Consider the following 55,870-nt stretch of genomic DNA (forward strand, 5'->3'; position numbering starts at 1 on the left):
ACGAGTTGGTCGACTCGCGGTACCACCCTACTAATCTCAAGGAAACCCTCGAGACCGCTCTTGGTAACCGATAACGAGGTCAGGCGGTCGCGCTTACTAACTTCAGCCCGACACTCATAGGGGATACCGATAAAGTCTTTCTCTTAGGCTTGCACCTTCCCTAAGTCGCTTCGTAGGTATGACTTTATCGACGTGTCCTAATCGACGTATTGTGTATTATCCGTGATGTTTTGTTGGTATGACTTCGTCGTCATTATACGCAAGTTCGGTCGTATCGTCAAGAACCGTCTGGACCGGCGGCTCCCCGACAATCGTGTCCCATTCTGTACTGTTCAAGAGCTCCATCTGAGCATCGACGAGGACGCGGAACCGGGTCCGGTACAATTCGACTTTCTTGAGCATTTGAATGACTTCACGTTCGGCGAGCTGCTCTTTGCGTGACGCTTCTTCCTCACGGGCGAGCGCCTCACGTTCAGCTTGCTTCAAAATGAGACTCGCTTCCTTGGCCGCGTTCGTCTTCACTTCTTCGGCTGCCTCTTGGGCGACGATAATCGATTTGTTCAACGTGTCTTCCATCGAGGAGAAGTAGTCAATGCGAGCTTGCATATCGTTGACGAGTTCTTCGTACCTTCTATTCTCACGAATCAATAGTTCAAATTCTTTAATGATTTGATCTAAAAATTCATTGACCTCATCGATGTCGTACCCGCGAAAACGAGTCGAGAACTCTTTATTATGAATATCAATCGGTGTCAACGCCATTCGACTTTCCTCCTAAGTTCAACGTATGATGCCATACTGGATTTTTATTTTCTCACGCTTTGTCGAGCCGAGAATCGCCGTCAGTTTGACACGGCCATACCCTCGGATCGAGACCAAATCGTCTGGTTCAAGGATGAAGCTCGGATCATCGATCGGTTTATGGTTCACTTTACAGTCTCCATGTTTGACGAGCGCCTGGGCTTTTTGTCGGGATAACCCGAGCACTTCGCTGACGACCGTGTCAAATCGGAGTGATGAGACGATGCCGAACTCATCGCTCCATTTGACTTCCGGTACGACGAACACGGCTTCGGGCGCCACTTCTGAGATGCGAATCCGGGCCTTGCCGACCCGATCGACGTTCATCTCGATGAAACCGGCCGCCTCACGCGTCGTGGCGAATTGCGCGATGCCCTCGTCGAGGACGACGTCTCCAAACTTCTGCCGCTTCAACCCGGCGTTCAAGAGCGTCCCCGTCACTTGACGGTGCGTCAATTCGACGAATTTGGTCGGATAGTCGATTTGACGAATCGCAATCTCGAAGTCGTTCGGGTCGAGCTCGTAATAATCCGGGGCCAGGATGAGACGACGCCGTTCCGCGCCGACAAATCCGCTATCCTCGTAAATCGCGAGCTGCTTGCCGACGAGTTGCCGGACGATTTGTTGCTCGCGTGGATCTAAAAAGTCCGTCACTTTCAACATATAGTTGTCCTCGACTTGTTGAACCCAATCGAGCACTTGCTCGATAAATGCCCGTTCATTCGGTCGATAATGATCGAAGACGCTCATTTAAATACCGAAAATCGCACGCACTCCAAATTGCGCCATCCGTAGCACAAATAAAGCGACGATTGGGGAGATGTCGAGCATCCCGCCGATTGGTGGGATGATGCGACGAAACGGATTCAAAAACGGTTCGCACAGATACGACAAGATTTGACCAAATTTTGATTCACGCGCATTCGGGAACCACGATAATAAAATATAGGCAATCAAGACCCAGCTATAATATCCAAGCAATGTAACGATCGTGTTGCCTAACGCAGGTATAGCATTTTCCATTCAGTTACCACCCTTTACTATTGAGTTCGTCCTCCGAAATCAAGTTCGAGATCGACCCCGTCAACTCGATGTTGTTCGGAGTACATAGAATCGTGTTATGTCCAATCGACGTCATCGTCCCTTCTAACGCATAGACGACACCTGACAAGAAGTTGACGACTTGACGAGACTGCTCTTTCGACATCCGTTGAAGGTTGACGATGACGGCCCGGTTTTCTTTCAACTGGTCGCTGATGTCTTGGGCCTCAGCGAATACACGCGGCTCGGCCAAGACGACTTTTGAACGTTCTTTCTTCTTCGTGTTCAACGCGACGATATTGTTCGATGTTTTCGGACGGTCCTCCGTTTTGACGATTGCCTCCGTCATCGGTTGTGTCTTCGTTTCGGCGACAGCATACTCGTCTCCTTCGAACTGGTTGTTCGGATCTTCCTCGAGTCCAAAGAAGTCCTTCATTTTGTTTTTGATTGACATAACGGATTCCTCCTTAAAATATATTATTGCACAAGTACGGTTCCAATACGAACAAACGATGCGCCTTCTTCGATTGCCAACGTGTAGTCGTTCGACATACCCATTGACAGTTCGGTACACGGTGCATGCGCATAGGCATGACGCGCGACGTCATCGCGCAACTGTCTCAAGTTTCGGAACGTCTCCCGAATCACCGTCTCGTCCTCTGTGAACGGGGCCATCGTCATCAGGCCGATGATCCGCACGTGAGGATACTGTTTACAGTTCTCGATGAACGGGATGACTTCCTCTTTTTCGAGACCATGTTTTGACGCTTCGCCCGATACGTTCACTTGCACGAAACAATCGATCACGCCTTGGGCGCGTTTATCGATCTCTTCGGCGAGCGAGATGCGGTCGAGCGAATGAATCGCTGCCACATGGTCGATAATTTGTCTCACTTTACGTGTCTGCAGGCTGCCGATGAAATGGAACTTGGCATCAGCCGGCAACTGCTCGACTTTCTCAAGCAATCCTTCGGGACGATTTTCGCCGAAGTCGCGGATGCCTTCTGCATAGAGGGCGTTCGCCACGTCGGGACCGACCGATTTCGTGACCGCGATGAGCGTCACCGCTTGATCGGCCCGATGCGCGTCGATCGTCTGTCTGACTTGCTTCACATTATTGGCTATACTCACGATTTCTTCTCCTTGACGAGGACGGCCGCAAAACGACGCTTGGCGTCTCCATTCCGATACGAGAAAAACGTCTGATCAGAAACGGTCGACAAGTTCGATTGGGTGACCTCGATATTTCGTTCCACAGCGAGCGTCTCGTTCACTTGCTGCAGGGATAGACGGGCATGGCCCGCTCGTTCGTCCATGACCGCTGATGCATACGCAGCCGGTGAGACCGCTTCGACCGCATCCAGGACGCGGCGGTCGACCTCATAATGTTCGGCTGTGATGGCCGGCCCGACGAACATGTCGATGGCTTCGGCCGGAACGCCGAGCGTGGCGAACGCATCCGTCATCGCGGCGACGATATTCCCGACCGTCCCTTTCCACCCGGCATGGGCCACACCGATGACGCCATGGTCCTCGGCACAGAAGAAGAGCGGGACACAGTCGGCAAAGACGAGGGCGAGTGGCAACGCGTCGGCCGTCGTGATGAGGCCGTCCGTCGCCGGAATCGTCTCGTCATAGGAATACGCGCCTTTGCCGCGGTCGGCGTCACCGACGACTTCGACGTTCGTCTGATGGACTTGGTCGGCCCACACCGAATCCGCGAGGGCAAGACCGGCCGCGTCAAAGAAGTACTCCCGATTGGCGACGACCTGATCTGCGTCATCGCCGACGTGGAGTCCGACGTTGCCTTCATTATGTCCGTCCGTCCGGGTCGTCACATAAGCCTGATAGCGATACGTTTCGGTTTCCCATGTATGTAACAGTCGCATATGATTCTCCTTTTTTAGAAAAAGGGGATGCCGAGAACCGGCACCCCCTGTTGTTTAGTTACGGCGTTGTCTTACGAACGCTGGGATGTTGATCGTCTCGTCTGGGACGTCCCCACCATAGACCGGTCTATGGAAGTTCCCTTCATCTTGTGGCGCAGCTTCTTGCGCTTTCGGTTGAGCCTCACGGTTCACTTCAGCTTCCGGTTGTTTCTTCGGTTGTTGAAGGAACGGGTTCGTCCCTTGCGCTTCTTCTGCGAATTCAGTTGCGATCACGGTAACGATAATCTCGTCGTTCAAGTTTTCGTTGATGACCGAACCGAAAATCAAGTTCACTTCTTCATCTGCGGCACTTTGAACGATTTGAGCTGCTTCCGTGACTTCATACAAGCTGAGGCTAAGTCCGCCTGTGATGTTCATCAAGACACCTTTCGCGCCTTCGATTGAAGACTCGAGAAGTGGAGATGAGATGGCTTTCTTCGCTGCTTCGACGGCACGGTTCTCGCCAGTGGCGACACCGACACCCATGAGTGCCGAACCTTTTTCCGTCATGATCGTCTTGACGTCAGCGAAGTCAAGGTTGATGAGACCAGGAATGGCGATCAAGTCCGTGATCCCTTGGACACCTTGGCGAAGGACGTTATCCGCTTCACGGAACGCTTCGATCATCGGCGTGTTGCGCTCGACGATTTCAAGCAACTTGTCGTTTGGAATGACGATGAGTGTATCGACTTTTTCTTTGAACGCTTGAATCCCGTGTTGGGCGTGTTGCATCCGTTTGCGTCCTTCGAACATGAACGGTTTCGTGACGACACCGACCGTGAGCGCTCCGATTTCTTTTGAAATCTCGGCGATGACAGGTGCTGCCCCCGTTCCGGTTCCTCCGCCCATACCAGCTGTGACGAAGACCATATCCGCGCCATCGAGCGCTTCAATCAACTGCTCGCGGCTCTCTTCCGCCGCTTTTTTACCGATATCCGGATTCGCGCCGGCACCGAGGCCACGCGTCAATTTCGCTCCGAGTTGAAGCTTAACGTCCGCTTTCGACATGTTGAGTGCTTGCGCGTCCGTGTTGACGGCGATGAACTCGACACCTTGTACTCCGTGCTCGATCATGCGGTTGACAGCGTTTGACCCGCCGCCCCCGACTCCAATTACTTTAATTTTTGCTACGGCGTCAATCGCCTCATCAAAGTACATCATTTCAGGTATCCCCCTACGTAATTTCCAATTGTTAACACAACGTCAAATTTACACGCCAAATAATTTTTCCATTAATCGACCGAAACCGTTTTTCGTCTCGCGGTCGTCCGGTTCCACATCATCGTCGTGGTCTTGGACGTTCCCGGTTTGAGACGTGCCGTCTGGTTTTGCGACGGCCACACGGTCATCCGGCTTTTCAAGTCGTGACTTCGAGACGTGGTGATCGCTCATGAGCACGTACTTGAGGACGCCGACCGCGGTCGCGTATTTCGGATGTCTGACGCCAATCGACGATGGCTGATACAGTCTCGTCTTTTGACCCATGACACGAGTCGCTAGTTCTTGGATGCCAGGTAAAGCAGCGGCCCCACCACAGAGGAGATAACCTCCGCTGAGCGTTGGAACGCCTACCTTTTGCACTCTATTCAACACAAGCGTGAACATTTCCTCTATTCTTGCCTCTAAAACGTAACTAATTTCTGACTGCGGTTCGAACGTGACTTCCCCGTTGATGTTCGTGAACGAGAACCCTTCTGAGGCGTCCGCCATCTCTTCGAGGGCAAGTCCGTACTCTTCTTTCGCCACTTTGGCGTCTTGGTATTTACAGTTGAGCTTGTACACCAAGTCGCGCGTCATATGATCGCCTCCGACCGGAAGGATATATGAGTAGACGAGGTCGCCTCGATAGAAGACCGAGACGGTCGTCTTTTCATGACCGATATCGACCAAGCCGATGCCTAAATCGATTTCATCGACCGATGCCGCACTCATGCCGAGCGCCAAGTTGCCGAGGACGAAACCTTCTAGTTTCAGTCCCGCCCGTTCGATGGAACGACGAATGCTATGTAAAATCGTCTTCGAACCGGTCACCATCTTGCCGTGCATCTCTAAGCGATAACCGAGCATGCCCCGGGGATCGACGACACCTGTCTGTTGGTCGACCGTGAAGGAAGACGGAATCACATCGATGACACTCATCTCATCCGGCAAGCGCATGACTTGCGCCGAATTGATGACTTCGATGACGTCTGTGTCCGTGATTTCTTGGTCTTCTCGTTTGACCGATGCAATTCCATGACATGGGGCGATTTGGATATGTTCCCCTTCGATGGCAACGTATACCGACCGAATTTGATCACCGAGCGCCGCTTCGGCATGTTCGACGGCTTGCTTGATGGCTTGAACCGTCTTATCGATGTCGACGACGGCGCCACGTTTTACTCCTGCAGACGGGGCACACCCCTCCGCCAAAATGTTAAGCGTTCCCCCGAGTAGTTCACCCACGACGAGCTTAATTTCTGACGTTCCTATATCCAATGCGGCCACATAACCATTCGCTTCCAAAAGGGAAACACCTCCGCGCTTTAATTTCTGTGCTTGAATTCCGTTACATTGTTACAGATATCCAAAAATATTGTTAGGTCCGGCAAGATATCTCACGTCTAAGTTTACAACAAATAAGATAGTGAGAAAAGGTAGAATCCTACAAATTACGCGGTTTTGGGGTGTCAATTCGATTACAATCGATAAAAAAACAGCCCTTATGTGTCTAAGGGCTGTAAAAATTCAGATTATTCTTTCGGTTTTTCGTACGGAACGAAATAATATCCGCCATCCATGACGACGGTTCCCCGCTGTCCTTTTGGAATATTCTCATAGATTTCGCCGTACTTGGATACCGTTTGACTGAGCTTGAACGTCGGCGTCTGAATCGTGTTGCCGTCGTTCATATAAATCTCATATCGTGTCGGTTCGCCTTTCTGTTTCGAGAAGACAATCTCTGACATCCTGGCCCGCATCGCGTCATCGACTTGCTCGAGCTCACTCGCGATTTTCTCGAGTTCCGCCGCATCGGTGAATTCACGCAACAACGGACCGTCTTTTAGCTTCTCTGGATCCGTAATCGATCCAGTCGGGTGCAAAGAACCGTCAGCGAGGACGACGACTTCCTCTTCGTCCGTTCGTGAATAGGCGATCATTTTCTCTTCTTCGACGTCAATCGTCACGACGTTATACCAGGAGCGATCGACCGAGACGTCTTTCACGCCAGGCACTTTACGAAGTTCCCGTTCAATCCCGTTCGGCGACACTTGAACGATTTTCGTGGACGTGTCGATATCCGTTTCGGCGAGCACATACGCTTCTGTCAACCAGGACAGGCCGTTCACGTTCACCGCTTTCACGTCAGACACCGATGTCTGCATATATACGACGAGCGCAATCAACACCGCGAACAACAACAGGATCGTCGACAAACGTCGGTTCGCTTTCTTACGACGTTGATCTTTCATATACGGGATTCGGTCTTCCAAACTACGAACGGTATTCTGACGTGTCTCCATGGCTACTCTCCTTTCAAGCGCGGACTTCTTCGACGAGGTCGGCGAGCGACTCCGCGGCGTGCGGGAATCCTAACCGTTTCGAGGCTGCGGCCATCTCATCATGATGGGCCAATACGTGTCGGATCGAGCGAACGAGCGTCTCGCCCGACAAATCCCCTTCTTTAATCAGTTCGGCCGCGCCGCTTTCGACGAGCGCCGAGGCGTTTTTCGTCTGATGGTCGGCCGTCACGTACGGACTCGGAATCAAGATGCTCGGCAAACCGAGCGCCGTCAATTCCGAGATGGTCGAGGCACCGGCCCGCGACACGACGAGACTCGCACACGCGAGCAGTTCAGGCATGTCGTAAACGTATGGCAACACATGGACGTTATCGGCTTTTGGCGCCTTCGCCACGACGTTGTCATAATGGACGTTCCCGGTCACGTAGAGCACGTTCACCGGTTCGGTCGCAAGTTCCGGGATGGCCTCGATGACGGCCCGGTTGATGGCCTCGGCTCCGCGGCTGCCGCCGTAAATCAAGACGATTGGACGTTCATCGATACCATATTCGGCCCGGACGGACGTTTCGTTCACCGTCGTCTTCAACACTTCGCTCCCGCGCGGGTTACCGATGACGCGGACGTTCGCATCAGGGAACTGTGATTCCGAACCGGCGAACGACAAGGCGACCCGGTCGGCTTTCTTCGACAAGAACTTGTTCGTCAAGCCTGGGATGCTGTTCTGTTCATGCAGAATCGTCGGGATGCCGAGTTGTTGTGCGGTGAAGACGACCGGACCTGAGACGAATCCGCCCGTGCCGATGACGACGTCCGGACGGAACGTCTTCATCTCTTTACGCAACGTCAGGACAGATTGGACAAACCAATAGGCCGTCTTGACGTTATCTAGCGACAACGACCGTTTGAGCCCGGCGATTCGAATCGATTTGAACGGCACACCAGCGCGTGGGACGAGATCGGCCTCGAGACCGTTCTCAGTGCCAATGTAGAGCACCTCGAGGTTCGGATGGCGCTGTTTGAGCGTATCAAGGAGAGCGAGTGCCGGGTAGATATGACCACCCGTTCCTCCACCAGAAATCATGATTTTCATCGATTGGCCTCCTCATATGCATGGACGAGGCGGACGAAATGTTCGCCGCGCTCTTCAAACGTCTTATATTGGTCCCAGCTCGCACAGGCCGGTGACAATAAAATCACGTCGTCTGGGGCTGACTGTTCAAATGCGAGCGGGACGGCTGCGTCGAGCGTATCGACCGCGAACGATGGAATCTGCTCGGCTTCACCGAGTGCTTGGAAACGCCCTGCCGTCTCACCGTACGAGACGATGGCTTTGACGCGTCCGAGCGCCGGAATGAGTGAATCCAATTCGGCTCCACGTTCAAGTCCCCCGCACACCCAAACGATCGGAGCATCGAATCCGCTCAATGCCGCTTCGGCCGCCACGTTGTTCGTCGCTTTCGAGTCGTTATAAACCCGGCGTCCGAGCACTTGGCCAAGACTTTCCGTTCGGTGGGCCACGCCACCGAACGTGCGCAACGCACGATCGATATGTTCGGCCGGGATATCGAACGGTTCAACGAGCAACAAGGCTGCCAACACGTTCTCCACGTTATGGGCCCCGCCGAGGGCGAGATCCTCGACCCGAATGACCCGCTTGCCGTGCAACGTAATCCAGCCGTCGGTGACATGCGCATCCCCGCTGTCGTAACCGAACGTCGAAGCATCGAGATCGGCCGGGACGCGTTTCATCACTTCGGTGTCACTGCCTTTGACGACGACACGGTCTGATGCCGTCATGTTCCGGAACAAGTTCCCTTTGGCGTCGGCATACGATTCGAAGTCACCATGATAATCCAAATGCGCCGGTGACAAGTTCAACAGTGCCGCCGCTTGCGGATGGAACTGCTCAACGCCCATCAGTTGGAAGCTCGATAGTTCGATGACGATGATGTCGCCCTGCTTCGCTTTCGATGCGACTTCGATTGCCGGGAAACCGATATTCCCTGCCACATGGACAGGACGACTTCCCCCTTTGAGCAATTCATGAACGAGCGTGGTCGTCGTCGTTTTCCCGTTCGAGCCGGTGATGGCGACGAACGTGGCATCGGTCGCCAAGTAGGCGAGTTCCACTTCTGTATAAATCGGGATGTTCCGCTCAAGCGCTGCTTGAAGGAGCGGGATGTGATACGGGATTCCCGGGTTTTTGACAATCATGTCCGTCGTGTCGAGCAATTCGAGCGGATGGGCACCGAAAACGCCGTTGAGGCCGAGCGCTTCAATTTTCATCCGTTCTTCCGTTGACGGTTCGCTCCCGGTATTGAGGGTCACGTCCGCGCCGACATTTCTTAAGTAAGCGGCTGCGGCGATGCCGCTCCGTGCCGCGCCGAGTACGAGGACTCGTTTATCGTTCCACTGTTGTTGCATGTCTTCCACCATCCATTACATGAGTAGTAACGACAAGACTGCCGTGATCAAACTAATTCCACCGAACGTCAAGACGATGCGCCATTCTGACCAACCGACCATTTCGAAATGGTGATGAATCGGGCTCATCTTAAAGATTCGTTTGCCCGTCGTCTTGAACGAGAACACTTGCAAGATGACGCTAAGCGTCTCGATGACAAAGATGATTCCGACGAAGACGAGCAACAGCTCGAGCTTGAGCATGAGCGCGAGGCCGGCGACCGCACCACCGAGGGCGAGCGATCCCGTGTCACCCATAAAGATTTTCGCCGGGTATTTATTGAAGACGAGGAAGCCGAGCAAGGCGCCGACCGCACTGAAGGCGAACCAAGCGATGCCCGCTTCGTCTTGTCCGAGCGCATAGATGCCGAAGAAGGCGAACGTCGGGATGGCCGAGAACGAGACGAGACCGTCGAGGCCGTCTGTCAAGTTGACCGCGTTCGAGAAGCCGACGAGCCAGAAGATGACGATGGCGACATACAACCAGCCCGTATCAAACGCGATCGAAGTGAACGGGATTTGAATCGTCGTATCGAGTGCCCCACCGAGGGAGAGGAACCAAACGAATAAGACCGAGACGACGATTTGACCGATCAATTTCTGAAGCGACGTCAAACCGAGGTTGCGTTTATTGACGACTTTGATGTAGTCGTCGAGGAAGCCGATCACCCCGAAGGCGAGAGTCACGAACAAGAGCGTGCCAAACCCAGCGACGTCTTCACCGAAGACGACTGAGATGAGGAATCCGATGATAAGGGCGAGCAAGATGATGATTCCGCCCATCGTCGGCGTGCCTGATTTCTTTTGATGCCAATCTGGACCTACGTCACGGATTTCTTGGCCAAACTTTAAGTTATGCAGTGCCGGGATGGCCCGCGGCATGACGACCAATACGGTCAATAATGAACTGATTAAGACGATTAAACTGATTAACATGTTCGTACCTCACTACTCTGTTTATTGAACTAGACGCTCGAGCGCCAGTCCTCGCGATGCTTTTAACAATATCACAGTCTGGGGGCGTTGATAACTGCCGAGGAGGACTTTCGCTTCCTCGACCGTCGGCACCATCGTCACGTTCACACGCGGGTCGGTGATGCCTGCCGCAATCCATTTCGCTTTCTCTCCGATGAGCACGCAATCCGTGACCGGTGCCGTGATGGCGTGGCCGACTTGTTCGTGCTGGGCGACCTCGTCCGTCCCGAGTTCATACATGTCCCCGAGGACGAGGACGCGGCGTGAGAACCCTTCTAGCGTTTTAATCGTCTCGACGGCGGCAATCATCGAGGTCGGGCTCGCGTTATAGGCGTCATTGACCAAGTGGGCGTCGCCGAACATCCGTTTCTCCATCCGCATCGACGTCAACTGGACGCGGTCGAGACCGCGTTGAATCGTGTCATGTCCTAATCCGAACTTGAGACCGCAGGCGATCGCATAGGCGGCGTTACGGATTTGGTGGGCCCCGAGCACTTTCAATTCATACAGCTCGTTATTGTAGCGGAAAATCGAGGCGTCAAACGTCGCCTCCACGACTTCGAGCTTACCGTCCGCGGTCGAGTCGTATCCGACGCGGTACCCGCCCGCTTCATTAAGGAGCGGCTCGTCGGCATCGACGATTAAGACGCCGTCCGGTTTCAACCCGGCTTTAATCTCGAGCTTCGCCTTGGCGATCCCCTCGCGCCCCCCGACTTGTTCACCGTGTGACTCGCCGATGTTCGTGACGAAGGCGATATCCGGTTTGGCGAGTTTCGATAACAGTTCGATTTGCCCGAATCCGTTCATGCCCATCTCGAGGACGGCGACTTCGGTGTCCCGTGGCATCCGGAGCACGGTGAGCGGCAATCCGACGTCCGAATTGAAGTTCCCGGCCGTCTTGTGCGTCTTGAACGTCTCACCGAGCACGACGGCAATCATGTCTTTCGTTGACGTCTTCCCGTTCGAGCCGGTGATGGCGACGACTTTCGGATTGATTTCCGCCAAATAGCGGGCCGCCGCTTCTTGGAGCGCTGTCAACGGTGATGCGACCGGGATGGCGATAATCCCTTCCGGTAACGGACGGTCTTGTTCCCAAAACGTCACGATCGCCCCTTGCTTGATGGCAGCCTCGATGTAATCATGTCCATCGACGCGTGCCCCGATAATCGGGACGAACAAGCCGTCGGCATTGTCGTCTCGCGAGTCGGTCGCGACGTGGCGTACCTCACGCGAATCCTGTATTTCCATCCCAAACCAAGATGCGAGTGTTTGAATCGTCAACTGTTCCATAACCATTTCCTCCTGTGACAAAGGAAAAGAGAGCCGAGGCCCTCTTCATCCCTTTGCGTTAGTTCGACGGTGACGCGAGCCTCACTTTGAGTGTCGCTCCCGTCTTGACGGGCTTGCCTTTCCCAATCGATTGGGACGTGACGAAGCCGGTGCCGTCTATTTCTAAATTCAATTGATACAGCGTCGCCAGTCGTTTCACATCACGAAGTGACCAGCCCTTGAGCGTCGGCATCGTGAACGAGTCCTCCGTCTTTAACAGCAACCGCTCACCGACGACGTACGGTTGGCCTTCGACCGGACTTTGCGCCGTCACCGTCTCCCCGTTGCCGAGTGCCACCGGTGTGAACGCGGCCGCTTTGGCTTCCTTCACGGCGTCTTCACGGCCTTGGTCGACGAACGAGGCCGTCGTTTTCGTCGAGGCGTCAATCGATTTCGCTTGTTTGTTTGGCTCGACGCTCCGATAGCGGAGCGCGACGTCCATCACATCTTTGAACAGCGGTGCCATGATGCGTGGTCCCGTCGTCGACGAGTCACTGTTCGGGCGGTCGACGGCGATATACATGACGAGTTCCGGGTCATCCTCCGGCGCCATACCGACGAACGAGTGGATGTATTGTCCACTCAAGTACTTCCCGTTCTCGGCAATTTGCGCCGTCCCGGTCTTCCCGATGACGCGATAGTTGTCGAGGGCGTACAGTTGCCCCGTCCCGACGTCGCTGTTGACGACGCCATCGAGCGCTTCCCGCGTCTGTTTGGCCGCCTCGGCCGTGATCGGCTGTCCGACGATTTTCGGATTCGTCGTCCGAATCGTCTCGCCGGTCTCACGGTTGACGACTTTCTTGATGACGTGCGGTTGTTTCATCGTCCCATCGGTCGCGATGGCCGACGTCGCTTGTAAAATCTGCATCGGCGTGACGGCCGTCGATTGGCCCCATGCCGTGATCAAGACGTTCAACGGGCTCTCGAAGTCGTATTGACTGTTGACCTCTCCTGGCAAGTCGACGCCCGTGCGTTGATCGAACTTGAAGGCGTTGAAATAATCTTCATAGCGGCCCAGGCCGAGACGCTCGTTCGCGAGAATCGAGAACGCGACGTTCGACGAGTGCCAGACGCCTTCTACCATAGGAATCGTACCCCATCCGGTAATGTTGTAATCATTGAATACGGTCTTGCCATACTTATACGAACCCGATTTATACAGTTCATTCGGATTATAGACGCCTTCGTTGATGGCGGCGGCCAACGTGAAGATTTTCATCGTCGACCCCGGCTCGAAACGAGACGACACCGAGAAGTTACTATACGAGCTGATTTCGCGCGTGTTCGGGTCGAACGAAGGACGGTCCGACAAGGCGATGATTTCGCCGGTCTTCGGGTCCATAATGATCGCCGTCGCATTCTTCGGCTTGTATTCTTGATACAGCTCTTCCATTTTCGTATCGAGCAGCTGTTGAATCCGGTGGTCGAGCGTGAGTTGCACGTCGGCCCCGTCTTCCGGGTCGATTTTCAATTGCTCGTCGCTCGAGACGATTTGGCGTCCGGCCAAATCTTTCTCGAACCGGTACAACCCATACGACTCACTCAAGACATCGTTGAGTGATTTTTCGATCCCGAGTTCACCGACGAGTTCGATGCGTCCGTTCTGGTCGACTTTCTGGGCATAACCGACGACACTCGATGCGAACACTTTGTTCGGATAGTAGCGCTTCGGTTCTTCGACGAACGTGATCCCTGGAATCTCGAACGCCTCAATCTCTTCCTTTTGATCGACCGTCAAATCGCGGCCCGGTACGCCGAACTCGATTTGACCGCGATCTTTGTTCTGCTCGAGCCGCTTCAAAATGTCGGCCTCGGTCATCGGAATGACGGTGGCGAGCTGTGAGGCGGCTTCGGCGAACTCATCGGGCATGAGCGTCTTGTCCTCGACCCGCTCGCCGCCGAGTTTCAACACGGCCACGATGCGGTACGACGGGATGTTGATGGCGATCGGCTGTCCGAATCGGTCAAAGATTTCACCACGCTCCGCTTTTAGCGTACTGACCGCTTTCCAACGCTCTTCCTCGGCGAACGCGAGCATGTTCTCTCCTTTATACGTCTGGAAGACGGACAAATAGAAGAACCAACCGACAAAAAATAAAAAGAGCGGTGTGAAGCAAACAATCGCCACCCACGCCACTCTTTTTTTACTCTGTTGTAGAGAATTCATCAGTCAATCACCTTGACGTTGTTCTCATTGAATTGCATTCCGAGCTTTTCAGCAATCGCATAGATTCTCTCAGGTGAGCTTAGTTGGGCGATCTCATACTTCAATTCTTCATTCTCTTTGGCGATCGTGTTCGTCTCTTGTGTGATCAGAGCCGTATCGCGCATGATGTTGTACGCTTCGTTATGTTTCGATACCGTGATGCCACCGAACAGGACAACTGAACAGATCATGGTCGGGTACAGGATGGCTTCGAACAAAGTCAACGTACGTCGTTTTGGAGCTGGTATTGGTCGTTCTTGCGGAATCGGATTTCGATTCGGCGTAACTTGAGGCTGCAGAGCCTTGCGAGCAGCTTCTGGCATCAGGTATCCCTCCTACGTACAGTCTATTTTTGTTTTTCTGCGACCCGGAGTTTGGCAGAACGGGCCCGGCGATTGCCTTCGAGCTCGTCGTCCCCGGCTGTGATCGGCTTGCGCGTGATCAATTTCAGTTCGGGTTCAAACTCTTTCGGGATGACCGGCAATCCGGGCGGTAACGGCGGATGCTGGCTTTTCTCTTTGAACACTTGTTTACAAATTCGATCTTCTAACGAGTGGAACGTGATGACGCAAATGCGTCCGTTGATGGCGAGCATGTCGATCGCGTCTTGGACGGCACGGTCGAACACGTTCAACTCATCGTTGACGGCGATGCGGATGGCTTGGAACGTCCGCTTCGCAGGATGACCGCCTTTGCGTCGGGCCGGCGCCGGAATCGCGTCTTTAATCAATTCGACGAGTTCGAACGTCGTCTCGATCGGTTTGACGGCACGGGCCTGCTCAATCTTGCGCGCAATCTGTTTGGAGAACTTTTCTTCCCCGTATGTAAAGAAGATGCGGGCAAGATCTCCGAACGGCCATTCGTTGACGACGTGATATGCGGACAGCTCGCGTGAACGGTCCATACGCATATCGAGCGGTGCGTCGTAATTGTAGCTAAAGCCACGTTCGGCCTCATCGAGCTGCGGCGACGACACGCCAAGGTCGAACAATACCCCATCGACCTGAGTGATTCCCCGCGCCAACAGTTCGTCTTTCAAATGGACGAAGTTGCTTTTAATGAACGTAACCCGGTCCTCATATGGAGCCAGCCGCTCACTCGCGTGCTTGAGCGCGACGTCGTCTTGGTCGAAGGCGTACAGATGGCCTGTCGTCAAACGCTTGACGATCTCTTCGCTGTGACCGGCTCCTCCTAACGTACAATCGACATAAATCCCGTCTGGCTTAATATTTAATCCCTCAATGGACTCCATTTTTAATACCGTTTCATGCTCAAACATACAAAAATCCTCTCAACCTACATTTTTCAACTATTTTATTACGTTTACTTTATCATAAAAATGTCAAGCGCCGCATAGCTTTTTAGCGAAAAGAGGAAACAAAAAGGTAACAAACAAAAAATGGTTCCCACAAATTTCTGGGAACCATCTCCATCGCACTCATTTCGCTTACAATTTGACCAAACATCGCTCGAAATCCACTTGTTCATAAGACCGGCGCAAGCGCTCGAACAAATCGAGGCCGTGACGGTTCAACAACGGGACCATCGACCATATCCGTTCTTGCGGGGCGTCCATCGGCAAGAGTCGTGTCGATAGATGAATCCGGCGACTGTTCAAGCGGTACTGGTCGCGCTTCGCTTCGGCACGCATCTCATCGGCGAGTCGTTCGAGCACATGGCGCGCCTTGGCATCAAACCGGTGCCCCTGCTTGCCTGCCTCGCGCCCGATCGCTTCCGTGAGCGTCCGGTACGCATACAGGTTTTGGTCGAACGTTTCGTCGTCGAACGTGTGGTCCGGTAACGGGTCCGCCAAATAGTCGACGAGCGTCACGCCTTCTTGGGCGAGCTTCTTCTCATCGTTCGCCGAGACGAGCACGGCCCCGAGCCGTGGAATCAACAGCGGCATCTTCCAATCGAGGACGTGGAACAAAGGCCGCAGTTGAAGCCAATAGGCGATTTCACCGGGACCGGCGATATAGGCGAGCGTCGGGAACAAGTGGTCCTGCATGAGCGGACGGGACACGACGTTGTTCGAGAACCGCTCTGGGTGCGCCTCCACTTGCTGAATCAGCTCGGCCTCGGTGAAGCGGTGTCCCCGTTTCGTCGTGAAGAGCCCGTCCTGCTTCGTCAACAGTTCGCGCGTCCCGTCGTGATAGAACAGATGGGCCGCTTCCCGGTTCAGCTCGACGGTCGGCATCCCGTCCTCGAACGCATCGTGCAGCGCCGCATGCAAGCGGTCGTGTTCCGTAATCAACCGTTTGAACGCATCGCGCTCGAGAGCCCGAACGTCCGGTTGATGCGGGTCGAACAAGATGAAGTCGGTGCCGACAAACCGGCGCATCATCTGACCGAAGAATTGCGCGAACGAATGGCTCGCTTGAATCACATCGACGAGCTCATGATAGAGCGTCGTCGTGTAGCGCGTCTCCGTCTCGGATAACAAGAGGTGCTGCAACATTTGCACGAGTTCGATTTTTAGGCGGTCGAACTCCAATTCCCCGACCGACGCCTTTCCGGCAAGCGGGACGGTCGAGAGCGCCTCTTTGCGCAGTTGACGCGACAGCGGTTGGCTGACGAAGACGTGGTTGATTTCCGCGTAGTCGTGATCTTCCGTCGCCATCCAAAAGATGGGGATGACCGGTTTATTCAATTTCGCTTCCGCCTGCTTGGCCTTCTTCAGCACGGTCAACAGTTTATACACCGCGAACAACGGACCGCCGAACACCCCGACTTGTTGCCCGGTCACCATCGTGAACGCCTCACCGGCGGCCAACGCTTCGAGTTTTGATTCGAGCGCCGGAGAAATCGGACCGTGGACGGTTTGTTGGTCTCGCAAAATGTCGACGAGCGCGGGCAAATGCGTGAAGGGACGGTTCGTCAATTCGTCCGCCCTCACCTCGAGCTCATCCATCCCTGTATAGTCCAGCCATTTCGAATAGCCCGTCTCCACTTGTATCATCGGGGACGACGGGGCGTACATGGCATCTAGCGACTCTATCCTCACGTATAACGACTTCCTTTCAAACGATTAATACATCATCTCTCGTGCGATGCCGATCGTAAACAAGACGATGTGGGTCGGGACGAGCACCAAAAACAATAGGCGCCATCCGTGCACGAACATCTTCGAATAGACGACATCCTCATGGCGAATCCGTTGCCAAATCGCGTTGGCCGGAAAGATGGCGGCACAGACCGCAAGCAACAGCCAAATCAAATCGACCCCGACGATCGCTTCGAGCAGCACCGCACAGGCATAAAACCAAAGGATGACGCCGGCATCACAGGCGAGTTTGAACGTATTAACCGATTTCGGCATAATTTTTCTAAGTATCATATACACCATAAACCAAATGACGAGTGGAAATGAAACGATATACACTAGCACGATACGCTCGCTCCTAAAATTAATTTTTGCATGACCGGAATGACGGTCAATGTGACGCCTCGTTCATCGGCCCGTTTCAAGAGCGGCGTCAAGATGGCATCGACCTCGGTCTGGCGCCCCGCCTCGATGTCACGTAGCATCGAAGAACGATTGTGTGCCGTCTTGTCGATAATCGTGTCGATATATGTATACGGGACGTGACGGTCGAACAACATCGTCAGTTCTTCGTAAAGCGCCGTCGCGATATCGCGGCAAGGCGGTATGGCGACCGCACCGTTCTCGACACGGCAGAGCGCCGTAATCGGATTGATGATTGCGTTGGCGAATAGTTTCTCGGTGACGACTTGTTCGATATCCGTCTCCCAGACGACATCGAGTGGAGATGCGTTGAACGACATCTCTTCGAGCGAGCCGAGGCTGCCGATGCGGATGCGCCCGAGCCCGGTATGCTGGAGCCGATCGCCGTCGCGGCTCACACCATGTTCGACCACACCGAGGTGGAATCCTTTCGTACGTGCATAGTCGAGATGCGCGATTCCGTTCGAACAGATGAATACGGGCACGTCGCCGGACAATCGTTCCGTCGCCGCCTCGACCTGATGCGCTTTCGTCGTCACAAAGAACACGTCCTGCTCCGTCTCAATGATTTTCGTCACCGGACAGAGGCGAACCTGAACCGTTCCCTGCGTGACGCCGGTACGTTCGATCGTCACAGTCGATGCCTCGTCGACACGGCCATAGAGCGTCACCGTATAGTCCGGTTCGAACAGCGAAGCCATCAACATGCCGACGGCGCCGTTCCCGATAATCCCAATTCGTTTAATCGGCTTCATTGGCCATCCCTCCACGTCTAGTCTGCACTGAAAAGTTTACCACAATCTGTTTCCACGACCCAAAAATAAAAAAAGAAGCGGCCTCCGAGGAGACCGCTTCTTTTCGCATTATTTGCTTGTTACTTCTTTACCGTTGTAGTGTCCGCAAGATTTGCATACACGGTGAGAAAGCTTCATTTCGCCACAGTTCGGGCACTCGTTCATACCAGGTACGTTGAGTTTGAAGTGAGTACGACGAAGACGTTTGCGAGTTTTCGACGTTCTACGGAATGGTACTGCCATCGTTGTCCACCTCCTTGAAAAGTTAGCCGTTCTCGTCCTCTTTTTTAGAGAACAAGTCAGCGAGCCCCGCGAGGCGCGGGTCAATTTTTGGTTGGTCGTCCGGCTGCTCGTCAATGACGGACCAGCCTTCCCCTTCAACCTGAGTTTTGTCTGTTTCGTTCCCAAAGATTTGCATTGGGACGTCTAACATGATGAGCTCTTTTACGATCGGTCGCAGATCAATCGTATTTCCTTCTGGCAAATTGACATCATCGAATTGCTCCGTATAACGCCCATTCTCCAAAAAGAAAGGCTCGAGCGATTCAATATCGAATTCATAAATGACATCATCCAACGTACGCGCATCTGGCAACGTCAGGTCACCTTGAATCTTCAGATTGAATGTAACTTGATTAGATGTGAACGACGCATTCCCGTGCACATGCACCGGACGAATCGAACGGATATCCGGATGGAGCTGAGTAAGCTCTGGTAGTTCGACCATCTCATCGATGGTAAAACTGTCACCCTGGTTTCGTAGCTTAAGTAGCTGTGCAATAGACCACTTCATCCGAATCACCTCAATTGCAACAATATGAATTATAGATAGGCCAACTTGTTTTGTCAATGTTTTTTCTTTACACTAAAATCAGTTGACGACGGCGCTTTGCCAAAGCGTACTTATCCATCTTACACCAATCCAATCGACAATGCAAAGGAGTAATTTTATGCGAAAAACGGCCATCATTGCCGAGTACAATCCGTTCCATAACGGGCACCTCCATCAGGCGGAACGAGCCCGGATCGAAACCGACGCTGACGCTGTCATCGCCGTCATGAGTGCCCAGTTCACCCAGCGCGGCGAGCCGGCAGCTTTCGACAAATGGAGCCGGGCCCGCGCCGCCGTCCAAACGGGCGCGATCGACCTCGTCATCGAACTCCCGACGCGTTTCGGCGTGCACCGGGCCGACCGGTTCGCGAGCGCCGCGGTCGCCATCGCCGAGCGCGTACGTTGTCAAACGCTGTCCTTCGGTAGCGAGAGCGGCGACATCAGCGCCGTTACCCAGGCGGCGGCGGCCAACATCGAAGCGACTCCAGCCTATCAGACGGCGTTCAAAGAAGCGTTGGACAATGGACGTTCTTCCGCCAAGGCGTCGAGCGAGGCGTTCGGGTCACTCTATCCCGACTTTGATTTGACGCTCCCGAACAACATTCTCGCCTATCACTACGCGAAAGCGGCGACGTCCATCGAACTGCACACGATTCGCCGTCTCGGGGCCGGATACCATGACCCGAGCGTCTCAGACGTCATGTCGGCCACGGGCGTGCGCGCCCACTACTTAGAGTCAGGTATGGTCCGGGCCGTCCCTGACGCCACGAGAACGCTGTTTCAGGACAATCCGATGGCGCATTGGTCACTTTATTGGCCCGTCCTTCAATATAAGCTGCGGACGACCCCGAAAGACGTACTTGAGCAACTCGTCGGTATCGACAGCTCGCTGTCGCCCCGCTTGATTCAAGCCGGGCTCGAGCCGACATTCGAACAGGCGCTCGCCCGCTTATTGACGAGACGTTATACCCGGACGTCCATCCAACGCGCGCTCGTCGCCATCCTCATCCATTGGCGACAGGACGAGTTGCCGGAACGGTTCGACGACGTACCGTATATCCGACCGCTCGCGTTCAACACAATCGGGCGCACTGTGTTAAAGGACATAAAAAAAGACGTACCGCTCCTCAGCAAGTACCATCCCGATCTTGCGTTCGAGGCTCGAGTGACCGAGGCGTATCGCCTTCCGCTCGGAAATCGGTCACTCGTCGAACATATGCAAACTCCTCAATTCATCGACTCTAAATAATCGATGGCTTCCTCGACCGTCTTGACGGGAACGACTTCAATGTCGCTCTCGAGTCGGTCGAGCGACTCCATCGCCTCGTCGTAGTTCGACCCGGCCGGCACGAAGAACACGGATGCCCCAGCCTCGTCCGCAGCTACGATTTTTTGCCATGCCCCGCCAATCGGCCCGACGTTCCCTAACTCATCGACCGTTCCCGTTCCGGCAATGACGGCACCGCCCGTCAAATCGCCCGGCGTCAACTGATCAAAAATCTCGAGCGTGAACATGAGGCCGGCCGACGGTCCGCCGACGGTCGTCAGTTCGAACGAGACGTCCGGGTCCGTGCGCACGTCCTGGACGGGCAGCGGCTCATAAATCCCAAGCCCGACCCGGTCCCCGCTCCGGTCAATCGGTTGAATCAGCGTATCGACCTCACGTTCGCGACCGTCACGTTCAAGCGTGACAGAGACTTCATCGCCGGCTTCAAATGAGGCGACGCGTTCGATAAAGTCAAGGCGCGACGCGAACGATTGCCCATCGAGCGCCGTGATGATGTCACCCGGCTTCAAGACGTTCGCGGCGAGCGACCCCGTGATTGGGGCCGAGACGTACATGCCGTCAAACGTCACCGTCACATCGGCGTCCGCCAACTCATAGGCGTATTGAATCGCCGCTTGTTGCGACGACGACATCAACAACTCTTGTCTGCGTTCGTAGTCCGCCTCGCTTTCCCCGTCATACAGATAGCGGCTGGCCGGACTCGCCTCCGTGAACGGGGTGAACCAGCTGCCGACGAGCCAGAGCGGTGTCGCCCGGCGTTGCGAGATGGTCACCATCTTCAGTTCGCCCGGTTCTTTGTCCCCGCCCTCGACCGTCATGAACTCTTCGATCGTCGTCGCCTCGCCCGGATACGTGATGTAATACGGGAGTGGCACGAACAAGAAAATCAGGACGGCCACGAGCAGACCGAAACCGATTTTGAGCGACTTCATTGTCCGTGACTCACTTCATATTTTTGCCGCAACGCGAGTTCGACTTGCTCCGGGACGAGCTCGGCGACGGACGCCCCGTATTTGGCAACTTCTTTCACGATCGAGGAGCTGAGGAACGAGTACTGGCTGTTCGTCATCATGAACAACGTCTCCACGTTCTCATTCAACTTTTTATTGATCGATGCGATTTGAAGCTCATACTCGAAGTCCGAGACGGCACGCAGGCCACGGACGATGGTCGCTGCCTCACGCTTGGCAGCATATTCGACGAGCAAACCCCCAAACGCGTCGGCGGTGACGTTCGGTAAATGTGTCGTCACCTCACGAATGAGCGACAGACGCTCTTCCACGTTAAAGAGAGGTGCCTTACTCGAGTTTTCAAGCACGGCGACGATGACTTCGTCGAAGATGGCCGCCGCCCGCTCGATGATATCTAAATGGCCGTTCGTAATCGGGTCAAAGCTCCCCGGGCAAATCGCGATACGTTTTGACATGTTCTCACTCCTCGGTCGCTGCATACTCGTAAAAGCTGATCGTAATCACGTCCGAGTAGCGTTGCACCTTGATTTTTTCCAACTGGCCGACTCGGTCCGGCAACGTCACGTCGCTGCCATGCTCGCAGACGACGACGCCGTTGTCCGTCAACAGCCGGTTCGTTTCAATGATCTGTAAAAACGGCACATGTTCCTCCGCATGATACGGAGGGTCCATGAAAATCAGTTTGAACGGCTGACCTTTGAGGACGAGTTGGTCGAGAACCGAGCGGGCGTCTTGTTGGAGCACCGTCGCTTTCGACTCGTAACGTGTCGTCTGCAAATTGTCTGTGACCGTCTGGACCGCCTTCCGTTGCTTGTCGACGAACACGGCATGGTCACACCCCCGTGACAACGCCTCGATTCCTAGACCGCCGCTCCCGGCGTATAGGTCAAGCGCATCGCCCCCGGCGAAATAAGGACCGATGATGTTGAATAACGATTCTTTTACTTTATCTGTCGTTGGTCGTGTGGCCGACCCCGGGACCGTCTTGAGTCGGGTCCCTTTTCGTTCTCCTGAAATCACTCGCATATCCGTTCTCCTTCACCACAAAAGATGAAGGCGGTGCCGCCTTCATCTCTGTGTTATTTCTGCTTCGATTCATACGTCTCCGCGACGAACGGCCGCTCACTGCGGACGACCGCTTCGACGAACGGCAACGCGCTCACTTGTTCGAGAATCGCCTCATGTCCATCAAGGTCGGTATACAAGAAGGCGTACTTCTCCCGCTTTGACACGTAATACAGGTTCGCATAGCGACGCAACGCCTTCACTTGTTTCAACGATTGGACGTAGACGACGAACCCGATTCGACCATTCAACTCAAACGTCTCAGATGGCACATCCACAGCTTCCGCCTCCACAACTTCCTCCGCCTGAACATCCGCCTTCGTCGAAGAACGGGTTTCCGGTCGGGACTTTGATTTTTGGAGAAACCGAGAAGGCCAACAGCTCACTCACTTCCCCGAGCAGTTTATCTAAACTGCGTTCCGCTTTTTTAAATGCGGCCACTTCTGGCTGGACATCGAGACGCCGTTTGACGAGATGCATCTCTTTTTTAATGCGATCGTGGTCCGGGTGATGTTTCCCGAACCGCTGTACGTACTCGTAATCTTCTTTCATCCGCAAGAACTCACGTTCCACGAGGCGCGCTTCCTCTGATTGGGCTCGCGCTTGTTTCGTGGCGATATATGTTTGGAACGACTCGCTCGCTTCAATCAAATCGGCTAACGATTCCGTTTGATCGAGCAGGGCGATCGTCTGTTCAGTAATAATCATGGCTTTCACCCTTTCTGCCATGATTTTAACACATTTGATTCCCTCTGTAAGCAATCGGCTTTATAATTGAACGTGACTGTCAAGCGTCCAACCAGAAAGGAAGTGAACAGGTGCGCACCTGCACCTCGCTATGAAAAAAGTCTCATTCAATATGATTCGCTCGGCCGGCATTAAAACCGACTATGCGAAACCTGAATATTATTACGACCAGCTCGATAAAGTAAGAGCAGCCGACCTCGTCTTGTTCCCTGAATATTGGATGGTCAACTCAATCATCTATGGACTCAACAAACCGATTTTCCCGTCCCCGGCCACGTATCATCTCGGACACGATAAGATCGAGATGACGCGCGCCTTCAAGGCAACGTTCCCGCACCGAATCCCGAAGACGCTCATCTACGGGAAAAACCCATATACGATCGAGCGTGTTTTGGAAGAGTTCGAGTATCCGTTCGTCGCCAAGACGGCCAAGTCGTCGATGGGACAAGGCGTCTGGCTCATCAAGCATGAACAGGATTGGCTCGAGTACGTCGACAAGCATGAGACGTTCTACGTCCAGCAATACATCCCGAACGACCGCGACCTGCGGATCATCGTCATCGGTGAAGAAGTCGTCGGTTCGTATTGGCGTGTCAGCGAGGCGTTCTTGAACAACGTCGCCCAAGGCGCCCAGTTCTCATATGACGATATCCCGGAAGACGTCGTCGCGGAAGTGCTCGACATCGCCAAGACGCTCCACATCAATCACGCGGCCTTCGACGTCATCGTCGCCGACGGTGAATTTTACATTTTAGAGTTCAACGTTTTCTTCGGCTCAGAGGGACTCATGCCGCTCGGGGTGAGGCTTTCGGACAAAATCGCCCAATACCTCGATCCCCGCGCTTGAGGCGTTCATCTTTTTTTCACAATTTGAACACACGTTATTCCAAGAACGTTTTCGAATATGATATGATGACATATGAGGTTTATTAGGGAAAAGGGGGATTATGATGAAATTTGAGCAGTTCCACATCGAGGGAAAAGAGATCCGCTTCGGTTTGCTCGAGACGATCATGGATCATCATCATTTCATCCGTGAAGGCGCTTGGGACTATGAGCGTGCAACGTATGACATGAAGTACGAGAAACAATCGACAGGCGAAACGTTCTACCTTCGCTTACCGGTATATGCAATCGAAGGCCAAATCGAGGACCGTCATGCGGTCGTCAAAATGTTGACACCGATTCTCGGAAAACATTATTACCCGCACGGCGTCGAGTATGACGAAGAGTTCCCAGAAGAAATCGTCCGTGATTGCGAGCGTCGTCTAGCCGCACTCGCTGAGACACTCGAAGTAAAACCCCTTGCATAAGCGAAGGGGTTTTTCTTATGGACACATATAACGAACCGAGGTAAGCATCGGCAGAGCAGATTACGCCGACAAGTCCTCTGATTGGATGATGGTGCAGCCCTTACCCTCGTAATACGCAATCATATCATCGATTTTCTTCAAGTCATAGCTCGTGATGCAATCCGACAGGACGCTGACCGTATAGTCGGATTTCCGCAGATTGTAACACGTTGACTTCACACAGGCGGTCGCATCGGCACCGGTGATATAGAACGTGTCGATGCCATGCTGTTCAATGAACGCCGCGAACGCCTCGCTCGTCAAGGCGTTGCCCTTGTATTTGGTGAATACGTGATCGGACACAATCTTCAAATCTGGCGCTAATTCTGCCCCGCGCGTCCCGGTTTTGAACGTTCTTGTCCCCGCGGATAAGTTCTCATGTCGGATATAGACGACGGGAATCCCCTTGTCGATCGCCCAATCGATCGATGTGTTGATGTTGTCGATGACCGCTTTGTAATTTTTCGTGATGTCATTCTGAATGTCGATGACGACCAATGCTTGCTGTTGCATCTGATTTCCCCCTCGATGAGTCGTGTATCGTGACTACTGCCTTCATCATACCAGAGTTCACCACTGGAAAATATAGACAACAATCATCATCAACAAACAAAAAAGGGAGGACCCGCCGAGGGCCTCCCTTTTGTCATGTCGCGATGACGTTGAGCGTCACATCGACTTGTCCGAGCAACAAGTCGAACTGGTCGCGCACGTACCGATATAAGCGTTCAGCCTCAACGAGTGAGACGGGTGCAACGATTTGATAATCGTATCGCTCTTTCGAGACGGGCACGACCTTCACTTCACGCAATCCGAATTCGATTGCACTGCAAGCAATCAAATCCTCAATCGCCCGCTCAGCGATCGTCACATCTCCATAGGAATAATCATTTCCGATGACAGCCATCGTATCATTCATCTTCTTCACTCCTTTTCTGCCGCGAGTACTAACACGTCCTCCATAATGGTTTCGATATCGACGGGTTTTTCTCCTGCCGTGGCCATTTGGGCGACCGCACGGACGTCGTGCTGACGGTCGATGATATACATCGTCGTCGCATGCGTGACGAGTCCGCTGTTCGCTTTCGAATAATAGAATTGAAGCTGACGCGTGATGCGGTCGATATCGGCCTGGTCACCGGTCAACATCTTCCAGCCCGTTGGTTCGGCTTGAAACGCCTCCCCGTAATTCTCTAGGACCGGCACCGTATCGACTTCAGGGTCGACAGTGATGGCGACGAGCTCGACGTCTGTCCCGTACAAGTCGTTCGCTTTCAACTCTTGCTCGAGCTTCATGAAGTCACGCAACGTGAGCGGGCAGATGTCCGGACAGTTCGTATAGAAGAACGTGACGATTTTGACTTTGCCATTGTCCGAATTGTACGACTGACCGTCGAGCGCATTCGTCAACGTGAACGGGGTCGGCTCTTGGATGACGGGCAGGTCCTCTTCTTTAAAGAATAAGAAGTACGAGGCCACACCGATCGCCACCAGAATGGCGACCGTCAAGCCGACCGTCATATAGCTGTTCCGTTTCATCCTCATCCCCCTCTCTCGATTCACCCACCGATAATGGCACGGAAGACGTTTGTCGTCTCACCCGGGTCATAGGCGACATAAAGGAGGACGTATACCGTCACGCCTGTAATCGCTGTGAAAAACCAGACGACTGAGGCTTTCGGCCCGATTTTACGGTGTTTCTCGACTTTATTTTTATAGCCGAGGTAAAGCGTGATCAATCCGAGGACCCCACCTGTCGTCGCGAGCAGGATATGGAAAATCATGAACGCCAAATAATAAGGCTTCACTGAATCCGGTCCCCCGAAGGCGGTATTGCCGACGAAAATAGTCCGTGAGACGTAGAGAATGAAGAATGTCGTCGCGGCGATCGCGGCGGCCGTCATGACTTTCTTATGTTTGTCGACGTTGCGGCGATCGCGCGCAATGATCGTCCATCCGATTGCGACTAAAATAGCACTGATGACAATGAATGTCACACTGATCAAGGCAAGATAGTTCATCGTAGTTTCCCCTTTGATTTAGTTCATTTTTTCTCTTTTGGTTCTTGCGGTGTGAACGACATGCCTTCGTCAAGCGCAAGCGATTTCGTCCGGCGCACCCAACCGAAGAACGTCCAGCCGAAGAAGAAACCGTATACGACTTCTTGACCGAGCTTCATCAATACCCCGCCGAAGCGTTGGTCTTCAAGAGCGCTGTTCGTCGCTCCCATGAGCGCATTCAAATCGAGACCCGACACATCGCCGTTCGGCATACAGTAGCCGAGCACCGTTGCGAACGTCTCCGCGTCCGTATAGGCGTCATACAAGATGCCTTGGCTGAAGATGATGAACGCACAGGCAGGTGTCAAGAGCACACCGTTCGCGATGATGTACACCATCCGCTTCAAATCTGACATCCCTTCCTCTTCTTCTGAGAGGAACGGTGCGATGACCGGATACCACATCGTCAAACTGAAGACGACGAGGGCGCCGTGGAAGATACGATGCACACCATAGTTTGTCAAGACGTAGTCAAAGATGAATGGCATGTGGTAAAACGTGAACAATGCATTGAACAAAACGAGTGCGATCAAAGGTTTTGTCATAAACTTGAGCGTCGGCCCAATCACCTTATAGCTAAATAATTTCTCGAACACCCAATACGGCATCCCGTACACGACGAGCGCCGGTGCGAGCACATAGACGAGCACCATCTGCAACATGTGCACCGAGAAGATGATGTGTGCAAGGACATCGACCGGACTTCCGAAGCCGATATAATACAATAAAATGGCGGATAACATGCTGAACTTTTGTAGTAACGTGGTCGACTCGTACCCTCGCTTCGCCATTTTCTCTGTGACGACCGCATAGAGGACGTACAACCCTACCATCAACAATCCGAACCATGGACTCCAAAGTGTCATCCAATCGAACTGTTTGAGTAGCTCTGATGTATTCCAGAGCATCCCTTCACCCCTTTTCTTTCTCTCCCAAACCGATGAAACCGTTCACTTCAAGATTACTATTCCTTTATTTTTGAAGTAAAGCAAAAAGGACTGAATCATCTGTGTTTCCACAGATGTTCAATCCTTTGTCACATTTACCAAATGAGCAAGCGAAGTGCAGCGACTGTAATGATGGCGACAAAGATGCCAAGCCACATCATTCCGACGATCCACGTGTTGCCACGGTTGTTCATATGCATGAAGATATACAGCTGCAAGAACACTTGGATGATGGCGAGGATGATTAAGAAACCACCTGCTGCCCACACCGGCATGAGTTCAGCGTATACGGCGCCGAACGCGACAAATGTGAGCAAGATCATCATCGCGAAGCTGATCAACTGGAGTTGATATTCGCGGCGTGACTCGGCTTTTACTTCGAGCTCTAACTGTTTGTGCGATTCGTTGATTGGTTGTTTTTCCATGTTAGCTCACCATCCCTAAGAGGTAGACGATTGAGAAGATGAAAACCCAGACGACGTCGATAAAGTGCCAGTATAGGCTCGACACGTAAAACTTCGGTGCGTTGTACACATCGATCGGACGGTTCCAGTTGCGAATTAACAACGTCGTGATCCAAAGTAGACCGAACGTGACGTGCGCGCCGTGGAAACCGACGAGCGTGTAGAACGCAGATCCGAACGCGCTCGACGTGAACGTGTGACCGATATGGTAGTAGTGGATGAACTCGTAAATCTCAGCTCCAAGGAAACCTGCCCCGAGGAGAAGCGTGATCACCAACCAAAACTTCATGCGGCCTGGATTGTTCGCTTTCATGTTCATCATGGCGAGAACACTTGTGAGCGAACTTGTGAGGAGGAGCATCGTCATTAAGAAGACGAGCCCCATCTCAAAGATATTGTACGAACGAAGTTCCTCTGGCGCACCAGAGTTGAGTAGACCGACATACGTTCCGAAGAGCGAGGCGAAGAGAACGGTCTCTCCACCGAGGAAGAACCAGAAGGCTACATATTTATTTTTCCCTTCCAGCGTGGCTTTCTCTGGATTGGCCGGAATTCCGGTCACCGGGTGTTTTTCGACTGCATGTGCCATTTATTGGTCTCCTTTCTCACGAATCGCTTTCAAATCCGCTTCGATCTTCGATTTTGGAATGTAGAAGCCATGATCGTCAATCCATGAACGGAGGAACATCGACACGAATGTGATGAGCAATCCGATCACGATGAGCGACCAACCGACAACCGCGTTATCCATTTGGAAAATCGCTCCGAGTCCGGCGATGAACAAGCCGAGTGACATGAAGAACGGGATAATCGAGTTGTTCGGCATGTGGATGTCTGCTACTGGTTCAGCGACAGATACCCGTTTGTTGCCCGCCATCTTCTCGAGCCAGAACGTATCGAGACCTTTGACAAGCGGTGTTTGTGCAAAGTTGTACTCTGGAGTCGGTACAGGAAGCGTCCACTCCAATGTACGTCCATCTTCCCAATGGTCCGGCTTGACGCGTTGTTTCGACAAGAATGCTTTCACAACAGCGACGAGCAAGACGATCGTCGACACACCCATGAAGAAGGCTCCGATTGTCGACAGCAAGTTCATCGTCTCAAACCCTTGGTTCGGAAGGTATGTGAAGACGCGGCGTGGCATCCCGAACAATCCGAGGAAATGTTGCGGGAAGAACGTCAAGTGGAACCCGATGAAGAACAACCAGAACTGCCAGTAGCCAAGCTTCTCAGAGAGCGCTTTGCCGAACATGAGCGGGAACCAGTAGTAAAGTCCTGCAAATAGACCGTAGACAACTCCACCTACGATAACGTAGTGGAAGTGAGCGACAACGAAGTAACTATCGTGGTACTGATAGTCGGCCGGTGCGACCGAAAGCATGACCCCTGTCATTCCCCCGACGAGGAATGATGGAATGAATGCGACCGAGTAGAGCATCGCGACGTTGAACTTGATTTGTCCGCCCCATAGTGTGAACAACCAGTTGAAGATTTTGACCCCTGTCGGAACGGCGATGGCCATTGTTGCGACAGCGAAGATCGAGTTGGCGACCGGTCCAAGACCGACCGTGAACATGTGGTGGACCCAAACCATGAATCCGAGGAAACCGATGAGCATCGTTGCGAAGACCATCGTTGTATAACCGAATAGGCGTTTACGAGCGAATGTCGGAATAATTTCCGAGAAAATACCGAACGCCGGTAAAATCAAGATGTATACTTCCGGGTGTCCGAAGATCCAGAAGAGGTGTTCCCAGATGACTACGTTACCGCCGGCTGCCGGGTCGAAGTAAACGGCCCCGAACAAGCGTTCGAACATCAACATGAACAATCCGACTGTGAGCGGTGGGAACGCGAAGACGATCAACGCCGAAGCGACGAACGTCGTCCACGTGAAGAGCGGCATCCGCATGAGTTTCATACCTGGAGCACGCATGTTCAAAATCGTGACGAGGAAGTTAATCCCGGCCATGAGTGAACCGAAACCTGAAATTTGAAGACCAAGGGCGTAGAAGTCGACCCCTGATGCTTCCGGTTGTGTCGAGAGCGGCGCGTACGCCGTCCAGCCTGCGTTCGGCGCTGCGCCGAAGAACCAGCTAAGGTTCAACATGACACCACCGAAGAAGAACAACCAGAATCCGAGTGAGTTAATGAACGGGAACGCGACATCTCGTGCCCCGATTTGAAGTGGTACGACGGCGTTCATGAATCCGAATAACATCGGCATGGCCGCTAGGAAGATCATCGTCGTCCCGTGCATCGTAATCAATTGGTTGAACGTTTCGCCGCTGACGAAGTCGTTCATCGGACGAACGAGTTGCCACCGAATAAGTAATGCTTCAATTCCACCGAGAAGGAGGAAGAAGATTCCTGAGAACAAATACAAAATACCGATTTTTTTGTGGTCAACCGTCGTAACCCAATCCATGATGCCATTGTATTTACGCGGTTGCTGCAATGCAGTGGTCTGTGCCACGTGAAATCCCCCTTTTCCCGTTAGTCAATCTTCTGATCGTACAAGAAGTCAACGAGTGCATCTAACTCTTCATCACTGATTTGGCCTTCACCGAAGCCAGGCATGAGCGCGCCTTGTTTCAATTCTTGAGGATCACGAATCCATTCTTTCAATTTCTCTTCGTTGTTTTCAAGATAACCAGCTAACTTTTCGCGATCGCCGAAGTTTGTCAGACTAGGCGCGACTTTCCCGCCGCCGTGACAGCTCAAGCAGCTCTCGACGTAAACGGCCTCACCTGTCGTCAAGTTTTGGTTATCGGCAACAAGTTTTTCTGTGTTCGCGTCTTGCTGTGCTTTCATGTCTTCGAGCCATTTGTCGTAATCTTCTTGTTCGAGTGCGATGACTTTGAAGTCCATGAGCGCGTGTGACGGTCCGCAAAGCTCGGCACATTTCCCGAAGAACGTACCTGGTTCATTTGCATGCAACCACATTTCGTTATCAAGGCCTGGGTTCGTGTCCGTTTTACCAGATAAAGCCGGTACCCAGAACGAGTGGATGACGTCTTTCGATGTCAAGTTGATGCCGACACGTTTGCCGACCGGGATGACAAGCTCTTGTCCCGTGACGACGCCTGCGTTTGGATATTCAAACTCCCACCAGTACAAGTTAGCCGTAACATTGATTTCTTCTTCTTTTTTCGCTTCTTTCGCTTTCGCGAGTTCGACAGTCGTCGTGATTGTCGGTACAGCGAGAATGATGAGCAAGATGATTGGCACGACTGTCCAAATCATCTCGAGCGTGCTGCTTCCTTCGACTTGCTTCGGAATCGAATCGTCTTTACGACGGAACTTCATGAGCACGTAAACGTAAATGATCGATACGATGACGAGTACGAAGAGCATAAGTACCAAACTGATGATAATGATCCGGAGCTGAATTTCAGCGCCTTCTCCCATCGGCTTCAATGCAGACAATCCCTCAACGCCGCACCCTGATAATAGCAGTGCGAACATCATCATCGGGACGATGCCAAACAGAAGCTTTTTAAATGATTTCACAACAATCCCCACTTTCTCCCAAAATGATGTGTAATGGTTTCTATATAGTGAGTGTGATTACGCTAGTGCTGCCGTCAAAATCAGCGCGACAATCCACACGACTAAATAAATTAATGAATAAAAGAACATTTTGTTTGCCCACTTGATTTCATCCTCGGCTTTAAAACCTTTCAACCCGAGATATAACCAGTAGCCCCCAAGACCGGCTGCAATGATTACGTAGACTAACCCGTAATGCATGAACAAGAGTGATGCTGGAATCAGCGTCGCAATCCACCAGATGATTTGACGCTTTGTAATCGCAAAGCCGTTGACGACCGGTAGCATCGGAATGCCGGCCGCTCGATACTCCTCGACACGCCGCATGGCGAGCGCGAGGAAGTGTGGCGGTTGCCACAAGAACATGACGAGGAACATGAGCCACGCGTCGATATGAAGCGCAGGATCGATGGCTGCCCACCCGATGAGCGGCGGTACCGCTCCGGAGATGCTGCCGACGACCGTGTTCAACGTGTGCGTCCGTTTAAGCCACATCGTATAAATGACGACATAAAAAAATGCCCCGATTAAACCGAAGACTGCTGCCACATACGAGACGATCAATAAGAGCAATGTCCCGATCGCAAGCTGCGTTAATCCAAGGAGCAAAATCCGTTCTCCTGAAATTTTACCGGTGACACTCGGCCGATTGTCTGTACGTCCCATCAAGTAATCGATATCACGGTCCACGAAGTTGTTTAGGTAACAACTCCCGGAGATGACGAGTGCGCTTCCTAACATCGTTAATAAGAGCTGCGGCCAAACCTCAAATAAATAAAAGACTGGCGTATCACTCTGATATGTTGCTGCTACAAAGAAACCGGCGAATACCAACAACAAGTTGGCGCGAACGATTCCCATTTTTGCCAGAGCAACATAGTCGCGGAACGAGGCGGATTCTGTATATTCTACTTCTGCCATTGTTCCTGGGTTGACTTTTGTCATACTGACCCCCCTACTAATCACGAAATCCACGTATTCTTTTCACAGAAAAAACACAATATGAACAAAGTTCACCTAACTCATAACAAAGATACCATATTTTCAAAAAGAATACGTCGTTTATGCTTGTAAAATAGCTAGTTTTTTGTGACAAACGTGTGATAATTGTCACAGTAAAAACGCCATGTTAATACTAGAATAACGATTTTGATAGCGATTGCAAGCTTTTCCGTTTCGTTTTTACGACGTAAAGCCGTATAATAAGTATGGCGAAAAAAATATAAACTTACAAGGCACAATTCTAGTGATTTTTCTCAAAAGCAGGTGGAAACGAATGCATAAAAAACTCGCACTATTTTCAGCGCTCGTCACGCTCGGGATGATGCTCGTCCTGATCATGGGTGGAACCGTGACAAAGACGGACTCCGGCGACGGGTGCGGAACGGATTGGCCGCTCTGCCACGGGAAACTGATCCCGACCAATCCGAGCGTCGAAACGATGATCGAGTACAGTCACCGTGTCGTCTCTGGCATCGAGGGACTGCTCATCATCGCCTTGACGATTTGGACGTTTGCGGTCGTCAAGAACCGGTATGATGTCAAAGTGTTCGCGTTCCTCGCGTTCATTTTCATGCTCATCCAATCGATTATCGGTGCCGGGGCCGTCATCTGGCAACAGTCGGACGCGATTCTCGCGCTCCACTTCGGCATCTCGCTCGTCTCGTTCGCATCGCTGCTCATCTTGACGATTCTCTTGTTCGAAGGGGAACGCGTGCATCGGGCCGTCTCCGAACGGTTGAAGGTTCATCTTTACGGCTTGACAATTTATACGATGGTCGTCGTCTATACGGGCGCTTACGTCCGTCACCTCGGCGCGACATACGCCTGTGTCGGCTGGCCGATTTGTGACCAGAACGTGTGGACGTTCGAGTCGTACGTCCAAATGGGGCACCGCATCATGGCCGGATTGCTCGTCTTCTATACGTTATACGTCCTCTACTTGGCACGTCGGGAGACGAACCGCCTCGTCGAGACCGGCATGTGGGCCTCGCTGTTCTTCATCCTGCTTCAAGTCGGCACGGGTGCGTGGATCGTCCTTGGGGGACACGCCACGTACGTCCCGCTTCTCCACGCCTTCTTGATTACCTGCTATTTCGGGATTATCTCGTACTTGGCATATCATGCGTATCGGAGTCAGAAACAGACGACCGAGGCCGCACGACAACAATCCATTTAATCACGTACACAAAAAGGAGCGAGGGCATCGCTCCTTTTTTTGATGCCTATTTACTGCGCGTCCTTGAACCGCTCGAGTGCCCGGGCCCGCGCTTCCTTATGGTCGACGATTGGGTCGACGTATCCATCCCGCTCGGTCAAGTCAGGGAAATGAATCGCTTTTTTGTCGAGATTCGCGAGTTCGGGCACGTACTTCCGGATGAACGTCCCGTCCCCATCGAACTTCTCGGACTGCGTCGTCGGATTGAAGATACGGAAGTACGGCACCGCATCCGTCCCGACCGAGGCCGCCCATTGCCAACCCCCGATATTCGAGGCCGCTTCATAGTCGATCAGCTTCTGTTCGAAATAGCGTTCCCCTTTCCGCCAGTCGATCATCAGATGCTTCGACAAGAACGAGGCGACAATCATGCGAAGCCGGTTATGCATCCAGCCCGTCTCATTCAATTGCCGCATCGCCGCGTCGACGATCGGGTAGCCCGTCTTTCCGTCACACCACGCCTGGAAGTTCTCGTCATCGTTCTCCCAATCGAGATGCTTATACTTGTCGTTGAACGGACGGTCTTTCAATCCCGGGAATTGGACCATGATCATATAGTAAAATTCGCGCCATAACAACTCATCGTAATACGTGTCGCGTCCGCTCGATTTCGGCGCCTTCAACACCGCTTCCGTCACGGTCCGGATGGAGAGCACCCCGGTCCGGAGATACGGAGACAGACGGCTCGTGCCGGCGATGGCCGGGATGTCGCGGTCTACATCGTACGCATCGATCCGCTTCGCGACGAAGTCGCTCAAACGACGTTTCGCGGCCGCTTCGCCGAGCGCTTTCCACGAACGCTCACAGCGGTCGAACTGACGCTTCAATTCGACCGGGACTTCATGCCCTGTCGTCACGTGACGCTTCAACGCATTCACGTCGACCTCATACGGCGCGGGCGGCGCCTCGGCATAGGCTACTTTTTTAAATGGCGTGTATACCTTATACGGATCGCCGTCTTTTTTCGTGAACGCATTCGGGGCGAACAAATGGCGATCGAGCAGGCGGATGACTTTGACCGCTTCCCCGAGCGCCTGGATGACGGCGTCGTCCCGCTGTTTGAACGGTTCGACATACTCGGCGTTGAAGTAGAGCACATCGAGCTCACCGAGCGCTTCGACGAACTGTTCGGCCGTGTCGGCCACGATGACCCGAAGTCCGAGCCCGCGTTCTTCCAACTCGTCCATGAACTGACGCATCGTCGCGAAAAAGTAATCGTGGCGCGTCTCGAACGGCTCGCAATAGTTAGGGTTGAGCCAAAAAACGAACTCCATCTCATCGTCGGAATCAGCGTCTTTCAAGGCCCGGTGTAACATATGATTATCTGTCAATCGAAAATCCGATCGAAACCAGCATACTCGTCTCATCTCTCCCACTCCTATCTAAAAAAGAAGCATAGCGCGGCTATGCTTCTTTTCATTATACAAACTCAATCAATAAGTCGTCACTTTGGATTGTGTCGCCTTCTTTAATATGGACCGCTTTGACTTCTCCGTCTTGCGCGGCTTGGACCGTCGTCTCCATCTTCATCGCTTCCGTGACGAGGAGCTGTTCCCCGCGGTGGACACGGCTACCCGGTTCGACGAGCACTTTCAACACTGAACCTGGCATCGAAGCGCCGACTTGTTTCGGGTTCGCCCGATCTACTTTCGGACGGCTCGTCGTCGCCGACTTCACGTTCACGTCTTTAATCTCGATTTCACGCGGGACGCCGTTCATCTCGTACGAGACGAGACGGATGCCGTCCTCGTTCGCCGCACTGATTTGAACGAGTTTGATGATGAGTGTCTTCCCGGTCTCGATTTCAACTTGAATCGTCTCACCGACGTTCAATCCGTAGAAGAACGTCAACGTGTCGAGCACTGATACATCCCCGTATGTCGTCGAATGCGTGACATAGTCTTCAAACACTTTCGGATACAATGCGTTCGAGAGCAATTCGAAATCTGTTACCGGACGATCGAGTTTCTCGAACAGTTTCGACTGGGCCGCTTCAAAATCATACGGCTCAATCAACTTACCTGGACGTACGTCAAGCGGCTTCTCACCTTTAAGAATCGCTTGCTGGACATCGGTCGGGAACCCTCCTGGAGGCGTCCCGAGTTCGCCGCGCATCATCTCGACGACCGAATCCGGGAAGTCGAGTTGGTGACCGCGGTCAATCACATCTTGTTCGCTCAAGTTATGCTGGACCATGAATAGCGCCATGTCGCCGACGACTTTCGACGACGGTGTCACTTTGACGATATCCCCGAACAACATGTTGACACGGGCATACATCGACTTCACTTCGCTCCAACGGTCACCCAATCCGACCGCTTTCGCTTGTTGCTGCAAGTTCGAGTACTGTCCGCCCGGCATCTCGTGCTCATATACCGACGGGTTCGAAGCGCGCATGTCGCTCTCGAACGGCTCGTAGTTATGACGCACGTCTTGCCAGTAATCGCTGATGACCTCGTAATGCTTTGCATCGATTTTCGGTTGACGCGCGTGATGGTCAAGCGCATAAATCAAGCTGCCGCCTGAAGGCTGTGACGTCATCCCCGACATCGAGCTCGCAGCCACGTCGACGATATCGACGCCCGCATCTGTCGCCCGGGCGTAAGTGAAGATCCCGTTGCCCGACGCGTCGTGCGTATGCAAGTGGATCGGCAAGTCGACGGCATCTTTCAATGCCGAGACGAGCGCGTACGCCGATTCCGGTTTGAGCAGGCCGGCCATGTCCTTGATGGCAAGGATGTGAGCCCCGCTCGCTTCAAGTTTCTTCGCCAAGTCGACGTAATACGGCAAGTGGTATTTCGGACGGCTACCGTCATACAAGTCACCCGTATAACAAACCGCTGCCTCGGCGACTTTGCCGGTCGGTAACGTCGCGTCAATCGCGAGTTGAATCGACTCGAGGTTGTTCAAACTGTCAAAGATCCGGAACACGTCGACGCCGGCATAGGCCGCTTCGTGGACGAACTTCTCGATGACGTTGTCGGCATAGTTCTTATACCCGACGGCGTTGGCACCGCGGAGCAACATTTGAATCAACACGTTCGGCATCTTCTCACGGAGACGCATGAGGCGTACCCAAGGGTCTTCTGAGAGGAAGCGATAGGCGACGTCGAACGTGGCCCCGCCCCATGCCTCGACCGAGAACAGCTCCGGCATGAGCTTGCTCGTCGGTTCGGCGATATTGATGATGTCTTGCGTCCGCATCCGTGTCGCGAGCAGAGACTGGTGCGCGTCGCGCATCGTCGTATCCGTCAATAACAGTTCGGGCTGGCGCTTAATCCAGTCGGCGAGGCCATCCGGACCAAGTTCCGTCAAAATCTGTTTCGTGCCCGGTTTGGCTTCAGCCGGCAGGTCTTGCGGAATCCGGACCGAGCGGCTGATCGGCTTGTCTTTCAAACCGACGCCCGGGAATCCGTTCACCGTGACATCGCCGATATAGTTGAGCAATTTCGTCCCGCGGTCTTTCCGTTTCGGGAAGACGAACAGTTCCGGCGTCTCATCGATGAACGACGTGTTATAGTCGCCGCTGATGAAGTTCTGATGCTTCATCACGTTGATTAAGAACGGGATGTTCGTCTTGATGCCACGAATCCGGAACTCGTTCAAGTTACGGACCATCTTCGAAGCGGCCTGTTCGAACGTCATGCCATGTGTCGACAGCTTCACGAGGAGCGAATCGTAATACGGTGAAATCTCGGCACCGACGTAGGCGTTCCCACCGTCAAGTCGGACGCCGAAGCCGCCCGGAGAACGGTAGGCCATGATTTTACCGGTATCCGGCATGAAGTTGTTGGCCGGGTCTTCCGACGTGACACGCGATTGGATCGCGTAACCGAGCAATTTGATATCTTCTTGTTTCGGCATGTGGATGACGTCGCCGTGGAGCGACTCACCTTGTGCGATCATGAGTTGCGTCTGGACGATATCGAAGCCGGTCACCATCTCGGTGATCGTATGCTCGACTTGAATACGTGGGTTGACTTCGATGAAGTAGAACGACTCGTCTTCCGTGACGAGGAATTCGACCGTACCGGCATTGATGTAGCCGACGTGGCGCATCAGTTTCACGGCTGCGTCACAGATGGCTTGACGCGACGCATCCGATAACGTCACACAAGGTGCGACTTCGACGACTTTTTGGTGACGGCGCTGGACCGAGCAGTCGCGTTCGAACAAGTGAATGATGTTCCCGTGGTCATCCCCGAGGATTTGGACCTCGATGTGTTTCGGGCGTTCCACTAGTTTTTCTATGTACACTTCGTCTGAACCGAACGCTTGCTTCGCTTCTGACTTGGCACGTTCAATCAAATCTTTCATCTCGGCTTCCGTACGGATGACGCGCATCCCGCGGCCGCCTCCGCCCATCGCGGCTTTGACCATGAGCGGGAAGCCGTGCTCGTTCGCAAAGTCTAAAGCGTCCTCATAAGACGTGAGTGGTCCGTTCGAACCTGGAATGACCGGGAGTCCGGCTGCAATCGCACTTTGACGGGCCCGAACTTTATCCCCGAACGCATGAAGGTGCGATTCGTTCGGACCTACGAAGATGATGCCTTCTTCACGGCAACGACGTGCGAGTTCGATATTCTCAGACAAGAATCCGTAACCTGGATGAATCGCGTCAGCCCCCGACTGTTTCGCGATGCGGATCACGTCCTCGATATCGAGATAGGCGTCAATCGGTTTTTTATCGAGACCAATCAAATAAGCTTCATCCGCTTTAAAGCGGTGTAACGAGCCGCTGTCTTCTTGAGAATAGACGGCGACCGTGCGCATCCCTAATTCAGTGGCGGCACGGAACACGCGAATGGCGATTTCACCACGGTTGGCTACGAGTAATTTGCTAATTGATTTCAACATAAATCCCCCCATTTAAGTAGTTCAATCCTTTTTACCTTACAACATGCAATGATGAACTTTGAACGTTTTCTGCGGATTTCTCCCGAATTTCTGCCCGTTTCGTCGCTTCCCGGTGCCGATTTCGCATCGAGATGCTACTGAGCACACCGAGAATCCCCATCGTCATGATGAGTGACGTCCCACCGTAACTGACGAGCGGGAGCGTGACACCTGTACCCGGGAACCAACCGGACATGGCACCGATATTGATTCCGGTTTGGACCATGATTTGAGCGGCGATGCCGAACGAGACGAACATCGCGAAATGACTATCGCTATGGTTGGCGATATTGACGGCCCGGAAAGCGATGAAGAACAGCAAGGCGAGGACGACGACGACCCCGATAAAGCCGAGCTCTTCAGCGATGATGGACATGATATAGTCCGTCTCCGGTTCCGGCAAGTACCCATACTTCTGATAACTGTTCCCGAGACCGACGCCGGTCAAGCCCCCATGGACGATCGAGATGATCGACATGAGCAATTGGTGCCCGTAGCCTTCAGGGTCCATGAATGGATTGAAAACGACTTCGATCCGGCTGCGCTGGTTCTCCGAGAAGATTGTCGTGAACATCAGATAGACAAGTCCAAACCCGGCGAGCACAGCAGGCACGATGATCCGAAGCGGCGCCCCGACGGCAAGCCACATGAGGAACATGATGGCCCCGAGGACGAACAAGCCCCCCATATCCGGCTGTCCGTTGATGGCGATGGCGTATGGGAAAAAGAAGTAGATGACCGGTATCATGAAGAAGGCACCAAACTGAGCCCGGATTCCTTTTTTAGTGATAGCGGCTCGCCCTAGTCGACCAGGCAACCCTTTCAGCTCCCCATTCCACAACTGGTGATAATAGTTGGCGAGCAGTAGAATCAACACGAATTTGGCGATCTCGACCGGTTGAATCGTAAAGCTGCCGATGATGAGCCAGGCGCGCGCCCCGTTGAGCGGTGGCATCGCCCACGTGATGAACAACAGTACGACCGATACGAAATAGAGGCCGTACAAAATATTAGGTTTTCTAAAGTTCTCATAGCGGAACATCGTCGCAATGAAGTAGACGACAATCCCGATCCCTGCGTAGACGAGTTGGCGATAGAACAAGCCGCTGTTCGCGTAATCGCCGCGATTCCACACGCTCGCACTATAAATCATGATCGAACTGATTCCGACGAGCATGAGCACTGCAATGAACAATGAGAAATCAAAATACCGAAACCGAGTTTTCATGTTTTCACTTCCTTATGTACAACAATCACTGACCCATTATAAAAAAATACTCAAACAGCGCCGCTTGCACAGTTTGAGTATAAGGTTCATAAATCTGAAGCTTCCGCGAGGGCGGACAGCTTTTGTTCCAATGAATCGAGCAGTCCTTTACCTTCAATGTCTGAAATGAGTCCAAGACGGACCGCAAAATCAATTTGGCGTGATAGACCGAACATATGTGTATCAAGCACCTCTTCATAAAGCGGGCACTTCGGCATTTTTAGGTTTTCTAACTGCACTTCAATCAAACAACGGATTTTTTCTGCGTCTGCCTCTAATAGTTGAAGCGCTTGCTCCCGTTGGACTGCAGCCAAATTTGTCGCCACTACGACCCCTCCTCCGTACAATGACAGACTGTTTGTCATAACTCAACTGTACATTATATTTCATCATAATTCAATGAACAGTCTGGATTCGCGGCGAGTTTCTCGCAGTTTCCCTTTTTCTGAGAAAGAGCTGTATAATGTACAGTGTATTGTGAATAAAGGGGGCGTATCCATGATTTTTCCACTAGACGGAGCGGTTCGTCACGCGCTGACGATCGACCCGACCGTATGGATTTTTGATGACCGCAAGCGAAACGTCGAGGATCTCGACCGCGCGGTAGAAAGTGACAACGACGCATACTATGCCAAGATGGGGAAGGCATGGGATGACGGCTTGACGCAAGGGTCACGCGTCGACCATAACAAACCGATGTCTCGGGCTGATAAGGATGCGGCGCTGCGCGACTCGTTCGCGATGCCGTTCGCGCCATTCCTTCAAAATGCCGAACCGATCGCCACGGCGACGCACGTCAGTTTTTATGGGGAGACGGTGCTCACGTTGCCAATCGACGAGGCCAGAAGCGTTTACTTACAGTTCTCTCGAGACGGAAAAGTACTCGCGGACGGTCCGGTGTACGTCTTGCACAATCAACAAGTATGGCGCGGTGTCCATCACATCGCCGTGCGAACAGAGGCATGATAGAGAAGGCACAGCGCCTTCTCTTTTTTTAGACTTTTTACTTCATAAAGTGTAACATATAGGGTATCGAAAAACTTCAATCTCGAAAGGTCGTGACGCTTACGTACCCTTTATGGAAGAAAAACTTAATCATCGTCTGGATCGGTAGCTTTTTGACGGCGGCCTCGATGAGTCTAGTCCTACCGTTCCTCCCCTTGTTCATCGAAGAACTCGGGGTCACCGATCCCGACCAAGTCGTTACGTGGTCCGCGGTCGCATTCGGCGCCACTTTCCTCGTGGCTGCCATCGTCTCCCCGCTGTGGGGACGGCTCGCCGACCAAAAAGGCCGCAAATTGATGCTCATCCGTGCTAGTCTCGGTATGGCCGTCGTCATGACGCTCATCAGTTTCGTCCAAGACGTGTATCAGCTCGTCGGTTTACGGCTCTTAATGGGTGCCGTATCCGGATTTATCTCGGCGGGGATCACCCTCGTCGCTTCACAAACGCCTAAAGAGAAAAGTGGCTGGGCGCTCGGCACACTGTCGACCGGTGGCATCACCGGCGGACTCCTCGGTCCCTTGATTGGAGGACTCCTCGCAGACTTGATTGGGCTTCGACCCGTTTTTCTCTTGACCGGCAGTGCCTTATTCATCACGTTCCTCATCACACTCGTGTTCGTCAAAGAGGACTTTGTGCCGGTGGCGCGCGAGCGGCTTGATTCGACGCGATCGATGATCGCCTCGCTCCGTAACCCGCAACTCATATTTAGTCTGTTTCTGACGACGTTCTTAATCACGTTCTCGGCCCAATCGATTGGCCCGCTGTTGACGCTGTATGTCCGGGAATTGAACCCGTATACGACGTCGCTCGCCTTTATCGCAGGGATCGTCGCGTCAGCTCCGGGTGTGGCCGCCCTCATTTCCGCACAACGTCTCGGTCGGCTCTCCGACCGCTACGGGGCCGAACGCATCCTGTTCTGGGCGCTCATCGTCTATAGCGCCTTCTTGATTCCACAGGCGTTCGTGACGTCGACGACACAACTCGTCATCATGCGATTCGGCCTCGGCTTCGCCACGGCGGCACTCATGCCGTCGGTACAGTCGTTACTCCGCCAACATACGCCGAGCCGGGCGACCGGCCGCATCTTCTCTTATAACCAATCGGCCCAGTTCATGGGCAACTTGCTCGGACCGTTGTTCGGTTCGCAAGTCGTCGCCCACTTCGGATTCTCGGCACTGTTTATCGTGACCGGTCTGATTATGCTGATGAACGCCTTCCTGGAAAAATCGAACGTGCAAGTGGCACTCCATCCAAATACGAAATAAACGCCGAGCGGCCGCTCGGCGTTTTTCGTTATAGTAAATCGGCGGCCAACCGGGCGAGCGACGAGCGCTCCCCTTTGATGAGTTGGACGTGTCCGAATACGTTTTGACCTTTGAAGCGTTCGACGGCGTACGTGAGACCGTTCGAATACTCGTCCAAATACGGATGGTCGATTTGATACGGGTCCCCGACGAGGACGATTTTCGAGTTCTCGCCGACCCGGGTCAGAATCGTCTTAATCTCATGTTTCGTCAAGTTTTGGGCCTCGTCGATGATGATGAACTGATCCGGCATGCTGCGACCACGGATATACGTGAGCGCCTCGAGCTGAATCGATTTGATGCCGGCCAAGATGTTCCCGAGTTCGTCTTTCGAGTTGGCGTTGAACAAGAACTCCAAGTTATCATAAATCGGCTGCATCCATGGCCGGAGCTTCTCTTCCATCTCACCGGGCAAATAACCGATGTCGTTCCCCATCGGGACGACCGGCCGGGCCACGACGAGCTTGTTGAAGCGACGTTCGTCTTCGACGAGCGACAGGCCTGCCGCGAGCGCGAGCAACGTCTTCCCGGTACCGGCCTTCCCGAGCAGTGTCACGAACGGAATATCGTCCCGCAACAACAAGTCGAGCGCCATCCGTTGCTGGACGTTACGGGGATGGATGCCCCACACGTGTTCGACGTCTAGCGAGAGCGGACGGAGGATCGGTTGCAACCCATCGACGACCGCGAGTGCGCTCGCTTTCGAGACGTTACTCTTTAAGACGACGAATGAGTTCGGATATAGCTGATTTTTTGAAACGGCTTCTAGCGGAAGCTGTCGGACTTTATAAAATTCATCGATGATGGCTTGATCGACTTCGATTTCACGATAGCCGGCGTATAAATTCGTCGTATCGACGATATGGTCGGTCAAGTAATCCTCGGCTTCAATGCCGATGGCGTCCGCTTTGACACGGACGAGTATATCTTTCGAGACGACCACGACTTTACGGGTCCGGTCGTGCTCGTATTGTTTCATCAGTCCAAGTGCCACGGTCAGGATACGATTGTCGTTCGTCATGACGTCGAACGGGAAATCGACGGTATGCTCGTGACCGATCTCGACGAACAATCGTCCGCCGTTCTCGAGCGGGACCCCGTCGTGCAGTTTACCGGTCGTCCGCAATTGATCGAGCACGCGGGCCGTTTCTCGGGCGTTGCGGCCGACTTCATCCATATTACGTTTTTTACCGTCAAGCTCTTCTAAAACGATGGCGGGAATGACGACATCGTGCTCATCGAATTGGAACAAGGATAGTGGGTCGTGTAAGAGTACGTTCGTATCGAGCACATACGTTTTTTTCATAGACTTTGCCGCCCCTCGAAAATTGTTGGTGATCAAGAATTCAAACTCTCCTTGACTTCACGGTCCAACTTTTCTGCTGCTTCGACATCGTACGTCTTGACGATGTCCGGTTGTCCATAGGTTGCCCCGTAAAAGGAAATGTTACGGACCTCTTCGACTTTCCCTTCAAAAAAGCGAAGGTGTAACGCCGGCTTCACACTCGGCTCGAACTCGTGTACGTGTGACAGGGCGATACTGTAGGCAAGTCCCCCTTCAAGAAAGATGAGACTCGCTGTCTTCTCATACGAGAGCAACGTGATCACATGCGAATTCTTCGTCAACGCCAAGCGAATCGTCCTCTCGTTCGGCGCTTGCACCCAGCTGATCGCATGGGTGATCGGCCACCGTTTCGGCTCATCAAACGTGACTAAGAACGTCAACGGCATCTCGTTCAATACGTCTTGTTGCGCCCTCGAAAGTTCGAACGCAGCTTTACTCGCCATAGACTCCCCTCCTCCCGAACGGGTATACGAAATGGATTCGCCCTTACAAACCTCTTTCCCTGCTTTTCTCTCCTGAAATCATGCTATAATCAACGAAGAGGAAGGTGAGACCATGCGCGTAAAGTGCTCTCTTTGTGACAAAATCGATACGATTGATTCGTGGTCGTTCGAAGCGAAACGACTTCGTAATAAACCTGCTAAAACGTATATGTGCCAGACGTGTCAAGAACGCATCACCGCGCGAACAGCGGAGCGTGCCGCGACCGGCCAATTCCACCTATATCCATCGTTCCGCCAAAAACGGAGATGGTAAGCAAAAATGGACGTTTCGCCCGAGGGCGAAGCGTCCATTTTTTAATGTGATTCGATGCCTTGTCGACGGTTCCACCAAAGGCGGCCCCGGTAGATTGCCAAGACGACAGCCATGACAAGGAGAACTTCTGGAATCGGCCATGTGAAGAAGACGAGCGCCATCGTGCCTGCCCCGAGTGCGAGCAGCATATAGACGACGAGTGATTTCCACCACGTCAATTGTTTCGCAAAACCTAATTTAAACACAAGGATCGTCAATAAGATGACCGTGATGATTAACGCGTTGAACCCGACCGAGAAGTCGTTCGCGTCACTGCCGACACCAAGTAGCGAGGCAATCCACGGCACATCAATTTGTGTGATGTCCATCGTTTGAGAAGCTTTCAAGCTGATAATCCCCCTTTATTTCCTACACAACCATTCTACACTATCCAAAACAAAAGGGAACGCCTAGGCGCTCCCTTTTTTAAGACTTATTCTTTACCAAGTTTACGACGCTTGTCAGCTTTCTCGCGTTCGTTCTTATTCAAGACTTTTTTACGGAGACGGATTGACTCCGGCGTGATTTCACAGTACTCATCATCGTTCAAGAACGTGAGCGATTCTTCGAGTGAGAAGACGCGTGGACGTTTCAAGACTTGTGTCGAGTCTTTTGCTGAAGCACGCATGTTCGTCAACTGTTTTCCTTTGACGGCGTTGATTGCGAGGTCGACGTCACGGTTACATTCACCAATGATCATTCCCTCGTATACTTCTACACCTGGCTCGATGAAGATCGTTCCACGGTCTTCAAGGGCACCGATCGAGTAAGCCGTCGACTTACCAGGTTCGATACAAACCATGACACCACTGCGGCGTCCGCCGATGTCAGCAGCGATGAACGGACGGTACTCTTCGAACGTGTGGTTCAAGATTCCATATCCGCGTGTCGCTGACAAGAACTCGTTACGATAGCCGATGAGACCACGTGAAGGAACGATGAATTCCATACGTGTTTGACCGTTGTCGTTCGTGTTCATGTTGGCAAGTTCACCTTTACGGAGACCGATTGATTCCATGACTGAACCTGTGTACTCTTCTGGCACGTCAACGATGACGCGTTCGAACGGCTCAATTTTCGTACCATCTTCGTCTTCACGAATGATAACTTGTGGTTTCGAAACTTGAAGTTCGTAGCCTTCACGACGCATGTTCTCGATCAAGATCCCGAGGTGAAGCTCACCGCGGCCTGAAACGACCCATTGGTCAGGTGAATCAGTGTTCTCGACACGGAGTGAAACGTCCGTCTCGAGTTGTTTCATCAAACGCTCTTCGATTTTACGTGCCGTCACGAAATCGCCTTCGCGTCCTGCGAACGGTGAGTTGTTTGTCATGAAACGCATTTGAAGCGTCGGCTCATCGATGCGGAGAAGCGGAAGTGGCTCTTCTTTACCGACTGGCGTGACCGTCTCACCGACGTTGATGTCTTCCATCCCGGCGATGGCGATCAAGTCACCAGCTTTGGCTTCTTCGATTTCAACACGTTTGAGGCCGAAGTAACCGAACAATTTAGTGACGCGCAATTGTTTGATTGATCCGTCTGTTTTGCAAAGTGACACTGATTCGCCGACTTTGATTTTCCCACGGAAGACGCGACCGACACCAATTCGGCCGAGGTAGTTGTCGTAGTCGAGCATCGTGACTTGGAACTGAAGCGGCTCATCCGAGTTATCGATTGGTGCCGGTGTGTTCTCAAGAATCGTGTCGAGCACGTACGTGATTGTATCTTCTTGCTTCTCTGGATCAGGATCGAACGAACTTGAACCGCTGACAGCAGACGTATAGACGACAGGGAATTCAAGTTGATCTTCATCTGCTCCAAGGTCGATCAACAAGTCGACAACTTCGTCGACGACGTCGAGTGGGCGTACCATCGGCTTGTCGATTTTGTTAACGACAACGATTGGACGGAGACCTTGGTCGAGTGCTTTCTTCAATACGAAACGCGTTTGCGGCATGCAGCCTTCACGTGCATCGACAACGAGGATAACGCCGTCAACCATACGCATGATACGCTCTACTTCACCACCGAAATCGGCGTGACCTGGTGTATCAACGATGTTGATGCGTGTATCTTTATAATCGATTGCCGTGTTTTTCGCGAGAATCGTGATTCCGCGTTCACGTTCGATGTCGTTCGAGTCCATGGCGCGTTCTGCGACCATTTCGTTTGTCCGGAATGTACCAGACTGTTTCAATAATTCATCGACGAGCGTTGTTTTACCGTGGTCAACGTGGGCGATGATGGCTACGTTCCGAAGGTTAGTTCTTACATTCATGTAGTTAGTCCTCTCTTATTTAAAAAAGTTTCATCTTTTATTCAACTTTAAGAGTATAGCACACGTCCCACCACCTTTGTCGAGTGTTATCAACTGTTAACGTTTTCAAACGCATCATTTTTGACTACAATGGAGAAGACTAGCGAAAGAAGGGGGAATCTCCATGCAACTCATGTTCGTTTTAATCGCGACCGCGGTCGTCGCCGGCTTCGTCGGTATCGGCATCGGTGTCGCTGAAGGAAGTGCCGCCATCATCATCGGCAGTCTCGCCTTGAGCGGCATCGCCACATTTTTTGGAATCAACTTGCGCCGCCGGGTCCTCTCGAACCGACGTCCATAACACAAGGCCCGGGCAAAACGCCCGGGCCTTCTTTATGATTTTGTCCTTTTTGCGCCCACGCTTATAGGTCGCGCGTCAGACAGATGCGGTCACGCAAGGCGAGCCCGTCCTCTTCGATTGGCGGATAACCGTGGTCCGGGAAGTAATCCCGCTCGACTGATTCAAAGCGGAAACCGGCTTGTTGATAGAAGCGCAACTGGACGATGCTCGAGTTGCCCGTACAGACGAGCATTTGCTTCGCCCCGCTGCTCTCGGCCCGACGAATCGCGTCTTGGAGCAGGCGTTGCCCGATCGTCTGGTTCTGTCGTTCCGGTTTGACGGCGATATTGACGAGCTCGATTAACGTCTCGCTGCGTTTGACGAGCATGTACGCCCCGACACGTTCCCCGCCGAGCGTGGCCTCATATGTCGTCCCGGCTTTGTATTGATCGCGGACCATCGTTTCATTCGGGTTGGCCAGGACGAGCAAGTCACGGACGCGGTCGTAAGACCCGTTGATTCCAATTTGCAAGTCCGGCTTCACTTCAGGGGTCGCGCCCTTGGCGATGACGTAATGCTTCACCACGTCCTTGACGAACGTCTCGCTCCCCGCGAGAACGGACGTCTTCCCGTCATAACGGACCGGCTCCCCATAAATCGAGACGACCCGTCCCCCGACTTCTTCGACGAGCAGTTTACCGGCAGCATAGTCCCACGGCATATTGCGCATCGTGATATACCCGTCGACTCGTCCCGCTGCGAGCCAGGCGAGTTCGAGCGAGGCGGCCCCATGCGCCCGCGTGCCGACGGAATCGCGCACAATCGGCGCGAGCACTTCCGGTGCAATTTGCTGATTCGGCGTCACCCATGTCGCGTTCATACTGAGGAAAGCATCCCGGACGTGGTGCTCTTTGATGGTCGGGAGTTTCCGGCCGTTCAGCGTCGTCCCGACGCCACGGCGTGCGACGAACAGCTCATCCGCCATCACATCGTAAACGAAGCCGTACTCGACGACCCCATCGACCATGATGGCAATCGAGATGGCGAACATCCGCTTTTGATGGATGAAGTTCAATGTGCCGTCAATCGGGTCGACGAACCAGACCGTTCCCGACAAATCATCCGGTTCCGTCGAGATACCCTCTTCCCCGATAATATGATGCTCGGGATACGACTCACGAATCCGGTCGACAATCAACTGTTCGACGGCCCGATCGATTTCCGTGACCAAATCACCTTTCCCCGTCTTGCGTTCGATTCGATAGCTCTCGTCAATCTGTAAGCGGATATACTCCCCTGCCTGTTTTATCAAGTCAATCGCGAACCATTCCAACATGTTTATCACCTCTATTATGTATTGTACCAAACAAAAACCAGTATCCGCATGGAATACTGGTTGAATGGGTGGTTGTGGGTCAGGCTTCGAGACGCAATAGTTCTTGGCGATATTTCTCTAACCGATGCTTGCTAGCCTGGACAGTGGCATCATCTTGTGACGCCATTGCATCGAAGAGCGTTGCCAATTCATAATCAATCTCTAAGCGCAGCACCGGAATCCGTTTTTCTGCGTCTTTTCTTTTGAATGCCTCGATCACTTGTTTCATGAGATGCCACACTCCTTTAGTTGGGCTACAAGTTACGGTTTAGTAAGTTGAATTGAGTATATCAGATGGGATTCAAAAAAGAAAGAGAATTGTCTGACTATTTTGAATTTTTTATCTTAGTGAGTATATTCCCATTTCAACTAAGCCTAAACCTGATTGAACTGTTAATGATATGTACCCTATTTATTAGAGAAATAACAAAAAAAGCATGAGAAAACGGTTACGTCCTCCCATGCTTTCCAGCAGTTACAACTTTATAATCTTTGCATTTGATTTTAGGGCCGCTTGGACCGTACGATAGGTAGAGTATCCGGTCTGCTCATCGTGAACGGCACTCAGCTGTTTCTCTTCTGACTTCGACGTCACGATTTGTTTGAACGACCGATACGCGTCCAAAAACGACTCCCGGTCGACACCGCCTTCATTGGCCAAGGCGACTTGGTTATAGAACTCGACGACTTCAATCAGTTCATCTGTCGTCCAGTCCGGATTAATCGGATAGTTAATTTGCATATTCTTCACCTCGACAACCATTGTATCAACAAAAAAAACTATTGCAAGTTGGGATAGAAATCACTATAGTTTTTTTGTTGCATTGTTTTTGAATCGAAATGTTCAGATTGCCCAAAGCTTGAAACCAAACCGACAACCCATATACACACTGTTATCAAGGAGGACTTACTATTGAAACTTAAAGGTGCTACACAGCTCGAGACACCGCTCTTTGACACGTTGCTCACGCACGTGGATACGAACCCGATCGCGTTCCATATCCCTGGCCATAAAGGCGGAAAAGGGATGGACCCTCAATTCCGTGACTTCATCGGCGAAAACGCCTTGAAGATCGATTTGATCAACATCGCCCCGCTCGATGATCTCCATCATCCGAAAGCGTCGATTGCCGAGGCCGAGCGCCTCGCTGCCGAGGCGTTCCGTGCCGACGAGACGTTCTTCTCGGTCCAAGGGACGTCGAGTGCCATCATGGCGATGATCATGGGCGTCGTCGGTCCGAACGAGAAAATCATCGTTCCCCGGAACGTGCATAAATCCGTCATGTCCGCCCTCATCTTGACCGGGGCCCACCCGGTCTTCATCCATCCGGAATATGATGAGACGTACGGGATTGCCCACGGGATCACAGCAAGCGCCGTCGAACGCGCCCTCGAGATGCACCCGGACACGAAAGCAGTCCTCGTCATCAACCCGACCTACTTCGGCATCGCTGGTGACTTAGAGCGCATCGTCGCCGTCGCCCATGCGCAAGACGTACCGGTCCTCGTTGATGAGGCACACGGTGTCCACTTGCCGTTCCACGACGAGCTCCCGCTCTCGGCGATGCAAGCCGGAGCGGACGTCGCGGCCACGAGCGTACACAAGCTCGGCGGCTCGATGACGGGAAGTTCGATTTTGAACGTCCGTCGCGGTCTCGTCTCCCCGGAACGGATTCACGCAATGTTGTCGATGATTACGACGACATCGACGTCTTACCTCCTCCTCGCGTCGCTCGACGCGGCCCGTCGTCAATTGGCGACGAAAGGAGAAGCGATGAACGAACGTGCCCTCACGCTCGCACGTACGGCTCGTACGGCCATCGACAATATGCCGCACTTATCGGTATACGGTCACGCCGAACTCCATTCAGAGTCGACGTACGCGCTCGACGAGACGAAAATCCTCGTCTCTGTCCGTGAGCTCGGGATCACCGGCTTTGAAGTCGAGAAGTATTTGCGTGAGACGCATCGCATCGAAGTCGAGATGTCAGATTTGTTGAACGTACTGTTCATCGTGACGAGCGCCGACGACGAGTCGACGATTCAAGCGTTGATTGACGGTATGCGTGACGTCGTATCGGTTTACGATCAGTCAGGAAACGATTCACTATCGATCATGCTCCCTGAGATTCCACCGCTTGCACTCAGCCCGCGTGACGCGTTCTACGAGGAGACGGAGACGATTCCGCTCGAGAACGCCGTCGGACGCATCTCGGCCGAGTTCATCATGGTGTATCCACCAGGAATCCCGATCATCATCCCGGGAGAACTGATCACGACTTCGACGCTCGACTATATCATGGCGAACATCGAGGCCGGTCTTCCCGTCCAAGGACTTGAAGATGAATCGCTTCAAATGATTAAAGTCATCCAACAGACAAAAGCCATCCGTTAAGACGAAAGCGAGCCGGTCCATATGGACCGGCTCGCTTTGTGTCATCAAAAGAAAAGGTAGCTTATGATGATCGAATTGCTTCCCCTACGTACCATTATAAGAAAACGCTTACATTTTTTCAAGGGTAGAATTTGAAGAATGTTCTTCTTTCCCACTTTCGTCCAGACAGAGGCGTAGGAATTCGGCAACGTGGTCCGTATCGCGTAGCGCAATCCCGAGCATCGGATACAGTTGTCTCGGTTCTTCGAGCGCATGGATGTCAAGAAGGGCAGACTGCCCGGTCTGCATACAGACGACGAGCACTTTTCCCATGAATTGATGCGTATACACAAAGCCGAAATCATAACGTGACGTCTCGGTCTCGATTCCCGTGAAGCGGACACGGCTCGTCTCAGAGACGGTATATAACAATTCTTCATCGAACGCCATCATCGTTCCCTCCTTTCTCACTTCATTCCTTATTTTCCTTTATACTGAACGTACGAAACATAAGGAGGACGACTTATGAAGATTAGAAAAGCGAACGAACAAGATTGCGACGAACTGGTGCGACTCATGCGGCAATTATGGCCAGACGCGCCTGAAGCCGAACTGATCCCTGAAGTGCGGCTCGGGATTCGTTCCGGCAAGATGCACTATTTTATCGCGGAAACGGATGAAGCGGTCGGCTTTTGCCAGCTCAGCTTCCGTCATGACTACGTCCCCGGAACGACCGCTTCCCCGACCGCCTTTTTAGAAGGAATTTACGTCGTTGCATCCGTGCGACAGCAAGACGTGGCGACACGGCTCGTCGAAGCCGCCTCCGCCTACGCCCGGTCGAAAGGATGTGACGAGCTCGGCTCCGATACGGAAGTCGAGAACGACGGTAGCCAACGGTTCCATGAACGCATCGGCTTCCGAGAAGTCGAACGGACCGTCCATTACGTAAAAAAGCTCTCTCGCGAGTAAGCGAGAGAGCTTTTGACTTATTTAACGACGTGGATTGGCATACCCATTGCGATTTCTGCCGCTTCCATTGCCATCTCACCGAGTGATGGGTGAGCGTGGATTGTAAGCGCGATATCTTCTGCAGTCATGCCTGCTTCGATGGCGAGACCAAGTTCGGCAATCATATCTGAAGCGCCAGTTCCCGCGATTTGAGCACCGATCAAGAGACCGTCCTCTTTACGCGTGATGAGCTTCATGAAGCCGTCTGGCTCGTCAAGAGCGAGGGCACGGCCGTTCGCTGCGAATGGGAATTTCGATACTGTGATCTCAAGTCCTTCTTCTTTTGCGAGTGGCTCTGTGTAACCGACTGTTGCAAGTTCAGGGTCAGTGAAGACGACCGCTGGGATTGCTGAGTAGTCGAGGTAAGCTGGCTTACCGGCAGCTGCCTCCGCTGCGACTTTCGCTTCGTAAGAAGCTTTGTGCGCGAGCGGTGGTCCTGGTACGATGTCGCCGATTGCGTAGATGTTTTCGTTCGACGTTTTGCACTGGTCGTCGATTTCGATGATGCCGCGGTCGCTGATTTTAACTTCCGCGTTTTCGAGACCGATGTCGCCAGTGTTTGGACGACGGCCGACTGTGACGAGGACGTAGTCCGCTTCAACAGACTGCTCTTCGCCGTTCACTTCAAACTTAACTGTTACGCCGTCTTCTGTTTCCTCGACGCCTTTTGCAAGAGCGTTCGTGTGAATCGTGACGTTGCCTTTTTGTTTGAGTTTCTTTTTGACGATTTGCGTCATTTGTGGCTCGAAGCCAGACAAGATGTCGCTTGCGCCTTCAACGACGACGACTTCTGTATCGAAGTTCGCGTACGCTGTGCCGAGCTCCATACCGATGTATCCGCCGCCGATGACGACGAGTTTCTTCGGTACTTCAGGAAGAGCCAATGCGCCAGTTGAAGAAAGGACGCGTTTTGACCATTTGAACGATGGAATCTCGATAGGTGTTGAACCAGTCGCGATGATCGCTTTTTTGAACTTGTAAGGAGTCGAGCTATCTTCTGTGATGACACGTACTGTGTCTTCAGATGCGAAGAAAGCTTCACCTTGAACGATTTCAATCTTGTTACCTTTCAAAAGGCCTTTGACGCCGCCAGTCAATTTGTTGACGACCGACTGTTTCCAGTCTTGGACTTTTGTGAAGTCGACTGACACGTTATCAGACGTGATCCCCATTGAAGAGTGACCTTTAGCGTGCTGGAAGTTGTGACCAGCAGTGATCAATGCTTTCGATGGGATACAACCGACGTTCAAGCAGACGCCACCAAAGTTTCCTTTTTCGACGATTGTGACTTTAAGGCCGAGTTGTGCGCCACGGATGGCTGCGACGTATCCACCAGGACCGGCGCCGATGACAAGCAAATCAGTTTCTTGTGCGAATTCTCCTACTACCATGTTCTTATCCCTCCATCATTAGAAGTGCTGGATCTTGAAGCAAGCGTTTCACCATGTTGAGTGCGTTTTGAGCTGTTGCACCGTCGATGAGGCGGTGGTCAAAGCTGAATGAAAGCGCGAGGACTGGAGCCGCGACGATTTCACCGTCTTTGACGACAGCTTTTTCAGCGATGCGGCCGATACCGAGAATTGCAACTTCTGGGTGGTTGATGACAGGTGTGAACCATTGTCCACCAGCTGAACCGATGTTCGTGATTGTGATCGATCCGCCTTTCATGTCGTCCCCAGCAAGTTTGCCTTCACGTGCTTTACCGGCAAGCTCATTGATGTTTGTAGCGAGTGCATAGATTGATTTACGGTCCGCTTCTTTGACGACAGGAACAACGAGACCGTTGTCCGTATCAGCAGCGATACCGATGTTGTAGTAGTTTTTGTAGACGATTTCTTCGTTCACATCGTCGATTGACGCGTTGATCGCTGGGTAAGCTTTCGCTGCAGCAGTCAATGCTTTAACGACGAACGGCAAGTACGTGAGTTTCACGCCTTGGTCAGCAGCCACTTGTTTGAACTCTTTACGGAGTGCGACGAGTTTCGTGACGTCGACTTCGTCCATGAGTGTAACGTGTGGAGCTGTGTGCTTCGAGTTAACCATTGCTTTCGAGATCGCTTTACGGATACCACGGATTTTCTCACGCGTTTCGAGTTCAGGTGTTGCTGACTCGTAAGGTTTGATTTCCGTTTTCGCAGCCGCTGCTGGAGCTACAGATTCTGTTTTCTCTGTTGTAGCTTCTGCTGTTGGTGCTTCACCGTTTGCGAATGCATCGATGTCTTCTTTCAAGACGCGGCCGTTGTCGCCAGAACCTTGGACTTCACGGATGTCGACGCCTTTTTCACGAGCGTATTTGCGGATTGAAGGCATTGCGATGACGCGCTCCGATTTGTGAAGTTGAACTTCACGCGGGCCGTCTTCTTTCACGTCTTCTTTCACATCTTCAGTCTTCTCTTCAGCTTTAGGCTGTTCAGGAGCTGCTTCTTCTTCACCGGCTGGTGCGTCACCTTCGATATCGAACGTGATGAGGACGTCGCCGACGACCGCAACTGTACCTTCAGAGACTTTGACTTCTTTAACTGTTCCATCAACTGGAGCTGGAATCTCAACGACGGCTTTGTCGTTTTGTACTTCAAGAAGAATGTCATCTTCTTTTACTGTATCCCCTGCTTTTACGAACCACTTGACGATTTCACCTTCGTGAATTCCTTCACCGATGTCTGGTAATTTAAATTCAAATACTGCCACTGGTTTTTCCTCCCATCAATTAATCATGTAAACACAATGAGGGAGACAATTCTCCCTCATCGTTAAATGAACACGATCAGAAGTTGATAACTTCCTTAACTTTTGCAACGACATCTTTATGGTCAGGTAACCATGCGTCTTCCCCTTGTGCGAAAGCGAAGACCGTGTCTGGTGCAGTTACACGAAGCACTGGTGCCTCGAGGTGAAGAATTGCGCGTTCTTGAATTTCAGTTACGACGTTTGCCGCAATACCTGCTTGACGTTGTGCTTCTTGAACGACGATGGCGCGACCAGTCTTTTTGACTGATTCGACGATTGTGTCGATATCAAGCGGGCTAACTGTCATAAGGTCGATGACTTCGACGTTGATGTCTTCTTTCTCAAGCTCTTCTGCCGCTTTGAGTGACGTGTGGACCATTGCACCGTAAGTGATGATCGAAACGTCAGTTCCTTCGCGCTTCACGTCTGCTTTTCCAAGCTCGATCGTGTAGTCGCCTTCAGGAACTTCGCCACGGAATGAACGGTAAAGTTTCATGTGCTCGAGGAATACGACTGGGTCGTTGTCACGGATCGATGCGATCAAAAGACCTTTAGCATCGTAAGGCGTTGACGGGATGACGACTTTAAGACCAGGTGTCTGAGCCATCAAGCCTTCAAGGCTGTCCGCGTGAAGTTCTGGTGTTTTAACACCGCCACCGAATGGTGAACGGATTGTAACCGGTTGGCTGTAAGCGCCGCCTGAACGGTAACGCATACGTGCCATTTGAGCAGCGACCGAGTCGAAGACTTCGAAAACGAATCCGAAGAACTGAACTTCCATGATTGGACGGAAGCCTGTGAGACCAAGACCGATTGCAAGACCACCGATACCCGACTCAGCGAGTGGCGTATCGAAGACACGGTCTTCGCCGAACTCATCTTGAAGTCCTTCCGTCGCACGGAAGACCCCACCGTTTTTACCAACGTCTTCTCCGAAGAGAAGTACTTTCTCGTCGCGCTTCATTTCTACGCGCATCGCATCAGTAATCGCTTGGATCATTGTCATTTGAGCCATAACTTACTTCGACTCCTTTGCTGTATATTCTTCAAGCTGCTCTTTCAAGTTTGAAGGAAGTGTTTCGTACATGTTGTTGATGAAGTCCGAAACTTTTTGTTTTGGTTCTTTGTCGGCGAGGCTGATCGCTTCTTTCACGTCTGCTTTCGCTTGCTCGATG

At 52.6% G+C, this 55,870-nt stretch carries 62 protein-coding genes (1 of these 62 only partly in view); 10 read left to right on the forward strand and 52 right to left on the reverse strand.

The genetic code is table 11. The annotated features are described in order from the left end of the window. Positions 1 to 216: 216 nt before the first annotated feature. The 21 genes from ACZ2GZ_RS09635 to ACZ2GZ_RS09735 form a co-directional block, all read right to left on the reverse strand. Positions 217 to 762: a DivIVA domain-containing protein gene (locus tag ACZ2GZ_RS09635; protein ID WP_021067053.1), complete on the reverse strand. Its 546-nt coding sequence runs from the start codon at positions 760 to 762 to the stop codon at positions 217 to 219. Positions 763 to 780: 18 nt separating this feature from the next. Then, a complete protein-coding gene (locus tag ACZ2GZ_RS09640) occupies positions 781 to 1,551 on the reverse strand; it encodes a YlmH family RNA-binding protein (protein ID WP_214713825.1) in 771 nt (256 codons plus the stop codon). Then, the gene (locus ACZ2GZ_RS09645) at positions 1,552 to 1,824 is read right to left on the reverse strand and encodes a YggT family protein (protein WP_021067051.1); all 273 of its coding nucleotides are present in this window, start codon (positions 1,822 to 1,824) and stop codon (positions 1,552 to 1,554) included. It lies immediately after the preceding gene. A gap of 4 nt (positions 1,825 to 1,828) precedes the next feature. Further along, positions 1,829 to 2,296 carry a cell division protein SepF gene (locus ACZ2GZ_RS09650; RefSeq protein ID WP_029595732.1) on the reverse strand — a complete coding sequence of 156 codons (468 nt, stop codon included), beginning with the start codon at positions 2,294 to 2,296 and terminating at the stop codon, positions 1,829 to 1,831. A gap of 23 nt (positions 2,297 to 2,319) precedes the next feature. Further along, the gene (locus tag ACZ2GZ_RS09655; RefSeq protein WP_214713827.1) at positions 2,320 to 2,973 is read right to left on the reverse strand and encodes a YggS family pyridoxal phosphate-dependent enzyme; all 654 of its coding nucleotides are present in this window, start codon (positions 2,971 to 2,973) and stop codon (positions 2,320 to 2,322) included. Next, positions 2,970 to 3,731, reverse strand: a complete 762-nt coding sequence (gene pgeF / locus ACZ2GZ_RS09660; RefSeq protein ID WP_214713829.1) for a peptidoglycan editing factor PgeF — start codon at positions 3,729 to 3,731, stop codon at positions 2,970 to 2,972. Before pgeF ends, ACZ2GZ_RS09655 begins: the two co-directional genes overlap by 4 nt. 54 nt (positions 3,732 to 3,785) lie before the next feature. Beyond that, positions 3,786 to 4,931 carry a cell division protein FtsZ gene (ftsZ, locus tag ACZ2GZ_RS09665; protein ID WP_021067047.1) on the reverse strand — a complete coding sequence of 382 codons (1,146 nt, stop codon included), beginning with the start codon at positions 4,929 to 4,931 and terminating at the stop codon, positions 3,786 to 3,788. 48 nt (positions 4,932 to 4,979) lie between these two features. Next, the gene (ftsA, locus tag ACZ2GZ_RS09670; protein WP_214713831.1) at positions 4,980 to 6,275 is read right to left on the reverse strand and encodes a cell division protein FtsA; all 1,296 of its coding nucleotides are present in this window, start codon (positions 6,273 to 6,275) and stop codon (positions 4,980 to 4,982) included. Between the two features lie 227 nt (positions 6,276 to 6,502). Next, complete coding sequence (locus ACZ2GZ_RS09675; protein WP_214713833.1) at positions 6,503 to 7,273, reverse strand: cell division protein FtsQ/DivIB; 771 nt, start codon at positions 7,271 to 7,273, stop codon at positions 6,503 to 6,505. Between the two features lie 13 nt (positions 7,274 to 7,286). Further along, positions 7,287 to 8,363, reverse strand: coding sequence for an undecaprenyldiphospho-muramoylpentapeptide beta-N-acetylglucosaminyltransferase (gene murG, locus ACZ2GZ_RS09680; RefSeq protein WP_029595735.1), 1,077 nt, complete (start codon positions 8,361 to 8,363; stop codon positions 7,287 to 7,289). After that, complete coding sequence (gene murD / locus ACZ2GZ_RS09685; RefSeq protein WP_470295199.1) at positions 8,360 to 9,697, reverse strand: UDP-N-acetylmuramoyl-L-alanine--D-glutamate ligase; 1,338 nt, start codon at positions 9,695 to 9,697, stop codon at positions 8,360 to 8,362. The genes murG and murD overlap by 4 nt, the downstream gene beginning before the upstream one ends. 15 nt (positions 9,698 to 9,712) lie before the next feature. Continuing rightward, positions 9,713 to 10,672 carry a phospho-N-acetylmuramoyl-pentapeptide-transferase gene (gene mraY / locus ACZ2GZ_RS09690; protein WP_214713838.1) on the reverse strand — a complete coding sequence of 320 codons (960 nt, stop codon included), beginning with the start codon at positions 10,670 to 10,672 and terminating at the stop codon, positions 9,713 to 9,715. Between the two features lie 21 nt (positions 10,673 to 10,693). Beyond that, entirely contained in the window at positions 10,694 to 12,001 is a 1,308-nt protein-coding gene (locus ACZ2GZ_RS09695; protein WP_251132726.1) for a UDP-N-acetylmuramoyl-tripeptide--D-alanyl-D-alanine ligase, read from the reverse strand. A gap of 58 nt (positions 12,002 to 12,059) precedes the next feature. Next, entirely contained in the window at positions 12,060 to 14,168 is a 2,109-nt protein-coding gene (locus tag ACZ2GZ_RS09700) for a penicillin-binding protein (protein WP_353048032.1), read from the reverse strand. A gap of 38 nt (positions 14,169 to 14,206) precedes the next feature. Beyond that, on the reverse strand, positions 14,207 to 14,569 hold the full coding sequence (gene ftsL / locus ACZ2GZ_RS09705) for a cell division protein FtsL (RefSeq protein ID WP_251130760.1): 363 nt from the start codon (positions 14,567 to 14,569) through the stop codon (positions 14,207 to 14,209). A gap of 23 nt (positions 14,570 to 14,592) precedes the next feature. Continuing rightward, positions 14,593 to 15,525: a 16S rRNA (cytosine(1402)-N(4))-methyltransferase RsmH gene (rsmH, locus tag ACZ2GZ_RS09710; RefSeq protein WP_021067038.1), complete on the reverse strand. Its 933-nt coding sequence runs from the start codon at positions 15,523 to 15,525 to the stop codon at positions 14,593 to 14,595. Between the two features lie 168 nt (positions 15,526 to 15,693). Then, positions 15,694 to 17,250 carry a bacillithiol biosynthesis cysteine-adding enzyme BshC gene (bshC, locus tag ACZ2GZ_RS09715; protein WP_353048033.1) on the reverse strand — a complete coding sequence of 519 codons (1,557 nt, stop codon included), beginning with the start codon at positions 17,248 to 17,250 and terminating at the stop codon, positions 15,694 to 15,696. Positions 17,251 to 17,274: 24 nt separating this feature from the next. After that, on the reverse strand, positions 17,275 to 17,634 hold the full coding sequence (locus tag ACZ2GZ_RS09720) for a DUF3397 domain-containing protein (protein ID WP_214713842.1): 360 nt from the start codon (positions 17,632 to 17,634) through the stop codon (positions 17,275 to 17,277). After that, a complete protein-coding gene (locus ACZ2GZ_RS09725; protein WP_029595741.1) occupies positions 17,628 to 18,467 on the reverse strand; it encodes a 2-dehydropantoate 2-reductase in 840 nt (279 codons plus the stop codon). The genes ACZ2GZ_RS09720 and ACZ2GZ_RS09725 overlap by 7 nt, the downstream gene beginning before the upstream one ends. Before the next feature lie 108 nt (positions 18,468 to 18,575). Continuing rightward, positions 18,576 to 18,749: a 50S ribosomal protein L32 gene (gene rpmF / locus ACZ2GZ_RS09730; protein ID WP_015881300.1), complete on the reverse strand. Its 174-nt coding sequence runs from the start codon at positions 18,747 to 18,749 to the stop codon at positions 18,576 to 18,578. Between the two features lie 22 nt (positions 18,750 to 18,771). Then, positions 18,772 to 19,299, reverse strand: coding sequence for a YceD family protein (locus tag ACZ2GZ_RS09735; RefSeq protein ID WP_029595742.1), 528 nt, complete (start codon positions 19,297 to 19,299; stop codon positions 18,772 to 18,774). 157 nt (positions 19,300 to 19,456) lie between these two features. Here ACZ2GZ_RS09735 and ACZ2GZ_RS09740 point away from each other — a divergent pair, with 157 nt between their 5' ends. Next, positions 19,457 to 20,587, forward strand: a complete 1,131-nt coding sequence (locus tag ACZ2GZ_RS09740; RefSeq protein WP_165569408.1) for a tRNA(Met) cytidine acetate ligase — start codon at positions 19,457 to 19,459, stop codon at positions 20,585 to 20,587. Here ACZ2GZ_RS09740 and ACZ2GZ_RS09745 read toward each other — a convergent pair. The 5 genes from ACZ2GZ_RS09745 to ACZ2GZ_RS09765 are packed head-to-tail and all read right to left on the reverse strand — an operon-like array spanning position 20,566 to position 23,370. Then, complete coding sequence (locus ACZ2GZ_RS09745; RefSeq protein ID WP_214713844.1) at positions 20,566 to 21,558, reverse strand: SepM family pheromone-processing serine protease; 993 nt, start codon at positions 21,556 to 21,558, stop codon at positions 20,566 to 20,568. The two genes, ACZ2GZ_RS09740 and ACZ2GZ_RS09745, sit on opposite strands and share 22 nt — an antisense overlap. Beyond that, positions 21,555 to 22,052 carry a pantetheine-phosphate adenylyltransferase gene (gene coaD / locus ACZ2GZ_RS09750; protein ID WP_029595744.1) on the reverse strand — a complete coding sequence of 166 codons (498 nt, stop codon included), beginning with the start codon at positions 22,050 to 22,052 and terminating at the stop codon, positions 21,555 to 21,557. The genes ACZ2GZ_RS09745 and coaD overlap by 4 nt, the downstream gene beginning before the upstream one ends. Before the next feature lie 4 nt (positions 22,053 to 22,056). Next, positions 22,057 to 22,623: a 16S rRNA (guanine(966)-N(2))-methyltransferase RsmD gene (gene rsmD, locus ACZ2GZ_RS09755; protein WP_131471136.1), complete on the reverse strand. Its 567-nt coding sequence runs from the start codon at positions 22,621 to 22,623 to the stop codon at positions 22,057 to 22,059. A gap of 53 nt (positions 22,624 to 22,676) precedes the next feature. Beyond that, the gene (locus ACZ2GZ_RS09760; RefSeq protein ID WP_021067029.1) at positions 22,677 to 22,940 is read right to left on the reverse strand and encodes a DUF2129 domain-containing protein; all 264 of its coding nucleotides are present in this window, start codon (positions 22,938 to 22,940) and stop codon (positions 22,677 to 22,679) included. After that, the gene (locus tag ACZ2GZ_RS09765; RefSeq protein ID WP_034777059.1) at positions 22,924 to 23,370 is read right to left on the reverse strand and encodes a YlbF/YmcA family competence regulator; all 447 of its coding nucleotides are present in this window, start codon (positions 23,368 to 23,370) and stop codon (positions 22,924 to 22,926) included. Before ACZ2GZ_RS09765 ends, ACZ2GZ_RS09760 begins: the two co-directional genes overlap by 17 nt. 130 nt (positions 23,371 to 23,500) lie before the next feature. Between ACZ2GZ_RS09765 and ACZ2GZ_RS09770 the strand changes: the two genes are divergently transcribed. Next, positions 23,501 to 24,256, forward strand: coding sequence for an ATP-grasp domain-containing protein (locus ACZ2GZ_RS09770; protein ID WP_021067027.1), 756 nt, complete (start codon positions 23,501 to 23,503; stop codon positions 24,254 to 24,256). Between the two features lie 103 nt (positions 24,257 to 24,359). Beyond that, positions 24,360 to 24,722 carry a YugN family protein gene (locus ACZ2GZ_RS09775; RefSeq protein ID WP_021067026.1) on the forward strand — a complete coding sequence of 121 codons (363 nt, stop codon included), beginning with the start codon at positions 24,360 to 24,362 and terminating at the stop codon, positions 24,720 to 24,722. A 60-nt stretch (positions 24,723 to 24,782) separates the two neighbouring features. Here the strand turns inward: ACZ2GZ_RS09775 and ACZ2GZ_RS09780 are convergent, their stop codons facing one another. The 10 genes from ACZ2GZ_RS09780 to cyoE all read right to left on the reverse strand — a co-directional run bounded on the left by ACZ2GZ_RS09780 (position 24,783) and on the right by cyoE (position 32,729). Next, on the reverse strand, positions 24,783 to 25,274 hold the full coding sequence (locus tag ACZ2GZ_RS09780) for a cysteine hydrolase family protein (RefSeq protein WP_058763314.1): 492 nt from the start codon (positions 25,272 to 25,274) through the stop codon (positions 24,783 to 24,785). 133 nt (positions 25,275 to 25,407) lie between these two features. After that, complete coding sequence (locus tag ACZ2GZ_RS09785) at positions 25,408 to 25,680, reverse strand: hypothetical protein (protein ID WP_470295200.1); 273 nt, start codon at positions 25,678 to 25,680, stop codon at positions 25,408 to 25,410. A 5-nt stretch (positions 25,681 to 25,685) separates the two neighbouring features. Further along, positions 25,686 to 26,300 carry an SCO family protein gene (locus tag ACZ2GZ_RS09790; RefSeq protein WP_021067023.1) on the reverse strand — a complete coding sequence of 205 codons (615 nt, stop codon included), beginning with the start codon at positions 26,298 to 26,300 and terminating at the stop codon, positions 25,686 to 25,688. Positions 26,301 to 26,320: 20 nt separating this feature from the next. Then, positions 26,321 to 26,782 carry a DUF420 domain-containing protein gene (locus ACZ2GZ_RS09795; RefSeq protein WP_034777049.1) on the reverse strand — a complete coding sequence of 154 codons (462 nt, stop codon included), beginning with the start codon at positions 26,780 to 26,782 and terminating at the stop codon, positions 26,321 to 26,323. Positions 26,783 to 26,805: 23 nt separating this feature from the next. Further along, a complete protein-coding gene (locus ACZ2GZ_RS09800; RefSeq protein ID WP_021067021.1) occupies positions 26,806 to 27,729 on the reverse strand; it encodes a cytochrome c oxidase assembly protein in 924 nt (307 codons plus the stop codon). Between the two features lie 134 nt (positions 27,730 to 27,863). Further along, positions 27,864 to 28,193: a cytochrome C oxidase subunit IV family protein gene (locus ACZ2GZ_RS09805; RefSeq protein WP_021067020.1), complete on the reverse strand. Its 330-nt coding sequence runs from the start codon at positions 28,191 to 28,193 to the stop codon at positions 27,864 to 27,866. A gap of 1 nt (position 28,194) precedes the next feature. Next, positions 28,195 to 28,821 carry a cytochrome (ubi)quinol oxidase subunit III gene (locus ACZ2GZ_RS09810; RefSeq protein WP_021067019.1) on the reverse strand — a complete coding sequence of 209 codons (627 nt, stop codon included), beginning with the start codon at positions 28,819 to 28,821 and terminating at the stop codon, positions 28,195 to 28,197. Next, positions 28,822 to 30,660 carry a cytochrome c oxidase subunit I gene (gene ctaD / locus ACZ2GZ_RS09815; protein WP_051627797.1) on the reverse strand — a complete coding sequence of 613 codons (1,839 nt, stop codon included), beginning with the start codon at positions 30,658 to 30,660 and terminating at the stop codon, positions 28,822 to 28,824. It lies immediately after the preceding gene. Between the two features lie 68 nt (positions 30,661 to 30,728). Further along, positions 30,729 to 31,745, reverse strand: coding sequence for a cytochrome c oxidase subunit II (gene coxB, locus ACZ2GZ_RS09820; RefSeq protein WP_021067017.1), 1,017 nt, complete (start codon positions 31,743 to 31,745; stop codon positions 30,729 to 30,731). Positions 31,746 to 31,802: 57 nt separating this feature from the next. After that, a complete protein-coding gene (gene cyoE / locus ACZ2GZ_RS09825) occupies positions 31,803 to 32,729 on the reverse strand; it encodes a heme o synthase (protein WP_021067016.1) in 927 nt (308 codons plus the stop codon). A gap of 331 nt (positions 32,730 to 33,060) precedes the next feature. On the opposite strand from cyoE, the gene ACZ2GZ_RS09830 reads away from it, so the two are divergent. Then, on the forward strand, positions 33,061 to 33,963 hold the full coding sequence (locus ACZ2GZ_RS09830) for a COX15/CtaA family protein (protein ID WP_058763310.1): 903 nt from the start codon (positions 33,061 to 33,063) through the stop codon (positions 33,961 to 33,963). 50 nt (positions 33,964 to 34,013) lie between these two features. On the opposite strand, the gene ACZ2GZ_RS09835 is transcribed toward ACZ2GZ_RS09830, so the two are convergent. From ACZ2GZ_RS09835 to ACZ2GZ_RS09850, 4 genes are all read right to left on the reverse strand, one after another. Next, positions 34,014 to 35,369 (reverse strand): cryptochrome/photolyase family protein, encoded by a 1,356-nt coding sequence (locus tag ACZ2GZ_RS09835; protein WP_470295201.1) that lies wholly within the window; start codon positions 35,367 to 35,369, stop codon positions 34,014 to 34,016. Between the two features lie 52 nt (positions 35,370 to 35,421). Next, complete coding sequence (locus ACZ2GZ_RS09840; RefSeq protein ID WP_021067013.1) at positions 35,422 to 38,859, reverse strand: pyruvate carboxylase; 3,438 nt, start codon at positions 38,857 to 38,859, stop codon at positions 35,422 to 35,424. Positions 38,860 to 38,890: 31 nt separating this feature from the next. After that, positions 38,891 to 40,126 carry an FtsW/RodA/SpoVE family cell cycle protein gene (locus tag ACZ2GZ_RS09845; protein WP_021067012.1) on the reverse strand — a complete coding sequence of 412 codons (1,236 nt, stop codon included), beginning with the start codon at positions 40,124 to 40,126 and terminating at the stop codon, positions 38,891 to 38,893. Between the two features lie 86 nt (positions 40,127 to 40,212). After that, complete coding sequence (locus ACZ2GZ_RS09850; RefSeq protein ID WP_021067011.1) at positions 40,213 to 40,491, reverse strand: Fpa/YlaN family protein; 279 nt, start codon at positions 40,489 to 40,491, stop codon at positions 40,213 to 40,215. A 172-nt stretch (positions 40,492 to 40,663) separates the two neighbouring features. Here ACZ2GZ_RS09850 and ACZ2GZ_RS09855 point away from each other — a divergent pair, with 172 nt between their 5' ends. Beyond that, positions 40,664 to 41,131 carry a hypothetical protein gene (locus tag ACZ2GZ_RS09855; protein ID WP_021067010.1) on the forward strand — a complete coding sequence of 156 codons (468 nt, stop codon included), beginning with the start codon at positions 40,664 to 40,666 and terminating at the stop codon, positions 41,129 to 41,131. 92 nt (positions 41,132 to 41,223) lie between these two features. Then, positions 41,224 to 42,435: a multidrug efflux MFS transporter gene (locus ACZ2GZ_RS09860; RefSeq protein WP_021067009.1), complete on the forward strand. Its 1,212-nt coding sequence runs from the start codon at positions 41,224 to 41,226 to the stop codon at positions 42,433 to 42,435. 28 nt (positions 42,436 to 42,463) lie between these two features. Here the strand turns inward: ACZ2GZ_RS09860 and ACZ2GZ_RS09865 are convergent, their stop codons facing one another. Continuing rightward, the gene (locus tag ACZ2GZ_RS09865; RefSeq protein ID WP_021067008.1) at positions 42,464 to 43,780 is read right to left on the reverse strand and encodes a PhoH family protein; all 1,317 of its coding nucleotides are present in this window, start codon (positions 43,778 to 43,780) and stop codon (positions 42,464 to 42,466) included. A 32-nt stretch (positions 43,781 to 43,812) separates the two neighbouring features. After that, positions 43,813 to 44,262, reverse strand: a complete 450-nt coding sequence (locus tag ACZ2GZ_RS09870) for a PNPOx family protein (RefSeq protein WP_021067007.1) — start codon at positions 44,260 to 44,262, stop codon at positions 43,813 to 43,815. Positions 44,263 to 44,374: 112 nt separating this feature from the next. Here ACZ2GZ_RS09870 and ACZ2GZ_RS09875 point away from each other — a divergent pair, with 112 nt between their 5' ends. Next, entirely contained in the window at positions 44,375 to 44,575 is a 201-nt protein-coding gene (locus ACZ2GZ_RS09875) for a YlaI family protein (RefSeq protein ID WP_021067006.1), read from the forward strand. Between the two features lie 41 nt (positions 44,576 to 44,616). Here the strand turns inward: ACZ2GZ_RS09875 and ACZ2GZ_RS09880 are convergent, their stop codons facing one another. Next, positions 44,617 to 44,961, reverse strand: coding sequence for a YlaH-like family protein (locus ACZ2GZ_RS09880; protein WP_235045181.1), 345 nt, complete (start codon positions 44,959 to 44,961; stop codon positions 44,617 to 44,619). Between the two features lie 86 nt (positions 44,962 to 45,047). Next, positions 45,048 to 46,892, reverse strand: a complete 1,845-nt coding sequence (typA, locus tag ACZ2GZ_RS09885; protein ID WP_021067004.1) for a translational GTPase TypA — start codon at positions 46,890 to 46,892, stop codon at positions 45,048 to 45,050. Positions 46,893 to 47,055: 163 nt separating this feature from the next. Between typA and ACZ2GZ_RS09890 the strand changes: the two genes are divergently transcribed. Beyond that, complete coding sequence (locus ACZ2GZ_RS09890) at positions 47,056 to 47,232, forward strand: hypothetical protein (RefSeq protein ID WP_021067003.1); 177 nt, start codon at positions 47,056 to 47,058, stop codon at positions 47,230 to 47,232. A 61-nt stretch (positions 47,233 to 47,293) separates the two neighbouring features. On the opposite strand, the gene ACZ2GZ_RS09895 is transcribed toward ACZ2GZ_RS09890, so the two are convergent. The 3 genes from ACZ2GZ_RS09895 to ACZ2GZ_RS09905 all read right to left on the reverse strand — a co-directional run bounded on the left by ACZ2GZ_RS09895 (position 47,294) and on the right by ACZ2GZ_RS09905 (position 49,328). Next, positions 47,294 to 48,547 carry an inositol monophosphatase family protein gene (locus tag ACZ2GZ_RS09895; protein WP_058763305.1) on the reverse strand — a complete coding sequence of 418 codons (1,254 nt, stop codon included), beginning with the start codon at positions 48,545 to 48,547 and terminating at the stop codon, positions 47,294 to 47,296. A 79-nt stretch (positions 48,548 to 48,626) separates the two neighbouring features. Beyond that, the gene (locus ACZ2GZ_RS09900; RefSeq protein ID WP_015881266.1) at positions 48,627 to 48,815 is read right to left on the reverse strand and encodes a hypothetical protein; all 189 of its coding nucleotides are present in this window, start codon (positions 48,813 to 48,815) and stop codon (positions 48,627 to 48,629) included. Positions 48,816 to 49,061: 246 nt separating this feature from the next. Then, entirely contained in the window at positions 49,062 to 49,328 is a 267-nt protein-coding gene (locus ACZ2GZ_RS09905) for a UPF0223 family protein (protein WP_021067001.1), read from the reverse strand. Between the two features lie 171 nt (positions 49,329 to 49,499). Between ACZ2GZ_RS09905 and ACZ2GZ_RS09910 the strand changes: the two genes are divergently transcribed. Then, entirely contained in the window at positions 49,500 to 50,981 is a 1,482-nt protein-coding gene (locus tag ACZ2GZ_RS09910) for an aminotransferase class I/II-fold pyridoxal phosphate-dependent enzyme (protein ID WP_029595757.1), read from the forward strand. A gap of 108 nt (positions 50,982 to 51,089) precedes the next feature. On the opposite strand, the gene ACZ2GZ_RS09915 is transcribed toward ACZ2GZ_RS09910, so the two are convergent. Continuing rightward, on the reverse strand, positions 51,090 to 51,410 hold the full coding sequence (locus ACZ2GZ_RS09915; protein WP_058763302.1) for a DUF3055 domain-containing protein: 321 nt from the start codon (positions 51,408 to 51,410) through the stop codon (positions 51,090 to 51,092). 75 nt (positions 51,411 to 51,485) lie between these two features. Here ACZ2GZ_RS09915 and aac(6') point away from each other — a divergent pair, with 75 nt between their 5' ends. After that, positions 51,486 to 51,929: an aminoglycoside 6'-N-acetyltransferase gene (gene aac(6') / locus ACZ2GZ_RS09920; RefSeq protein ID WP_470295202.1), complete on the forward strand. Its 444-nt coding sequence runs from the start codon at positions 51,486 to 51,488 to the stop codon at positions 51,927 to 51,929. 17 nt (positions 51,930 to 51,946) lie between these two features. Here the strand turns inward: aac(6') and lpdA are convergent, their stop codons facing one another. The 4 genes from lpdA to pdhA form a co-directional block, all read right to left on the reverse strand. After that, positions 51,947 to 53,359, reverse strand: coding sequence for a dihydrolipoyl dehydrogenase (lpdA, locus tag ACZ2GZ_RS09925; protein ID WP_021066997.1), 1,413 nt, complete (start codon positions 53,357 to 53,359; stop codon positions 51,947 to 51,949). A 4-nt stretch (positions 53,360 to 53,363) separates the two neighbouring features. Then, positions 53,364 to 54,656, reverse strand: coding sequence for a dihydrolipoamide acetyltransferase family protein (locus ACZ2GZ_RS09930; protein WP_021066996.1), 1,293 nt, complete (start codon positions 54,654 to 54,656; stop codon positions 53,364 to 53,366). Positions 54,657 to 54,732: 76 nt separating this feature from the next. Beyond that, on the reverse strand, positions 54,733 to 55,710 hold the full coding sequence (locus ACZ2GZ_RS09935) for an alpha-ketoacid dehydrogenase subunit beta (RefSeq protein WP_034777010.1): 978 nt from the start codon (positions 55,708 to 55,710) through the stop codon (positions 54,733 to 54,735). Positions 55,711 to 55,713: 3 nt separating this feature from the next. Then, positions 55,714 to 55,870, reverse strand: partial view of a pyruvate dehydrogenase (acetyl-transferring) E1 component subunit alpha gene (pdhA, locus tag ACZ2GZ_RS09940; protein ID WP_214713858.1) — the end only. It continues 929 nt past the right edge of the window; 157 of the gene's 1,086 nt are visible here — the last part of the coding sequence; its start codon lies off the right edge, out of view; the stop codon is at positions 55,714 to 55,716.

Source organism: Exiguobacterium sp. KKT215 (genome assembly GCF_055635335.1).

What these genes read in the sequence shown, in the direction of transcription:
- ACZ2GZ_RS09840 (WP_021067013.1), bottom strand. Translation starts at nt 38,859, where the DNA reads ATGTTGAAATCAATTAGCAAATTACTCGTAGCCAACCGTGGTGAAATC.
- ACZ2GZ_RS09770 (WP_021067027.1), top strand. Translation starts at nt 23,501, where the DNA reads ATGAAAAAAGTCTCATTCAATATGATTCGCTCGGCCGGCATTAAAACC.
- ACZ2GZ_RS09935 (WP_034777010.1), bottom strand. Translation starts at nt 55,710, where the DNA reads ATGGCTCAAATGACAATGATCCAAGCGATTACTGATGCGATGCGCGTA.
- ACZ2GZ_RS09645 (WP_021067051.1), bottom strand. Translation starts at nt 1,824, where the DNA reads ATGGAAAATGCTATACCTGCGTTAGGCAACACGATCGTTACATTGCTT.
- ACZ2GZ_RS09790 (WP_021067023.1), bottom strand. Translation starts at nt 26,300, where the DNA reads ATGAAACGGAACAGCTATATGACGGTCGGCTTGACGGTCGCCATTCTG.
- ACZ2GZ_RS09830 (WP_058763310.1), top strand. Translation starts at nt 33,061, where the DNA reads ATGCATAAAAAACTCGCACTATTTTCAGCGCTCGTCACGCTCGGGATG.
- ACZ2GZ_RS09785 (WP_470295200.1), bottom strand. Translation starts at nt 25,680, where the DNA reads ATGAATGATACGATGGCTGTCATCGGAAATGATTATTCCTATGGAGAT.
- murG (WP_029595735.1), bottom strand. Translation starts at nt 8,363, where the DNA reads ATGAAAATCATGATTTCTGGTGGAGGAACGGGTGGTCATATCTACCCG.
- pgeF (WP_214713829.1), bottom strand. Translation starts at nt 3,731, where the DNA reads ATGCGACTGTTACATACATGGGAAACCGAAACGTATCGCTATCAGGCT.
- ACZ2GZ_RS09740 (WP_165569408.1), top strand. Translation starts at nt 19,457, where the DNA reads ATGCGAAAAACGGCCATCATTGCCGAGTACAATCCGTTCCATAACGGG.
- ACZ2GZ_RS09640 (WP_214713825.1), bottom strand. Translation starts at nt 1,551, where the DNA reads ATGAGCGTCTTCGATCATTATCGACCGAATGAACGGGCATTTATCGAG.
- ACZ2GZ_RS09890 (WP_021067003.1), top strand. Translation starts at nt 47,056, where the DNA reads ATGCAACTCATGTTCGTTTTAATCGCGACCGCGGTCGTCGCCGGCTTC.
- ctaD (WP_051627797.1), bottom strand. Translation starts at nt 30,660, where the DNA reads ATGGATTGGGTTACGACGGTTGACCACAAAAAAATCGGTATTTTGTAT.
- ACZ2GZ_RS09635 (WP_021067053.1), bottom strand. Translation starts at nt 762, where the DNA reads ATGGCGTTGACACCGATTGATATTCATAATAAAGAGTTCTCGACTCGT.
- mraY (WP_214713838.1), bottom strand. Translation starts at nt 10,672, where the DNA reads ATGTTAATCAGTTTAATCGTCTTAATCAGTTCATTATTGACCGTATTG.
- lpdA (WP_021066997.1), bottom strand. Translation starts at nt 53,359, where the DNA reads ATGGTAGTAGGAGAATTCGCACAAGAAACTGATTTGCTTGTCATCGGC.
- ACZ2GZ_RS09870 (WP_021067007.1), bottom strand. Translation starts at nt 44,262, where the DNA reads ATGGCGAGTAAAGCTGCGTTCGAACTTTCGAGGGCGCAACAAGACGTA.
- typA (WP_021067004.1), bottom strand. Translation starts at nt 46,892, where the DNA reads ATGAATGTAAGAACTAACCTTCGGAACGTAGCCATCATCGCCCACGTT.
- ftsZ (WP_021067047.1), bottom strand. Translation starts at nt 4,931, where the DNA reads ATGATGTACTTTGATGAGGCGATTGACGCCGTAGCAAAAATTAAAGTA.
- ACZ2GZ_RS09795 (WP_034777049.1), bottom strand. Translation starts at nt 26,782, where the DNA reads ATGAACTATCTTGCCTTGATCAGTGTGACATTCATTGTCATCAGTGCT.
- ACZ2GZ_RS09675 (WP_214713833.1), bottom strand. Translation starts at nt 7,273, where the DNA reads ATGGAGACACGTCAGAATACCGTTCGTAGTTTGGAAGACCGAATCCCG.
- cyoE (WP_021067016.1), bottom strand. Translation starts at nt 32,729, where the DNA reads ATGACAAAAGTCAACCCAGGAACAATGGCAGAAGTAGAATATACAGAA.
- ACZ2GZ_RS09895 (WP_058763305.1), bottom strand. Translation starts at nt 48,547, where the DNA reads ATGTTGGAATGGTTCGCGATTGACTTGATAAAACAGGCAGGGGAGTAT.
- ACZ2GZ_RS09875 (WP_021067006.1), top strand. Translation starts at nt 44,375, where the DNA reads ATGCGCGTAAAGTGCTCTCTTTGTGACAAAATCGATACGATTGATTCG.
- ACZ2GZ_RS09735 (WP_029595742.1), bottom strand. Translation starts at nt 19,299, where the DNA reads ATGAAGTGGTCTATTGCACAGCTACTTAAGCTACGAAACCAGGGTGAC.
- rpmF (WP_015881300.1), bottom strand. Translation starts at nt 18,749, where the DNA reads ATGGCAGTACCATTCCGTAGAACGTCGAAAACTCGCAAACGTCTTCGT.
- coaD (WP_029595744.1), bottom strand. Translation starts at nt 22,052, where the DNA reads ATGTCAAAACGTATCGCGATTTGCCCGGGGAGCTTTGACCCGATTACG.
- ACZ2GZ_RS09900 (WP_015881266.1), bottom strand. Translation starts at nt 48,815, where the DNA reads ATGAAACAAGTGATCGAGGCATTCAAAAGAAAAGACGCAGAAAAACGG.
- ACZ2GZ_RS09810 (WP_021067019.1), bottom strand. Translation starts at nt 28,821, where the DNA reads ATGGCACATGCAGTCGAAAAACACCCGGTGACCGGAATTCCGGCCAAT.
- ACZ2GZ_RS09845 (WP_021067012.1), bottom strand. Translation starts at nt 40,126, where the DNA reads ATGAAAACTCGGTTTCGGTATTTTGATTTCTCATTGTTCATTGCAGTG.
- ACZ2GZ_RS09780 (WP_058763314.1), bottom strand. Translation starts at nt 25,274, where the DNA reads ATGCAACAGCAAGCATTGGTCGTCATCGACATTCAGAATGACATCACG.
- ACZ2GZ_RS09800 (WP_021067021.1), bottom strand. Translation starts at nt 27,729, where the DNA reads ATGCTCTGGAATACATCAGAGCTACTCAAACAGTTCGATTGGATGACA.
- ACZ2GZ_RS09695 (WP_251132726.1), bottom strand. Translation starts at nt 12,001, where the DNA reads ATGGAACAGTTGACGATTCAAACACTCGCATCTTGGTTTGGGATGGAA.
- ACZ2GZ_RS09765 (WP_034777059.1), bottom strand. Translation starts at nt 23,370, where the DNA reads ATGATTATTACTGAACAGACGATCGCCCTGCTCGATCAAACGGAATCG.
- ACZ2GZ_RS09835 (WP_470295201.1), bottom strand. Translation starts at nt 35,369, where the DNA reads ATGAGACGAGTATGCTGGTTTCGATCGGATTTTCGATTGACAGATAAT.
- rsmH (WP_021067038.1), bottom strand. Translation starts at nt 15,525, where the DNA reads ATGTTTGAGCATGAAACGGTATTAAAAATGGAGTCCATTGAGGGATTA.
- ftsL (WP_251130760.1), bottom strand. Translation starts at nt 14,569, where the DNA reads ATGCCAGAAGCTGCTCGCAAGGCTCTGCAGCCTCAAGTTACGCCGAAT.
- ACZ2GZ_RS09855 (WP_021067010.1), top strand. Translation starts at nt 40,664, where the DNA reads ATGATTTTTCCACTAGACGGAGCGGTTCGTCACGCGCTGACGATCGAC.
- ACZ2GZ_RS09745 (WP_214713844.1), bottom strand. Translation starts at nt 21,558, where the DNA reads ATGAAGTCGCTCAAAATCGGTTTCGGTCTGCTCGTGGCCGTCCTGATT.
- ACZ2GZ_RS09650 (WP_029595732.1), bottom strand. Translation starts at nt 2,296, where the DNA reads ATGTCAATCAAAAACAAAATGAAGGACTTCTTTGGACTCGAGGAAGAT.
- ACZ2GZ_RS09805 (WP_021067020.1), bottom strand. Translation starts at nt 28,193, where the DNA reads ATGGAAAAACAACCAATCAACGAATCGCACAAACAGTTAGAGCTCGAA.
- ACZ2GZ_RS09775 (WP_021067026.1), top strand. Translation starts at nt 24,360, where the DNA reads ATGAAATTTGAGCAGTTCCACATCGAGGGAAAAGAGATCCGCTTCGGT.
- ACZ2GZ_RS09865 (WP_021067008.1), bottom strand. Translation starts at nt 43,780, where the DNA reads ATGAAAAAAACGTATGTGCTCGATACGAACGTACTCTTACACGACCCA.
- ACZ2GZ_RS09725 (WP_029595741.1), bottom strand. Translation starts at nt 18,467, where the DNA reads ATGAAGCCGATTAAACGAATTGGGATTATCGGGAACGGCGCCGTCGGC.
- ACZ2GZ_RS09905 (WP_021067001.1), bottom strand. Translation starts at nt 49,328, where the DNA reads ATGCAAATTAACTATCCGATTAATCCGGACTGGACGACAGATGAACTG.
- murD (WP_470295199.1), bottom strand. Translation starts at nt 9,697, where the DNA reads ATGCAACAACAGTGGAACGATAAACGAGTCCTCGTACTCGGCGCGGCA.
- ACZ2GZ_RS09915 (WP_058763302.1), bottom strand. Translation starts at nt 51,410, where the DNA reads ATGGCGTTCGATGAAGAATTGTTATATACCGTCTCTGAGACGAGCCGT.
- rsmD (WP_131471136.1), bottom strand. Translation starts at nt 22,623, where the DNA reads ATGCGAGTGATTTCAGGAGAACGAAAAGGGACCCGACTCAAGACGGTC.